At 33.9% G+C, this 49,123-nt stretch carries 39 protein-coding genes; 32 read left to right on the top strand and 7 right to left on the bottom strand.

Going from position 1 to position 49,123, the window contains the following annotated elements; all coding sequences use genetic code 11:
* The first annotated feature begins 187 nt into the window (after window positions 1-187).
* The 13 genes from HPY79_07210 to HPY79_07150 all read left to right on the top strand — a co-directional run bounded on the left by HPY79_07210 (window position 188) and on the right by HPY79_07150 (window position 20,289).
* Window positions 188-625, top strand: a complete 438-nt coding sequence (locus tag HPY79_07210) for a hypothetical protein (GenBank protein ID NSW45584.1) — start codon at window positions 188-190, stop codon at window positions 623-625.
* Window positions 618-6,155 (top strand): gliding motility-associated C-terminal domain-containing protein, encoded by a 5,538-nt coding sequence (locus HPY79_07205; GenBank protein NSW45583.1) that lies wholly within the window; start codon window positions 618-620, stop codon window positions 6,153-6,155. Before HPY79_07210 ends, HPY79_07205 begins: the two co-directional genes overlap by 8 nt.
* Window positions 6,156-6,261: 106 nt before the next feature.
* The gene (gene recG / locus HPY79_07200) at window positions 6,262-8,358 is read left to right on the top strand and encodes an ATP-dependent DNA helicase RecG (GenBank protein NSW45582.1); all 2,097 of its coding nucleotides are present in this window, start codon (window positions 6,262-6,264) and stop codon (window positions 8,356-8,358) included.
* A gap of 42 nt (window positions 8,359-8,400) precedes the next feature.
* Window positions 8,401-9,135 (top strand): gliding motility-associated ABC transporter permease subunit GldF, encoded by a 735-nt coding sequence (gene gldF, locus HPY79_07195; protein ID NSW45581.1) that lies wholly within the window; start codon window positions 8,401-8,403, stop codon window positions 9,133-9,135.
* Complete coding sequence (gldG, locus tag HPY79_07190) at window positions 9,126-10,886, top strand: gliding motility-associated ABC transporter substrate-binding protein GldG (GenBank protein NSW45580.1); 1,761 nt, start codon at window positions 9,126-9,128, stop codon at window positions 10,884-10,886. The genes gldF and gldG overlap by 10 nt, the downstream gene beginning before the upstream one ends.
* A gap of 51 nt (window positions 10,887-10,937) precedes the next feature.
* Complete coding sequence (locus HPY79_07185) at window positions 10,938-11,951, top strand: hypothetical protein (GenBank protein ID NSW45579.1); 1,014 nt, start codon at window positions 10,938-10,940, stop codon at window positions 11,949-11,951.
* A gap of 157 nt (window positions 11,952-12,108) precedes the next feature.
* On the top strand, window positions 12,109-14,412 hold the full coding sequence (locus HPY79_07180; protein NSW45578.1) for a UvrD-helicase domain-containing protein: 2,304 nt from the start codon (window positions 12,109-12,111) through the stop codon (window positions 14,410-14,412).
* A 1-nt stretch (window position 14,413) separates the two neighbouring features.
* Window positions 14,414-15,028, top strand: coding sequence for a DUF4290 domain-containing protein (locus HPY79_07175; GenBank protein NSW45577.1), 615 nt, complete (start codon window positions 14,414-14,416; stop codon window positions 15,026-15,028).
* Window positions 15,029-15,030: 2 nt separating this feature from the next.
* Window positions 15,031-16,338, top strand: coding sequence for a UDP-N-acetylglucosamine 1-carboxyvinyltransferase (gene murA / locus HPY79_07170; protein ID NSW45576.1), 1,308 nt, complete (start codon window positions 15,031-15,033; stop codon window positions 16,336-16,338).
* 1 nt (window position 16,339) lies between these two features.
* Window positions 16,340-16,906 carry a TlpA family protein disulfide reductase gene (locus HPY79_07165; protein NSW45575.1) on the top strand — a complete coding sequence of 189 codons (567 nt, stop codon included), beginning with the start codon at window positions 16,340-16,342 and terminating at the stop codon, window positions 16,904-16,906.
* Between the two features lie 3 nt (window positions 16,907-16,909).
* Window positions 16,910-17,347, top strand: a complete 438-nt coding sequence (locus HPY79_07160; protein NSW45574.1) for an NUDIX hydrolase — start codon at window positions 16,910-16,912, stop codon at window positions 17,345-17,347.
* Window positions 17,348-17,435: 88 nt separating this feature from the next.
* The gene (locus HPY79_07155) at window positions 17,436-18,635 is read left to right on the top strand and encodes a transglycosylase SLT domain-containing protein (protein NSW45573.1); all 1,200 of its coding nucleotides are present in this window, start codon (window positions 17,436-17,438) and stop codon (window positions 18,633-18,635) included.
* Between the two features lie 31 nt (window positions 18,636-18,666).
* Complete coding sequence (locus HPY79_07150; protein ID NSW45572.1) at window positions 18,667-20,289, top strand: transglutaminase domain-containing protein; 1,623 nt, start codon at window positions 18,667-18,669, stop codon at window positions 20,287-20,289.
* On the opposite strand, the gene HPY79_07145 is transcribed toward HPY79_07150, so the two are convergent.
* The 3 genes from HPY79_07145 to HPY79_07135 form a co-directional block, all read right to left on the bottom strand.
* Window positions 20,284-21,534 (bottom strand): anion transporter, encoded by a 1,251-nt coding sequence (locus HPY79_07145; GenBank protein ID NSW45571.1) that lies wholly within the window; start codon window positions 21,532-21,534, stop codon window positions 20,284-20,286. The genes HPY79_07150 and HPY79_07145 overlap by 6 nt on opposite strands.
* A gap of 3 nt (window positions 21,535-21,537) precedes the next feature.
* On the bottom strand, window positions 21,538-22,863 hold the full coding sequence (locus tag HPY79_07140; GenBank protein ID NSW45570.1) for a PhoH family protein: 1,326 nt from the start codon (window positions 22,861-22,863) through the stop codon (window positions 21,538-21,540).
* A gap of 155 nt (window positions 22,864-23,018) precedes the next feature.
* On the bottom strand, window positions 23,019-23,279 hold the full coding sequence (locus HPY79_07135) for a type B 50S ribosomal protein L31 (GenBank protein ID NSW45569.1): 261 nt from the start codon (window positions 23,277-23,279) through the stop codon (window positions 23,019-23,021).
* Between the two features lie 478 nt (window positions 23,280-23,757).
* Here HPY79_07135 and HPY79_07130 point away from each other — a divergent pair, with 478 nt between their 5' ends.
* Window positions 23,758-24,093, top strand: a complete 336-nt coding sequence (locus HPY79_07130; GenBank protein NSW45568.1) for a hypothetical protein — start codon at window positions 23,758-23,760, stop codon at window positions 24,091-24,093.
* 11 nt (window positions 24,094-24,104) lie between these two features.
* Window positions 24,105-24,488 carry a thioesterase family protein gene (locus HPY79_07125; protein NSW45567.1) on the top strand — a complete coding sequence of 128 codons (384 nt, stop codon included), beginning with the start codon at window positions 24,105-24,107 and terminating at the stop codon, window positions 24,486-24,488.
* Window positions 24,489-24,491: 3 nt separating this feature from the next.
* On the opposite strand, the gene mazG is transcribed toward HPY79_07125, so the two are convergent.
* The 3 genes from mazG to HPY79_07110 are packed head-to-tail and all read right to left on the bottom strand — an operon-like array spanning window position 24,492 to window position 26,333.
* The gene (gene mazG, locus HPY79_07120; protein ID NSW45566.1) at window positions 24,492-25,274 is read right to left on the bottom strand and encodes a nucleoside triphosphate pyrophosphohydrolase; all 783 of its coding nucleotides are present in this window, start codon (window positions 25,272-25,274) and stop codon (window positions 24,492-24,494) included.
* The gene (locus HPY79_07115) at window positions 25,264-25,572 is read right to left on the bottom strand and encodes an antibiotic biosynthesis monooxygenase (protein NSW45565.1); all 309 of its coding nucleotides are present in this window, start codon (window positions 25,570-25,572) and stop codon (window positions 25,264-25,266) included. The genes mazG and HPY79_07115 overlap by 11 nt, the downstream gene beginning before the upstream one ends.
* On the bottom strand, window positions 25,569-26,333 hold the full coding sequence (locus HPY79_07110; protein NSW45564.1) for an SAM-dependent chlorinase/fluorinase: 765 nt from the start codon (window positions 26,331-26,333) through the stop codon (window positions 25,569-25,571). Before HPY79_07110 ends, HPY79_07115 begins: the two co-directional genes overlap by 4 nt.
* A gap of 275 nt (window positions 26,334-26,608) precedes the next feature.
* Between HPY79_07110 and HPY79_07105 the strand changes: the two genes are divergently transcribed.
* The 3 genes from HPY79_07105 to HPY79_07095 are packed head-to-tail and all read left to right on the top strand — an operon-like array spanning window position 26,609 to window position 30,414.
* Window positions 26,609-27,550 (top strand): PhoH family protein, encoded by a 942-nt coding sequence (locus HPY79_07105; GenBank protein ID NSW45563.1) that lies wholly within the window; start codon window positions 26,609-26,611, stop codon window positions 27,548-27,550.
* Entirely contained in the window at window positions 27,551-28,504 is a 954-nt protein-coding gene (locus HPY79_07100; GenBank protein ID NSW45562.1) for a phosphoribosylaminoimidazolesuccinocarboxamide synthase, read from the top strand.
* 59 nt (window positions 28,505-28,563) lie between these two features.
* On the top strand, window positions 28,564-30,414 hold the full coding sequence (locus tag HPY79_07095) for a T9SS type A sorting domain-containing protein (GenBank protein ID NSW45561.1): 1,851 nt from the start codon (window positions 28,564-28,566) through the stop codon (window positions 30,412-30,414).
* A 74-nt stretch (window positions 30,415-30,488) separates the two neighbouring features.
* Here HPY79_07095 and HPY79_07090 read toward each other — a convergent pair whose 3' ends face one another.
* Window positions 30,489-31,349, bottom strand: a complete 861-nt coding sequence (locus HPY79_07090; protein NSW45560.1) for a sigma-70 family RNA polymerase sigma factor — start codon at window positions 31,347-31,349, stop codon at window positions 30,489-30,491.
* 644 nt (window positions 31,350-31,993) lie between these two features.
* Here HPY79_07090 and HPY79_07085 point away from each other — a divergent pair.
* From HPY79_07085 to HPY79_07020, 14 genes are all read left to right on the top strand, one after another.
* Window positions 31,994-33,310: a UDP-glucose/GDP-mannose dehydrogenase family protein gene (locus tag HPY79_07085; GenBank protein ID NSW45559.1), complete on the top strand. Its 1,317-nt coding sequence runs from the start codon at window positions 31,994-31,996 to the stop codon at window positions 33,308-33,310.
* Between the two features lies 1 nt (window position 33,311).
* Entirely contained in the window at window positions 33,312-34,259 is a 948-nt protein-coding gene (locus tag HPY79_07080) for an SDR family oxidoreductase (GenBank protein NSW45558.1), read from the top strand.
* Complete coding sequence (gene rfbA / locus HPY79_07075; GenBank protein NSW45557.1) at window positions 34,256-35,137, top strand: glucose-1-phosphate thymidylyltransferase RfbA; 882 nt, start codon at window positions 34,256-34,258, stop codon at window positions 35,135-35,137. Before HPY79_07080 ends, rfbA begins: the two co-directional genes overlap by 4 nt.
* Window positions 35,134-35,679 (top strand): dTDP-4-dehydrorhamnose 3,5-epimerase, encoded by a 546-nt coding sequence (rfbC, locus tag HPY79_07070; GenBank protein ID NSW45556.1) that lies wholly within the window; start codon window positions 35,134-35,136, stop codon window positions 35,677-35,679. Before rfbA ends, rfbC begins: the two co-directional genes overlap by 4 nt.
* Before the next feature lie 12 nt (window positions 35,680-35,691).
* Window positions 35,692-36,558 (top strand): dTDP-4-dehydrorhamnose reductase, encoded by an 867-nt coding sequence (rfbD, locus tag HPY79_07065; GenBank protein NSW45555.1) that lies wholly within the window; start codon window positions 35,692-35,694, stop codon window positions 36,556-36,558.
* A gap of 6 nt (window positions 36,559-36,564) precedes the next feature.
* Window positions 36,565-38,295: a phospho-sugar mutase gene (locus tag HPY79_07060; protein ID NSW45554.1), complete on the top strand. Its 1,731-nt coding sequence runs from the start codon at window positions 36,565-36,567 to the stop codon at window positions 38,293-38,295.
* Between the two features lie 93 nt (window positions 38,296-38,388).
* On the top strand, window positions 38,389-39,942 hold the full coding sequence (gene nadB, locus HPY79_07055) for an L-aspartate oxidase (GenBank protein ID NSW45553.1): 1,554 nt from the start codon (window positions 38,389-38,391) through the stop codon (window positions 39,940-39,942).
* 81 nt (window positions 39,943-40,023) lie between these two features.
* Window positions 40,024-42,147: a C10 family peptidase gene (locus tag HPY79_07050; protein ID NSW45552.1), complete on the top strand. Its 2,124-nt coding sequence runs from the start codon at window positions 40,024-40,026 to the stop codon at window positions 42,145-42,147.
* A gap of 51 nt (window positions 42,148-42,198) precedes the next feature.
* Window positions 42,199-44,277: a PKD domain-containing protein gene (locus HPY79_07045; GenBank protein NSW45551.1), complete on the top strand. Its 2,079-nt coding sequence runs from the start codon at window positions 42,199-42,201 to the stop codon at window positions 44,275-44,277.
* 12 nt (window positions 44,278-44,289) lie between these two features.
* The gene (locus HPY79_07040; GenBank protein NSW45550.1) at window positions 44,290-46,956 is read left to right on the top strand and encodes a hypothetical protein; all 2,667 of its coding nucleotides are present in this window, start codon (window positions 44,290-44,292) and stop codon (window positions 46,954-46,956) included.
* Window positions 46,956-47,339 (top strand): VanZ family protein, encoded by a 384-nt coding sequence (gene vanZ, locus HPY79_07035; GenBank protein NSW45549.1) that lies wholly within the window; start codon window positions 46,956-46,958, stop codon window positions 47,337-47,339. Before HPY79_07040 ends, vanZ begins: the two co-directional genes overlap by 1 nt.
* A 47-nt stretch (window positions 47,340-47,386) precedes the next feature.
* Window positions 47,387-48,364, top strand: coding sequence for a M23 family metallopeptidase (locus HPY79_07030; GenBank protein NSW45548.1), 978 nt, complete (start codon window positions 47,387-47,389; stop codon window positions 48,362-48,364).
* 2 nt (window positions 48,365-48,366) lie between these two features.
* Entirely contained in the window at window positions 48,367-48,747 is a 381-nt protein-coding gene (locus HPY79_07025) for a MerR family transcriptional regulator (GenBank protein ID NSW45547.1), read from the top strand.
* Window positions 48,737-49,078 carry a translation initiation factor gene (locus tag HPY79_07020; protein NSW45546.1) on the top strand — a complete coding sequence of 114 codons (342 nt, stop codon included), beginning with the start codon at window positions 48,737-48,739 and terminating at the stop codon, window positions 49,076-49,078. Before HPY79_07025 ends, HPY79_07020 begins: the two co-directional genes overlap by 11 nt.
* Window positions 49,079-49,123 lie beyond the last annotated feature (45 nt).

Below are 49,123 nucleotides of genomic sequence, written 5' to 3'. Positions count from 1 at the left end.
TTTGGCTTTAAAAAAGATGTTTTTTTGAATAAAATCGTCCTGCAATTTGAATCATTACCTTAAAAATTCAATTTTAGGCAAATATTTTTGATATATCAAAAAAATAATATAATTTTGCAAAGGTCTCACAAAATAATAGCTATCTTGGCAACCAATTCAGAAAATCAACGTCTAAAAATAAATTTTTATGAGAACCATTTTTGTTTTTGCATTTTTTGCCCTATTAGGTCAACAAGTGATGTTGAGCCAAAATAATCCTATAAAGATTATTAAAGAAGAACAAGGTATTCAGATATTCGCTCGCGAAATAGAATGTCATGACAATGCAAATGGCATTCATCAGCTATTTTATCAATTACAATTGGTCAATACTACTAACCTGCATGCAACTATAAGTTGGAATATAGATAATTGGCTCAACGGCGCATGTGTAACATGCGACAAACCCAAAACTTCCGAAAATACTTATACCATCGAATTAGCTCCTTCGGAAAGCATCGAAGGGAATTGCGATAAAACCTCTCCCAAAGGACTAATGGTATATATTAAACAATTGCAAAACAACCGAAGTTCAGTATTATCGAAATTTGAAATTGTGAATTTTAAAGTAGAATTCTATGAATAGATTTTTTCAGATAGTCATTTTATATACTTTGTTGTCATTTCAAGGTTTTTCGCAATGTTCTTTAACCATTGATACCGTATATTACAATGGCGATTTTTTATTAAACCCTGATACAATAAAAATTTGTCAAGGCGATCAGGTTAGTTTTGCCTATCCCGATGCCGGATGTCCTACGTATATGATGAACAACGATTTTAATAACGGAAACATAGGAACAGGTTGGTCATCGAATGCTTCACCTATGTTTAATAATCCTTGCGGACCAGGATCTGATGGAACTACATACCTATGGATAGGACCTGCAACAAGCTTTCCACGAAGGCTTACAACTGTTGGTTACAATGTAACAACACAATGTCAGATATGTTTTGATATGAAATACGCTTCTGAATCAAATTCATCACCCTGCGAAGGACCCGACGAATCAACTGAAGGGGTACATTTACAATATTCTACTGCAGGACCAAGCGGTCCATGGATCGATATAAATTATTGGGATCCTAATGGAGGATACGATCCGGTATTAACCACCTGGCAGCATTATTGCGAAAACGTGCCGGTAAATGGTACTGTTTGGTTTAGCTGGTATCAGGATGTAACATCAGGAAACAACTACGACCACTGGGGGCTCGATAATGTACAAATTTTCTGCCCTCCTCCCAGCCAAGTAATACAAGGTATTTACAATGGCAACGTTGTATCAAATAATACATATAGCACAACCATAACTGCTCAAACAAGCGGATATTTTGTTGCAACAGTTTCAGTTACCTCAGCTTCTGCATCAGATAGCGTATATGTTGCCGTATATCCACCTCCAACTATGTCTATTAGCGGATTAAACAATACTTATTGTGTAACCGATGCTCCTTCGACTTTAACAGGCAGCCCTACGCCTGGAGTATTTTCGGGTCCAGGAATATCGGGCAATGCATTTGACCCATCTATTGCAGGCGTGGGAACACATACCATTACTTACCACCATTACTATGTTACTACAAACTCGGCTACCGGAATGTTAACTTTCTTTTTCGACGACTTTTCTACCGATAAAGGATGGACAGGTTATGGAACTCAATGGACAAGGGGATCGGCAACAGGAAGTTCGGGTTGTAGCGGAAGTCAAGACCCATCACAAGACCATACAGCTACTTCCGATAATTACATTATCGGGAATTGGCTTGGTGGATGTTATCAAAACAGCTTAACTCAAACTTATTGGCTTACAAGCCCAACTATAAACTGCGCAAACTTAAATACCTGTAATATCGAATTTTATAGTCATAGCGGTGTTGAAAGTCCAACCTACGACCATATGTATATTGAAGCTTATAACGGCTCTGCATGGCAACAAATTTGGACTAATACTTCATCGCTTAACGAAACAGCTTGGACGTTAAGAACCTATTCGGTTCCACAGGCTACCAATAACTCCAATTTTAAGGTACGTTTTGGAATTGGAACTACCGATGGAAGTGTAACTTACAAAGGATGGAATATTGATGATTTTAAACTAAAATGCAATGGTACCATAACTATTACGGATACCTTATGCGATTTTGTAACAACTCAAGACGTTACAGTGGAACCACAGCCAACATCAACTTTTAATTATAACGATTCTATTTGCATCAACAGCACAACCACTATCCAGTATACAGGGTCAGCACCTGCAACTGCCACTTATACATGGGATTTTGGTGGTGGAACTGTTATTAGCGGAAGTGGACAAGGACCCTATGTGGTTCAATATACCAACGATGGAGCTTACACTATTTCGTTAACTGTTACGCAAAATGGATGTAGTTCTACTCAAACGCAGCACACTCTAACCGTTTTACCTTATGGGCATCCTTATTGTTGTATTATGCCAACAACAAATGCTGGTGCTGATGATAGTATCTGTGGTTTAAACTATAATCTTCAAGCTATTGCTTCACTTGGAGTTGGCACATGGACTCAAATAAGCGGACCTGGAGTATCTTCGTTTCAAAATAATCATTCTGCAAACACCTCGGTCACAGTAAGTCAGGCAGGAACTTATTCATACGATTGGCACGAAGTGAACGGAACAGGTTGCGAAGATAGAGATACGGTTGTAATTACATTTATACAACAGCCAACATCAACTTTTAATTATAACGATTCTATTTGCATCAACAGCACAACCACTATCCAGTATACAGGGTCAGCACCTGCAACTGCCACTTATACATGGGATTTTGGTGGTGGAACTGTTATTAGCGGAAGTGGACAAGGACCCTATGTGGTTCAATATACCAACGATGGAGCTTACACTATTTCGTTAACTGTTACGCAAAATGGATGTAGTTCTACTCAAACGCAGCACACTCTAACCGTTTTACCTTATGGGCATCCTTATTGTTGTATTATGCCAACAACAAATGCTGGTGCTGATGATAGTATCTGTGGTTTAAACTATAATCTTCAAGCTATTGCTTCACTTGGAGTTGGCACATGGACTCAAATAAGCGGACCTGGAGTATCTTCGTTTCAAAATAATCATTCTGCAAACACCTCGGTCACAGTAAGTCAGGCAGGAACTTATTCATACGATTGGCACGAAGTGAACGGAACAGGTTGCGAAGATAGAGATACGGTTGTAATTACATTTATACAACAGCCCGTAGCATCGTTTACCGCAACACCTATCGATTGTTACGGTCAAGCTTCAACTATTACTTTCACCGGTTCTGCCACAGGAACAGCAAACTATAACTGGAATTTTGGAACCGACGCTACCATTGTTTCGGGCTCGGGCTCAGGTCCTTATCAAGTTACCTGGACAACCCCAGGTAATATTAATATATCTCTTCAAATAGTAGATAACCATTGTCCCTCTAACACAGCAACCGTTACCATCAATCAACCTCCTGCCCTAAATGCTAATGTAAATGTGAGCCCTGTAACTTGTGCAAGTGATACAAATGGTACGGTTACAATCAATGTTACGGGTGGCACTCCTCAATATTCATATCAATGGTCGAATACAACAGGACCTCCATTCCCAGCCGGCACTTATTCTGTAACCATTACCGATGTCAACAACTGCTCTCTTACCTACCCTTTTACCGTTACCGAACCTAACCCCATTGTGGTAGTTCCTAATCAAACAAATTTAACCTGTTATCAAAATAATAGTGGTATGGCAACCGTTAGCGTAACAGGCGGAACCGGTAGCTATACATATAATTGGACAAACAATGTAAGTACTTCGGATACTGCCAATAATTTAGCAGCAGGAACTTATACTGTTAGCATTACAGATGGAAATGGTTGCTTAGTAACTCACGATTTTACATTAACAGAACCGTCGGCTGTAAATATTCAAACTATTGCTACTATTAACCCAACATGCTTCGGACAGTGTAATGGTAGTATTCAAGTAGCTGGTACAGGTGGCACCTCTACTTCGTACACTTATCAATGGTCTAACTTAGCTAGTACTCCAAGCATTAACTCTCTTTGTGCTGGCAACTACTATGTAACGGTAGCCGATGCCAACAACTGTACAGCCACTCAAAGTTTTATTTTAACAGAGACACCACAAGTTATAGCCAACATTTCATCTACTATTGATGTATTATGTCATGGACAATGCACCGGTTCTGCAACTGTTACAATAACTAATGGTGTAGCTCCTTATTCTTATTCATGGTCCAATAACACCAATAACCCCACCGCTACAAGCTTATGTGCAGGACAATATGATGTTACTGTCTTCGATGTAAATGGATGTACTGCCACTACTTCTGCTACCATAAATGAACCCACTGAATTAACTTCGCAGATAAATAATATTCAAGCTACACAATGCTATGGCGATTGCAATGGTTCAGCTACTGTAACCGCATCGGGAGGCACACCTCCATACGCATACAACTGGAGCAGTGGTACACCGGATTTGCCTACCAATAATTCTTTATGTGCAGGTACACATTTTGTAACCGTTACTGACGCCAATGGGTGTTCTTCTACAGCAACTGCCATGGTTCCAGAACCAAGCGAATTAGTCATCACCCAAATTGACAAAACCGATTTAACCTGTAATGGTTCAAATGACGGTACTATAACTATATATATTACTGGAGGTGTTGGAACTTGGTACTATAGTATTCCCAATATAACCGATACAATTTCACAATTCAATCATTTAGCTGCTGGTAATTATACGGTTACAGTTACCGACTCCCGTGGATGTAGTAAAACCGGATCGGTTATTATAAACGAACCAAGCCCATTGGTCGTAAGTGCTCAAAACCTATATAACATTTGTAATGGCGAATGGGCTTATTTAACTGCCAATGCCACAGGTGGTACTCCTAATTATACCTTCTATTGGAATGGCAACCCAGGGAATTCTTCTATAGGAATACAACCCACAACTAATACCACTTACACCGTTTCTGCCACTGATGCACATGGATGCACGAGCAATACCGTAAACATTAATATAACTGTTTCTTCACCACTGGTTGTAGATGTAACGGCCTCTCCAATGGCTGTTTGTCCGGGTCAAGAAGTACAACTTACCCCCAATATGTATGCTGGAGGTGGTCCACCCTATTTAATTACATTGCCAGACGGAACAGTAGTTACCCCACCCGTAAGCATTTATCCTCAAGAATCGGGCTATTACATGCTTTATGTAAAAGATGTTTGCGGTTCTGTTGCCCATGATTCTGTTTATATAACCGTACATCCTTTACCAGAAGTACAATTTAGCTCCGATATAGTAAGCGGTTGCGAACCACTAACCGTTACTTTTCATCCACAAGTAAGCTCACCCGGTCAAAACTATCAGTGGAACTTTGGAGATGGCAGTCAAAGTGAAATATCGTTTGACCAAAACCCTGTACATACTTTTAATAACGATGGTTTATATGATATTACTCTAACTATTACCAGTCCTCATGGATGTATAAACTCATACACATACCAAGACATGATTCGCGTATATCCAACTCCCGATGCTCGCTTTATTTTTTCACCACTCGTGCCCAGTATTGTTGACCCAGAAGTATTGTTTACAAATCTATCAGCCGATGCCGATATGTATATTTGGGCATTTGGCGATGGCGATTCATCCAATGCTCAAAATCCATATCACTGGTATCATCATATTGGCAATTATTTGGCAGAACTGATAGCTGTTACTAATTATGGTTGTAAAGACACAGCTCGAAGCTATGTACCTGTTCGTGATGAATACACATTCTACGCTCCTACCTATATTTCGCCTGATAATGACGATTTGAATGATATTTTTTATGTTGTTGGCAATGGCATTACATCCAAGAATTTTAAAATGTATATATATGATCGTTGGGGTGAAATTATTTACGAAACCGACAAATACGATCCTAACGATCCTCCTAAATATGGTTGGGACGGCAGAGCTAAAAACAACAAAGATGTACCCATTGGCACCTATACTTGGTTAGTTAAATACTATGACCCCAGCAATGTTGAACATATCAAATCGGGTGCAGTATCGGTAATTCGTTAAACTTACAATAATAAAAAAGAGGCTGACTTCAGATTAAGTCAGCCTCTTTTTTATTTTATATGCTTTCAGTATTGAGTAAAAAAATGTAAGTTTGCATACAAAAATAATGGCATCTATCAACGATAATATTCAATTTGTTACTGGAGTTGGACCTAAACGTGCCGAACTCTTTGCTAAGTATTTGAATATTTTTACTATTGAAGACATGCTTTATTTTTTTCCTTATAAGTATATCGATAGAAGCAAATTTTATAGTATTAGTGAATTAAACGAAGAACTTCCTTATGTACAGCTCAAAGGGAAAATAATCGACTATAAAATAGTGGGTGATGGTAAAGCTCAACGATTGGTTGGCATTTTTGCCGACCATACCGGAACCATCGAGCTTATTTGGTTTAATTCATTTCAATGGATTCAAAAATCAGTACCTTTAAATACCAATATCGTTATCTTAGGAAAGCCAACATTATTTAATCGCTCCATTAATATTACTCACCCCGATATTGAACTATGGATAAATTATGAACAAAACATAAATAAAGGGTTACAACCTTATTATTCTATTCCTGAAAAACTCAAGAAACATCAAATAAACTCAAAAAACATATTAAAAATTCAACAAAGCATAATTAAACAATATTATTCACTCATTCAAGATCCTCTTCCTATTGAAATAATAAATAAAAATAACTTACTCCCTTTACAAGAAGCATTACAACAGATTCATTTTCCAAGTAATTACGAAACGTTAAAAAAGGCTCAATATCGACTCAAATACGAAGAGTTATTTTACATTCAGCTCAATATTTTAAGTTTAAAAAAATATCGTTTAAACAACATCAACGGCTTTATATTTTCAAAAGAAAAAGATTACTACACGAAAATATTATATCATCAATTGCCCTTTAAGCTTACCCAAGCTCAAATTAAAGTACTAAGCGACATACGCAAAGATGTAACTTCAGGGAAGCAAATGAACCGACTCATACAGGGAGATGTTGGAAGCGGCAAAACGGTTGTAGCTCTTTTGGCAATGTTGATGGCAATCGATAATGGTTATCAGGCATGTTTAATGGCTCCTACTGAGATTTTAGCTCAGCAACATTTTGCTACTCTTAATGAACTATGTAAAAACTTACCTATTCGGATTGAACTATTAACAGGTTCATCAAAAACCTCAGAACGTAAAACTATACATAGCGGTCTTTTAAAGGGTGAGGTACACATTATTTTAGGTACTCACGCTTTAATTGAAAATACTGTACAATTTAAAAATTTAGGTCTTGTAATAATTGACGAACAACATCGCTTTGGTGTTGCTCAAAGAGCAAAATTATGGCAAAAAAACACCAATGAACCCCATGTTTTAGTAATGACGGCAACTCCTATACCTCGAACATTAGCAATGACCGTATATGGAGACTTAGATGTTTCTATTATAGACGAGCTTCCTCCAGGTAGAAAACCTATTAAAACAGTCCATTTAACCGACAGTAAACGACTAACACTATTTAAATTTTTAAAAGAACAAATAGCACTTGGAAGACAAATATATGTAGTTTTTCCTCTCATTAAAGAGTCAGAAACCTTTGATTATAAAGATCTCGAAGATGGATACGAGAGTTACTCGCGTGAATTTCCACCTCCCCAATACTTTATTGCTGTTGTTCACGGTCAGATGAAACCTCAAGATAAAGAACTCTCGATGAAATATTTTGTAGAAGGTAAAGCACAAATAATGATTGCGACAACTGTAATTGAGGTAGGCGTAAATGTTCCCAATGCCTCTGTAATGGTAATCGAAAGCGCTGAACGATTTGGACTTTCGCAATTGCATCAATTACGCGGACGAGTTGGACGTGGCAACGAACAATCGTATTGCATACTTATGACTAAACAAGAGCTTAGCAAAGAAGCACGCCAACGTATAGCCATTATGGTAGAATCGAATGATGGTTTTTATATAGCCGAAAAAGATTTAGAACTTCGAGGACCTGGCGATATCGAAGGAACTCAACAAAGCGGTATGCCCTTTGAATTAAAAATTGCCTCGCTTACATTCGATGAACCCATAATGAATCTCGCACGCTCCGATGCCCAACATGTTTTAAACAATAACAACTTTTTATCTGAATTCCCCATGCTAGCTAATAAGTTAAAAAAATTAAAGAATGAAAAAATTGACTGGAGTAAAATTAGTTAGGACCATAAAAACATTTAATTTTGCACTTTAAAATTTCAATACATGCGAGCACTCTTAATTAAAGAATTATCAAGCTTTTTTGCTTCAATAACCGGGTATCTGGTAATCATTATTTTTCTTATCATTATTGGCTTATTTACATGGGTATTCCCCGGACAATTTAATCTACTCGAAATAGGTTATGCCAATATCGACAGTTTATTCATTTTATCGCCATGGATTTTTTTATTTTTAGTCCCTGCGGTTACTATGCGATTGTTTAGTGAAGAAAAAAAAACAGGAACACTCGAAATGCTTTATGCTAAACCAATTTCAGATTTAACTATTGTTTTGGCTAAGTTTACAACGGGTTTATTATTAGTATTATTAGCACTCATTCCTACAATCGTATATTATATTACCATATATAATTACGGTAATCCTATTGGTAATTTAGACTCAGGTGCCATTTTAGGTTCATACATTGGCTTATTTTTTTTAGCAGCCATATATGTTTCCATTGGTTTATTTGCATCTTCACTAACCGAAAATCAAATTATAGCATTTTTATTAGGAGCTGTTATTTGCTTTATATTCTTTTTTAGTTTCGATGCAATCGGTTCATTACCCATATTTAAAAACTTTGCTAGTATTATATATAACCTAGGAATTAGTGAACATTATAAATCAATTAGTCGCGGCGTTATTGATACACGCGATATTATTTATTTTTTAAGCATTATTAGCATTTTTATATTATTAACAAAAACTAAACTTACTAGCAGAAAATGGAAATAAATAAAAACCAACGTAAGTCATTTAAAAGACAAGTATATAAAGAGTTAATAATAGTATTCATAACCATTATTTTACTAAATTATATTGCATCATTTTTTTTTACCCGCATCGATTTAACAGCCGAAAAACGTTACACCCTAACTAATACCACCAAAAAAATTTTAACCAATTTAAATGATATTGTTTATGTGAAAGTATATCTCGATGGCGATTTACCTTATGGTTTCAAACGATTAAGCAACAGCATAAAAGAAATGCTCGACGATTTTCGATCGTATGCTGGCGACAATGTACAATATGAATTCATTAATCCTGCCGAAACTGGCGATAAAAAAACACAAAAAGAACTATACAAACAATTGTATCAAAAAGGCTTAACCCCTACAAATGTTCAAGAAAAAGACGATGAAGGTAAAATTACGGAAAAAATTATTTTTCCAGGAGCCCTTATAAGCTATGCTGGTCATGAAATAGCCGTTGACTTTTTACATAACAGCTTAAATTTATCGCCCGAAGAAAACTTAAATGCCTCTATCGAAGATGTTGAATTTACACTTATAAATGCGATTCGAAAATTAAAAAACGATTTTGGTCAACGCATTGCCTTTATTGAGGGACATGGCGAAAGCGATGCTGAAGAAGTAGCCGATTTTACCAACGCATTATCAGAATATTTTCAAGTAGAGCGTGTACGTCTCGATAGTCAAATATATAGTTTAACCAGCCGGACACTCGATAGCAATAACAAAGTAAGTGTATTTAACAAATACGATCTGGCTATTATTGCTAATCCCGATTCTATGTTTAGCGAATTCGATAAGTACATAATCGACCAATTTATTATGTACGGTGGTAAAGTCATTTGGTTAATTGATGCTGTGGATGCAAATATGGATAGCCTTGCCTATTCAAGTACCGTAATGGCAACTATAAAAAATCTAAATATTAGCGATCAGCTTTTTAAATATGGTGCCCGTGTCAATCCCAATCTTGTACAAGATGTGCAATGTGCAATTATCCCTGTAAACACTGCTATTGCCGGTACACAACCACAATTTACCCCATCACCTTGGGTTTATTTTCCACTTTTATTGCCCAATACCAAACATCCTATTGGCAAAAATGTTAACCTGGTTAAAGGACAATTTGTATCTAGTGTCGATCCTGTTGGCGACGATTCTACCATTATTAAAACTGTATTACTAACAACTTCGCAAAGTTCTAGGGCACTTAATGCACCTATACAAATTAACCTAGGTATTATTAAGAAAAAAATCAATCCCGACTTTTTTACTAAATCGTATATTCCTACGGCATTGTTGTTAGAAGGTCGCTTTAAAAGCATCTACTTAAATCGTTTAGCTCCAGAAATGTACGAACACAAAGAAATAGCATTTAAAGAACAAAGTGTATATACCCAATTAGCTGTAATTGGCGATGGAGATATTATTCGAAACCATATACGCCGACTCGGTATGAAAACTGAAATACTGCCGTTAGGTTTTGACCGTTACACAGGCGAAACTTTTGGGAATAAAGAATTTTTAATGAACTTAATTAGTTATATGCTCGATAATAAAAACTTTACCGAATTACATTCAAAAATTGTACAATTACGCCTACTCGACCGACAAGCCATTGAAGAAAATAAAACCCTTATTCAGCTTATAAATATAATTTTACCCATACTCATTATACTTGCATTTGGACTTTCGCTAACATGGTATAGAAAACATAAATTTTCAAAATAAAATATGAATTAGCCATAAAAAAATAAGAACCTTAAATAAAAATAACTACAAATGAAAAAGAAAAATACGATTCTTTATTTAATCTTTGTTATAGTATTAACGCTAGCTATAATTGTATTTATAAATAATAATAAAAGTACATTAAAAAAAGAACTACGAGATTTCGCCTACGAAGATACAGCTTCAGTTAATAAAATATTTTTAGCCGATAAAAATAACCATGCCGTATTACTTGAGCGTATTAACGCACATACATGGAGAGTAAACAACAAATTTAACGCCCGTGCCGACGCTATCAAAAATTTGCTCGATGCCATTGCTTCTGTACAAGTAAAATCGCCGGTTCCTAAATCAGCTTTCGAAACAGCTACCAAACATTTAGCCACCCGTAGCATAAAAGTTGAAATCTATGCTAACAATAAAAAAGTAAAAACCTATTATGTAGGTCCGGCAACACCCGATAACCTTGGCACCTATATGATACTCGAAAATTCTTCGGTACCATTCATTACACACAAACCCGGTTTTAATGGTTATCTTACAGTACGATATTTTGTAGATGAACAAGAATGGCGCGATGTAAGCCTTTTTTCTATTCCTATAAATTCATTCTACTCATTGCAAGTTCGTTATCCCGAACATCCACTTTCGTCTTATACCATTATTCGTAAATCGGCTCGCGATTATCAATTACTAAACTATCAAAATACCAATATGCCTATATTCGATACATTGCTTGCTAAAGAAACAGTATTAGGTATTCTAAAAGCCAAAGTAGATATATGGACCTACGATATGCCCCAAAGCCGTATCGACTCTCTAAACAAAGCGACTGCGTTGGCCCACATTAAAATTAAAACTATAAAAGGAGAAACATATAGCCTCGATTTGCATCGTATGCCCAACATAAAAAAATATATCGATAATTCGGGCAATGTGATGCCCTACGACCCCGATATTATGTACGGCATCTATAATGGTAATACACCCGCACTCTGCCAATATTTTACATTCGACCCCATTTTATTATCAATAAACGATTTTACAAGCCAGACTAAAAAATAATCTTACGATAAATAAAATATAAATAGAAGCTAAATCTATTTAAAAAAATCTTTATATATTAAAAAATTTTACCATAAAGTTTTCAATAAAAAGTTGTTCATAACTTAATTAGGTAAATAAGGTTACGACTATTATTTTTGTAGTTCATTTTAAAGGTATGAAGAAAAATTATGATATTTTACAAGCTTTAAATCAAAGCCAAAAAGAAGCTGTTGTTAACTATCAAGGACCAACACTCATCATAGCAGGTGCAGGCTCTGGCAAAACCCGAGTACTCACCCATCGCATTGCTTATATGCTCCAACAAGGCATTCACCCTGCACGCATAATGGCACTAACCTTTACCAACAAAGCTGCCGACGAAATGAAAGAACGCATTGCTCACATGGTTTCGTACAAACAAGCACGTCAACTATGGATGGGTACTTTTCACAGCGTTTTTCGAAAAATGCTAAAAGACGAAGCCGAAAAACTTAACTATACATCCAACTTTACTATTTACGATAGCGACGACAGTAAAAACCTTATTAAACATATAATCAAAGACTTAAATCTCGATAGCGAAAAATACAAAGTAAACGATGTTCATGCACGGATTAGTAAAGCCAAAAACAATCTGATTACCTACCAATCGTATAAAAACAAAAAAGAACTACTCGAAGCCGATAGCCATCGAAAAATGGATATGCTTTGGAAAATTTACGAAAACTATCAAATAAGACTCAAAAACTCAAACGCTATGGATTTCGACGATTTGCTGCTCAACACCAATATTTTGTTTCGCGATTTTCCTGACTCTTTAACCAAATACCAAAACCTTTTCGATTATATTTTAGTTGACGAATACCAAGATACTAATTTTGCTCAATATCTTATTATTAAAAAATTATCTGCACAACACAAAAACCTCTGCGTAGTAGGCGACGATTCACAAAGTATCTATTCGTTTAGAGGTGCACGCATCGAAAATATTCTTAATTTTAAAAACGATTACCCCAATTTTAAACTATACAAACTTGAACAAAACTATCGCTCTACTCAAAATATTGTAAATGCGGCAAATAGCTTAATAGAACACAACAAAGAACGTATCCCCAAAGTAATTTATAGCGAAAATCCAGAAGGCGAAAAAGTAGAACTTCTAAAAGCACTGACAGAAACCGAAGAAGCGTACATTGTTGCTAAAATTACCGAACAATTACATCAAAACAAAAAAATTCCATACAACGAAATAGCAGTATTGTACCGCATGAATTCTCAATCGCGTGTATTAGAAGATTCATTCAGACGACAAAATATCCCCTATCGCATCTATGGTAGTGTATCGTTTTATCAACGCAAAGAAATAAAAGACATCATTGCCTATATTCGATTAGCTATAAACCACAACGACGACGAAGCATTACTTCGTATTATAAATGTTCCTGCCCGTGGTATAGGTCCCACCACCTTAGAAAAAATACAATCAATTGCCAACGAACAGCAAACATGCATATGGAATATAATTAGCAACCATGCTATAATATACCATAATTTAAAAACTAATATCATCCATAAAATTATACTTTTTACCAATTTAATAAATGAACTCTCAGAAAATATAAAATCATTAAATGCATTTGATTTTATTGAACTACTCATAAATAAAAGCGGAATAGTAGATGAGCTTACCAAAGAAAACACCCAAGACGCTCTAAATCGCAAAGAAAATATTCAGGAACTAGTAAATAGCATCAAAGATTTTCAAGATAATATAGAAGAAATCACCCAAACAACTCCCAATATCATAGATTTTTTAGAACACGTTAGCCTTTTAAGCAGTGTTGACGAACAAAACGAAAAAAATAAAGAACAAGACAAAGTTACATTAATGACAGCTCACGCTTCAAAGGGACTCGAATATCAGGTAGTTTTCATAGTTGGAGCTGAGAAAAATATTTTTCCATTACAATTTCACAAAGACTCTGAACTTAATTTAGAAGAAGAACGGCGTTTGTTTTATGTTGCCCTCACCCGTGCAAAAACCAAAGCCTTTATCTCATTTGCCGAACAACGAAACATATGGGGCAAACCTCAAGCTTCGAGTCCCTCACCATTTATTAGCGAAATAAACCCTACCTACCTTAAAATACCATTCCATTTCAACATAGACAACTATGCTTTTAATAATGAACGAAATTTTATCAGTCAACAAAATATAAAATCAACTATACAAATACCCATATATGAAAAAAAGTTAGTATCTTTGAACGACATTCAAAATAAAAACCATTCCACATCGTCATCGCCTGTAAATATGCATAATCTTACCGAAGGAATGCTCGTTATGCACGAACGATTTGGAAAAGGCAAAATTTTAAAAATTGAAGGAAACGACATAAACGCTAAGGCTCTTGTTGATTTTGAAATAAATGGACAAAAACAATTACTGTTAAAATACGCCAAATTAACAATTCTATAAAATGATAGACAAAAATTTGTATTACAACACATTAAGAGAACCCCTCCGTTTACCCGAATACGGAAGGCATGTACAAGAAATGGTAAACTACGTAAAAACCATACCCAATAAAGAAGAACGAAACCGTTTAGCTGCTGTTATTATTCAAATAATGGCCAACTTCACTCCTTATGTTAAAGATACCCCCGAACACAAAGCTAAACTATGGAATCAACTAGCACAAATATCCAATTACGAGCTAGATATTGATTACCCTGTCCCCATATATAAAACCGAAGATTTTAAACTCAAACGTAAAAAAATACCTTATCCTACAAAAAATACACAACTAAAACACTATGGCAATATATCAGAACTTTTGGTACAAAAATTGTCATCACTTCCCGACACACCCGAAAAACAACAAATGTTAATTGATTTGGCCAACCATATGAAAAAACAATACTTACTCTATAATAAAGAAGCCGTAAGTGACGAACAAATATTATCCGATATTCGCCTTATGTCTAAAAACAATGAAATGCAACTACCCGAAGTAAAACTCAACGAAACACGCGACATTTTATACAAAAACAAAAAAAACAACAACATCAAAAAAAACAATAAACGCAAATAATAATGAGTTCATTTGTTGTTGAAGGTGGTAAACCACTATACGGAGAAATAAGCGTGCAAGGAGCTAAAAACGAAGCCTTACAAGTTATATGCGCCACATTACTTACAAAAGAAGAAGTTATTATTAATAATATTCCCGAAATACTCGATGTTTTAAAATTAAACGAACTTCTACAAACTTTAGGTGTTGAAATAAAAAAAATTGACACAGGCAAATATTCGTATAAAGCAGAAAACATAAACATAAACCAAATTTATTCGGACGATTTTTATCAAAAAGCAGCCAAACTACGAGGCTCTATTATGGTAGTCGGTCCTTTACTAGCTCGCTTTGGGACAGCCATAATACCCAAACCTGGCGGCGATAAAATAGGACGCCGCCACCTCGATACCCATTTTTTTGGTTTTGAAAAATTAGGAGCAAAATCAAAATTCAATCACGACCGAAGCTTATTCTCTGTAAAAGCATCGAAACTCAAAGGTCAATACATGCTCCTCGACGAAGCCTCTGTTACCGGAACTGCCAACATAATTATGGCATCCGTTTTAGCAGAAGGTACTACTACCATTTTCAATGCAGCTTGCGAACCCTACGTCCAACAACTGTGCCGAATGCTAAACAAAATGGGAGCTAAGATAAATGGAGTTGGCTCCAACTTGCTCACCATCGAAGGAGTTACATCGCTCAAAGGCACACAACATACCATACTACCCGATATGATAGAAGTAGGTAGTTTTATAGGCTTAGCTGCTCTAACACAAAGCGATATCACTATTAAAAATGTTGGTTTCGAACACCTTGGTATCATTCCACAATCGTTCAAAAAATTAGGCATCCCTGTCGAACGCTCTGGTATAGACGATATTCATATTCCCCCACTCAAACATTACGAAATTGAAACCTACCTCGATGGTTCCATTCTTACTATAGCCGACGCTATATGGCCTGGCTTAAGTCCCGACTTATTGAGCATTTTTTTAGTAGTTGCCATTCAAGCCAAAGGAAGCGTTCTAATACATCAAAAAATGTTCGAAAGTCGCCTCTTCTTCGTTGATCGTTTAATAGAAATGGGAGCTCAAATTATTCTTTGCGACCCTCACCGAGCTATTGTTATAGGTCATAACCGCCGTGTTCCACTTCATGCCATCGAAATGAGCTCGCCCGATATTCGTGCCGGTGTTGCCCTCCTCATCGCTGCCCTTTCGGCAAATGGAACAAGTAAAATTCATAATATCGAGCAAATAGACAGAGGTTATCTAGAAATTGATAAAAGATTAAATAACTTAGGAGCAAATATAAAACGTTTATAATATGATTAAAATTTCATACCTTTTATTAGCAGCTATTATTAGCATTAGCTTTATGGTACCTCATCAATTATCAGTACCAAAAAAATATGAATCGCTTCAATCAAATAAAGACAAAATTACGGTAGGTACAGAAATTGGGAATAAGGCTCCCGAATTAAAATTAAAAAATCCCGATGGTAAAGAAATAGCTCTAAGTTCCCTAAAAGGGAAAATGGTACTCATAGATTTTTGGGCATCGTGGTGCGGTCCATGCCGACGCGAAAACCCAAATGTAGTAGCCGCATACAAAAAATACAAAGATAAAAAATTTAAAAACGGCAAAGGCTTTACCGTTTATAGCGTTTCGCTCGACAAAAGCGCCGAAAGTTGGAAAAGAGCTATTCAACAAGATAGCCTTATATGGGAAAATCATGTTAGCGATCTCATGTACTGGAATAGCGAAGCCGCCCGCTTATACGGAGTGATGGGCATACCTACCAACTGGCTCATCGATGGAAACGGTATAATAGTGGCCAAAAATTTAAGAGGCTCAACTCTAGAACAAGAACTCGAAAAACAGCTTAAATAACTTATGCCTTATTGCTACGAATATCCCCGCCCAGCAGTAGCCACCGATATTGTTTTAATAGCCCACCAAAAATTAGAGACCAACGTTTTACTTATTAAACGTAAAAATAATCCTTACAAAGGCATGTGGGCATTCCCAGGTGGTTTTATGGACATGAACGAATTTTTAATCGATACCGCCCGTAGAGAATTATACGAAGAAACCGGAATAAAAATAAACGAACTCATTTTTTTTGGTATATACGACGATCCCAACCGCGACCCACGAGGAAGAACAATAGGCATTGTATATTATGCATTATTAAACAAAACCATCCCCACTCAATCGGGCGACGATGCCTTACAAGCTCAATGGTTTTCTATTGATAACTTACCACCTTTAGCTTTCGACCACCCAAAAATATGGCAAGATATTCAACACAAAATATTAACACATATTTGATAATCAACATTTTATATTGTTAATTAAATTATTTTCATCTACTTATTTTGTTTTTAAAAAGCCCTTACTTTTAATCAAATATCTTGCTATGCAAAAAGTATTTATTCTTGTTTTAATTATATTACAATCGGTTAACCTATTGATAGCTCAACCTAACAATAAAATTGATTTTTTGACCGAAATACCGGCTTCGCCTTTTACCTCCGAAAATTATACCGATAAAAATATCACAAAGATGCCCGTTTTAGACGATTTAACCATAGAAATGCGTTTAAGCGAACTCAACTTTCAAACTCCCATTAGTCTCGATTTTAACGATCATGTAAAAAAATATATTCATTATCTTTTAACTCAACGCAAAGATGTTATAAATCGTTCATTATCTTATGCTGGATATTATTTTCCCATTTTCGAAACATACCTCGACAAATACCATTTACCAATGGAATTAAAATATTTATCGGTAGTTGAATCGGGCTTAAACCCTTTTGCTCGAAGTAAATCAGGAGCGGTTGGTTTATGGCAATTTTTACTTCCTACAGCACAATTACTAAACCTAAAAATAAATTCTTTTATTGACGAACGTCAAGACCCTATTAAATCGACCGAAGCAGCATGTAGCTATTTAGAATACCTTTACAATATGTTTAACGACTGGCAATTAGCCATAGCCGCCTACAATGGTGGTCCTAGCGTCGTAAAAAATGCAATGATTCGCAGTGGTAAAAACACATTTTGGGAAATAAGACCTTATTTGTCGCAAGAAACACAAAATTACGTACCTGCATTTATTGCAATGGTCTATTTAATGAATTACGCTAAAGAATATCAATTGCAACCAAGCGAAAATATGGTATATTACCATCAAATTGATACGGTATTAGTAAACAAGCCTATATACTTCCAAAAACTATCGCAAATACTCAATATTAACATCGAAACCATACGCTTTTTAAATCCTGTTTATAAACAAGACTATATTCCTAAAATGCCCACAAATGTTCCTTTAGTTTTACCTAGTGATAAAATATCAGCTTTTATCGAACATAAAAATGAAATTTACAACAATGATTTTCCAGACCCCAATCAACTAAACTCTAATAATACGAAAAAAGCTATTTCTTATACAGTAAAAAAAGGCGATTATCTTACTAAATTAGCTATTGACTTCAGATGCTCGCCCGAAGATATTAAAAAATGGAATAACTTAAAATCAAACGATTTAACAACAGGAAGTAGTTTAACTATATGGACACCTACAACTAATAATAGTATCATTATTGAATAATATCTTATATATTTTAATACCCTTTTAAACTATGAAAACACATTATATCCCACTTAATAAATACGATACTGTTATTGAACATTTTGATGGCAGCATTAGCATTCCACCTCACGAAAAAAAAAGATACTTATTTATTGCACAACATTTCAATGATATATATTTTTTAAATAATATCGATGGCTGTTTATATACCTATTCTTTAGAATACGAAAATTTAACTCAAATCAATACTCATAATACCGATATTTGGAAAAATAAAATTGGAATCACATTTTATCAAGATTTTATACTAACCTTCGATGCCAAAACTCTAAATATACTATGGTTTGAAAAAAATACATTAAGGCTTATCCATCAAACAAAGCTTAATATTAACATCAATCATTTGTTTGTCGAAAACGATCATTTATGGGTAACAGAACGCGAATCGGCAAAAATTATACAATATCAAATTGAACAAACTACATTAACCTTACTAAATTCTTTTAATTACAAGGGCATTGGAAATACATCATTATATATAATAAACGACGAACTTTATATTACCGACTCCGAAGAAAATACAATAAGATGTTATTACTTTGACGGTAGTTTAAAATTCGAAGCCATCACCCCCTTTATCGACCCCATTGGTCAAATCTATAAAAATCAACAACATTTTATCCTTTATGGAGGTTTAGTTAACGAAGTTGGCTACGATAATCGTTGTTGGCAAGAACAAAAACCCTTTTTACATGCTATTAAAATACAAACAACCCCACATGAGAACTATAATATAGTTAGCACTAATGCTTTTGAAATAGATTTTATATACGAAGAAAACTTTTTTGAAAATGAATTACAGCATTATTCACTACCAATGACCATACAACTGGCAATCCCTCCTGATACCCTACACCAAAAAGTCCTAAAAATTGTTCATTTAGGACTCCCTTTCGAAATTATTGAAATAAACCAAAAAAAATATGCCCAATACACCATCCATCATCCATTTGTAAAGTCTATTGGTTTCAGAGCTACACTTCAACTTACAAGCATAAAAATAAATCCCAAAAACAATAATATTAGTTTAGATACTACAAACCAATTAACCCCCGAAGAAGAAAATGAATTAGACCTTAACAACCCATATTTTAATCAATTCATTATTCATGATGAGCTTGATAACATAGAAAAAGCCAAAAAACTCAGAAATATATTATACTCTAAATTAGAATATAAAAAAAATATTGATGCACGCAATTTTGAAGAAGTTTTAAAAGACGGCTATGGTACTTGCGGCGATTACACAGCACTTATGCTCATTTTTTACACACTCAATCACATAGCTTGCCAATCGGTAGGTGGCTATAAAGTTCCACGATTTTACAATGCTACTAACAGTATAATGAGTATTTACTATAATCATGCATGGATCGAAGTTTTTGATAACAAAAATGCAGTAAGTTTACCAATAGAATCTAGTTCCGATAACAAAGAATATCAACATCGCTTTTGCGAAGGTCAGTTTTTAGGTATTGATTGGACACATATTAAATTATATAACGGCAAAGCCTTCCCTCATTTACTTAATATACCAAGTCATCCAAACATTCATCCTTTCGATTTACTTAAAAAAGCTTCTGTTTTCGCAATAATAAAAAAAGAATTATAGCCAACCTACCCATATTTCAAAATATAATACAATCATGGACCAAATTAAAGTTATTAAAGTAAGCGGTAATGCTGGCTTCAAAAATTCCCAGAATTTTATACGAATACCGTATTTTCGTGCCGATTCAATGACAATAAGATTTGCTATTGCTCCAATAATTGTTGCATTACCCGCCAATGTTGATGCCGATGCCAAAGCCAACCACAACACATCGGTACTGGCAATTTTTAAAAAGGGTAACATCAAAATAGTAAAAGGCACATTGCTTACTATTTGCGAACCAATCAAGCTCATAACATGTATCGACCATACACCATTAAACGAATTTTGAACCTGAGCATATTGTACAAAATAATCTAACAAGCCCACTTTTTCAACTCCTTTCACTACCACAAACAAAGAAGCAAAAAACAAAATCAATACCCAATCGACCTTATCAATAATACGACGAGGTTTAATATGACCAAAAATCATTACAATAGACGCACCTGCCAATGCGATCATCGATATAGACAAATGCAACAATTTACCTAAAAAGAAAGCAACAATAACACCTAAAAAAATAGGAACAGATATTCGCAAAGAATCAAATCGATAATTTAAATTTTCGTCAGGAGGGTGAATCAATTTTAGGGTCAAAAATTCCGATCGGTAATACCATCGAATAAAAACAATAACCATTAACATACCGATAAACGAAATAGGCAACAAATAAAGCATAAAAGTACCATACGATAAATTGCTATTTAAGCCAATAAGCATATTTTGTGGATTACCGGTTATAGTCATTGCAGACCCAATATTCGACGACATTATTTCAGCAATTAAATATGGTATAGGGTTAAGATTCGAGGCTCTGCAAATAAAAATCAAAATAGGCGTAAACATAAGTACTACAGCATCGTTTACCAAAAAGGCAGAAGCAATACCCGTAATAAAAACGACATAAGTTAATAATCGTCGTTGATTTTTTGCTAGTACAATCGATTTTTCGGTAAGATAATTGAATAAGCCATCGGCTTGTAACGATGCAATAATAATCATCATTCCTAAAAGCAACGAGAGCGTGTTGAAATCGATAGCATAAATAGCCTCTTCAAAAGTCATAACCCCAAATAACATCATAGCCACAGCTCCAAAAAAAGCTGCCGACGGTCGATCGATATTAAGCCAAGGCAAGCGGGTAAAAATAATACCCGTGTAGGTAATTACAAATATTAATAAGGCAACAATTTGAATATTCATAGATTATAAAATAGAACTTGCCAATTCTGCTAAATAACTACGTTCGCCTTTAATTAAATTTACATGTGCAAATAAATCTTGTCCTTTCATTCGATCGGTTAAGTATGTTAAACCATTCGATTTGCTATCCAAATAGGGCGAATCTATTTGCTCAATATCGCCGGTAAAAATAATTTTACTACCCTCACCGGCACGTGTAATAATGGTTTTTACTTCGTGAGGTGTTAAATTTTGTGCTTCGTCAACAATAAAAAAAACATTCGATAAGCTTCGTCCCCTTATATATGCCAAAGGTTCAATAACAAGGGTTTCGTTTTTCAACATTTCGTCGATAGTTTTAATTTCAGCTGAGTCGGCTTTAAATTTGTATTTTATTACGTTCAAATTATCAAAAAGGGGCTGCATATAAGGTCCAATTTTTTCTTTAACATCCCCTGGCAAAAAGCCTAAATCTCTGTTCGACAAAGGCACTATTGGACGCGCTACTAATATTTGATTATACTTTTTGCGTTGATGTAAACCTGCAGCTAAGGCTAATAATGTTTTTCCAGTTCCTGCTCTACCAGTAATTGCCATCAATTGTACCGTTTCGCGGAACAAACCATCCATGGCAAAAGTTTGTTCGGCATTGCGTGGTTCTATACCAAAAGCTTTACGTTTTTCTACTCGCTGAAACATTTTAGTGTAAGGATCGAAATGTACTAAAACACTTAACTTGGTATTTTTTAAAATAAAATATTGATGTGCCACTGGTGGTTGAGGTAATTTAATCTCTTCTAACGGAATACCCATTGAATCATCATATAAGCGTTGAATAATTCCACTTGAAAATCCTTCAATAGTTGGTATTACATCGTTTACCTGATCGAGGTTTTGTACTTTATCCGATTCGTAATCTTCGGCATCTAACCCCAACGATTTGGCTTTCATTCGCAAATTGATGTCCTTACTAACTAGAATAACCGGAATTTTCGGATTATTGGCTGCAATATAATCGGCAATCGCTAATATACGATGATCGGGAGTTTTTTCGGGAAAAGATTCGGCTAATTTCTTAGAATATTCTTTGCCTGTTTCAACAAATAATTTTCCAAGACCTTTTCCAAGCGGAATTCCATCTTTAAATTGCCGTTTCCCAGCTAAATGATCGAGTTCGCGTGTAAACTCACGTGCATTATAACTTATAAGATCCGCTCCTTTTTTCATTTTATCCAACTCTTCTAAAACTACTATGGGGATAACCAAATCGTTTTCTTGAAACTTATATATACAACGAAAATCGTGTAATATAACATTCGTATCCAAAATAAAAATCTTTTTCTTTGCCATATTCTTTTGTTTAAAATTATCAACTTTTACGAATATAAAGCTTTTTTGTTGTTGAATTAAGCTTTTTTTAATAGAAGATTTACACCATCTAATGTTAATAAAAAAACGGGATCAAAAATGACCCCGTTTTTTATAATAAGGTTATCTAAAGATATTTATTTTTTACTTTCGTAATGTTTTTGATAACGATTGCGGAAGCGATCTACACGACCAGCTGTATCAACCAACTTAACCTTACCGGTGTAAAATGGATGAGAAGTATTAGAAATTTCAACTTTAATGAGTGGATAAGTTACACCATCTATTTCAATGGTTTCTTTACTTGCTGCTGTAGATTTGGTAATAAAAATATGTTCGTTCGACATATCCTTGAATACTACCAGTCTGTAATTTTTGGGGTGAATATCCTTTTTCATACAATCTTTAATATTATTTTTGAACCGCAAAGATAGTTTTATTTTTTGACTTATCAAAACATTTTTTGCATATTTTTAACCACATTATGTTGAAAACGATTTAATAAAAAAATTTCTTATTAAAAGCCTTTTTTTAATGAAAATAATAAAATTAGCCTGTTAAAAATATTTGAAAAGGGTATTATGATATTTCAAAATTGTAGCGTATTTTTGAGAGATGAAAACTCCGATTACAGAAAACACCAGCGAAGGTAATTATTTTTTTAAAAAAGAGATCGTTTTTACGACACTCAAAGGCAATATTGTGTGTATAATTCTTTTTATATTCTGGTTTTTATGTAACTCTTTTCTATTATATTTCAATTTTCACTCATTTTCTTTTATTTTTGAAGGTTTTAAAACTGTCTTTTTTGAGGTAAAATATAGTCTTCCTATTTTTTTATTGGGTATTTTTTTTCAAGAATTGATAAAAAGCATCATGCTTAAACTTATTGCTAAAGTTAATTTTTCGCAACAGTTAAAAGGTTTTTCGTTTTCATCGCTAATGCCCTATGTTCATAGCAAATATCCTATAAATATTCATCATTACCGTTTAATATTATTAACCTCTTCACTCATTTTATTGCCCACTATTTTTCTTAGTTATTTTTTTCAGATGTACTCATTTTTATATTTTTCGTCATTTTGGCTGTTATTTTCGGGATATGATTTATACAGCGTTTATTTAATAAGAAACTATGAACGTTCGTATTTAGCAGCCGACCACCCAACTTTACCGGGTGTAGTAGTTTATCCAAATCCGTTTATTGATTAAAAATTCAAAATATGAAAGACACATTAAAACTTGGTTTAAGTTTCGAAACAACCTTAAAATCCGAGCCAAAGCATTCTGCTATGACATATGGTTCTGGCCTTGTTGATGTTTTTAGCACTCCTGCAATGGTTGCCTTTATGGAACAAACTAGCAACGAACTCCTTAACGAGCATATCGATTCTTCAGAGACATCGGTAGGTATTGAAATTTGTGTTAAACATTTAAAAGCAACCCCTATCGGTGATATCATTACATGTAAAGCTCAAATTATTGAGATATATAAAAATAAAATCACCTTTAGCGTAGAAGCATACGATTCAAGAGGAAAAATCGGTGAAGGGACACACAAACGAGCAGTTGTTAATAAAGAACAATTTTTAAAGAGTATAATTTAAAAACTATTCATCAAACTTTTTAGCTTCTTCCCATATCTCGTTCATTTCGTCTAATGACATATCGTGCAACGAACGACCTTTTAACAAAGTTTTATCTTCTAAATAATTGAAGCGTTTCATAAATTTTCGATTGGTATGCTCTAAGGCTTTTTCGGGGTCAATATCGTACAAGCGAGCTGCATTAATGATAGAGAATAGTAAATCGCCCAATTCGGATTCTATTTTTTCTTTATTATTCATAGCTAACGCTTCGGCTTTTAATTCATTCATTTCTTCTGTAACTTTATCCCATACCTGCTCACGTTGGTCCCAATCAAACCCCACTCCCCTAACCTTTTCCTGAATACGATATGCCTTAACAATAGCCGGTAAGCCCTTTGGGACACCTTCTAACACTCGCTTACGACCATTTTTAAGCTTAATATCTTCCCAGTTTCGTTTTACGTCTTCGTCATTATTCACCTTTACATCACCATATATATGCGGATGACGCTGTATCAGTTTATTATTGATGGTATCAAGTACACTTGCCATATCAAATGCTGCTAGTTCTTCGCCAATTTTAGCATAAAAAACAATGTGAAGCATTAAATCGCCTAATTCATTTTTTAATTCATCGAGATTTTTTTCGTCTATGGCTTGTGCTAACTCATAAACTTCTTCGATAGTAAGTTTTCTTAAACTTTCGAGCGTTTGTTTTTTATCCCACGGACATTTTTCTCTCAATTCGTCCATTATTTCGAGCAAACGAATAAAATTTTCAACAGCTTTTTCTTTATTCTTCATGGCTAACCTGATTAAACACATTTTCTATCGTCCAAGCCTGAGGCTCTTCTAAGCATAAACTTTTTAATGTAGAAACAACTTCTTTAAATAAATCGCTCTTTTTATATTGTTTTAAATATTTCTCGTTTTCCCAGATAGTATATGTATAATAAACATTCTTGTTTTGCCGTTCATGAAAAAAATCAAAATGCAAACATCCGGGTAATTTTAGTTTCTCGTCGTGCAAATTATTCATAAACAATTCGAAGGCTTCTAACTTATTGTTTTCTACCTTCATTTTAACTACTCTTAATATCATAAAAACTCAATGGTTATATGGGTTCTTGGTAATAAATTATATAATTTACTTATATTATCGTTAAATATACCTAATTCGAGTAAATCTACCGAATTAAATATAGCAAATAATTCATCGTTCGTATGTTCGTAATACGAGGTTGAAATTTTTTTAATACATTCGTGTTTTGTGCCTGGATATATAATAAAATTTCGGTCAGCCTTACACTGTTCAAACTTAGATCTACTTATATTTGTAATTGCATTACCGTAAGAATCAACAAAAATAACCATTCCCGTAAGAATGTTATTGGAAAAATCGGGATAAAATTTTTTAACTTTTTGATAATCATGGCATTCTTCGCCTAATGGAATATTTTTATCATCTATTAATTTACCTATACTAGGAATAAACACATCTTTTTCAGCAAAAGTAGTTTCATCAAATGGTAACTTATATACTTTTTTTTTATGAATGTCGTCAATAAAGGCTATAATACCATTGTTTGCACAAAATAAATGTCGCTCATTAACATTAACATACAAGTAACCTTTATCTTCGTCAGCTATAGAATTAATGCCAACAATAAATATTGTATCTTCGGGATAAGAAAATAATGCTATACGTAAGATAAAGCCTGCTTGCATTAAATCGTGCAACTCTATGTAATGATTAGGGTAAAATATTTTAATGTCAGGATGTAATTTAAGTAGCATTCCTTCTGTCATGACACGATAGTAATCGTCTTTATTCCAATCACTTATTATTACTACATTCGGCATTGTTAATATTTTTTTACTCTCGTTTACTCCTACTAAAAAAGTAACTAATCCGTGTGCAAGTTAACAATAATTTTTAAAGAATGGTGAACATTCTGTTAAGAAGATTTTACGGATACTCATCAGAACGTGATTACTTTTGCTACAAAAATTGCCTATCCCACGTAATTGACAATGACTACGATAAAGAAAAATAAAAACATCATATTATTTTTGCATGCTGAATGCATACCTAAAAAAAAATCATTTTCTTTGTCTCAAAATTAAAGAAAAAATTCATGATAGAAAAACTTATTGTTCTTGAAACCGAAAAACCCATTCTCTTTTTTGGTGCAAGACATAAAAACCTGCATTTAATTCAAAAACACTTACCCCAAGTTAAAATAATAGCACGAGGAAATGAAATTAAAATAATAGGAGAAGAACTCGAAGTAGAATATGCATTTAAAAAAATAAATGAATTGATTAGCTTCTTCAACAAATTTAAAGAATTATCAGAGCAGAAAATTTTATATTTTTTCAACGATCAATCATCATACTCTAATATGGAAGAAATTACCATTATTCATAACAACGAAGGTAAACCTATAAAAGCTTACACTCCCAATCAAAAAAAATTAATTGAAATTTCTACTCAAAACGATTTAGTTATAGTAACAGGACCAGCCGGAAGCGGAAAAACATACACCGCCATCGCATTAGCCGTTAAAGCACTTAAAAATAGAGAAATAAAGCGTATTATACTCAGTCGTCCGGCAGTAGAAGCCGGCGAGAACTTAGGTTATTTGCCCGGAAATTTAAAAGACAAACTCGACCCCTATCTACAGCCCTTGTACGATGCACTACTCGATATGATTCCACGAAAAAAACTTGAAGAATACATCGAAGATGGAATTATTGAAATTGCACCTTTAGCCTATATGCGTGGAAGAACTTTAGATTATGCTTTTGTTATTCTCGACGAAGCACAAAATGCTACTACCCTTCAATTAAAAATGTTTCTAACACGTATGGGCAAAAATGCCAAATTTATAATTACCGGAGATATAACACAAATCGATCTTAATCATAAACAACAATCAGGATTATATATTGCTACACAAATTCTAAAAGATATAGAAGGTATTGGGATAATTGAATTTAATGAATTAGACATTGTTCGGCATAAATTAGTTAAAGATATTGTAAAAGCATATGATAAATTTCAAAACAATAAATAAATTATGAATTCAGTAGTATCAACCAATTTCAAATTGAAAGGTCAAACTAATTTCTATAAAGGAAAGGTTCGCGATGTATATACTATCAACGACGAATTATTGGTGATGGTAGTTAGCGATCGTATATCTGCATTTGATGTAGTTTTACCCAAAGGCATTCCTTACAAAGGGCAAGTGCTCAACCAAATAGCATCCATGTTTTTAGATGCTACCAAAGACATTGTACCTAATTGGAAAATAGACTCGCCCGACCCAAATGTAACTATCGGCTACAAATGCGAACCATATCCAGTCGAAATAATTGTTAGAGGTTATTTAACCGGTTCAAGCTGGCGTGATTATAAAAAGGGGCAACGTTCAATCTGTGGAATACCCTTACCCGATGGCATGAAAGAACATCAAAAATTCGAACACCCTATTTTAACACCTACTACCAAAGCCCATATTGGACACGATGAAAACATTTCACGCGAAGAAATCATTAAACAACAACTTATTCCTGAAAATGAATATTTAGAAATCGAAAAAATTGCCTTAGCTTTGTTTGAACGTGGAAGCCAAATAGCAAAACAGCAAGGTCTTATATTAGTAGATACAAAATATGAATTCGGAAAAAAAGATGGAAAAATATATTTAATTGACGAAATTCACACACCCGACTCTTCGCGATATTTTTATGCCGATGGCTACGAAGAACGTTTTGCTAAAAATGAACCCCAACGCCAGCTCTCCAAAGAATTTGTCCGCGAATGGCTCATGCAAAAAGGATTTAAGGGAGAAGCCGGACAAAAAGTTCCCGAAATGAGCGATGAATTTGTAAATCAAGTATCGGAACGCTACATCGAACTCTACGAAAAAATTACCGGGAAAAAATTCATAAAAGCAAATATTGAAAACATTGAAGAAAGAATTTACAATAACATCCAGTTTTTCCTCCAAAAAATATCTATCTAATTTTTTCTAAATCGATTTATTTATATATTTGTACCAAGTTTAACCATTAATTTTTAACTATGAAAAAACTTTATTTGTTTTTATTAACCTTTACACTAGGTTTTGTTAGTTTGAATGCACAAGTGTTGTATTCAGACAATTTCGATTCGTATGCCAATAATGCCAAAGTAGCTCAAACCATAGGTTCAACATGGTGGACTACATGGTCGAATGCTCCTGGCGGCGCCGAAGATGGCATTATTTCGAATGCTCAATCGGTTAGCCCTTCTAATTCTATTTACATTGCTGGTTCTAACGACCAAATTTTTAAATGTGGCGGAAAAACGACCGGACGCTATGAATTAAGTTGGCAAATGTTGGTTCCCGCTAGTCATATCGGATATTTTAACCTGCTTCATAGTTTTGCAGGTGCAAATAGCGAATGGGCTTTTCAAGCATATATTTATAACGACTCGATCTATGTCGATGCAGGTGCAGCTACTGCTGCCGGCACAAGCTTTACACGTGGCACATGGCATAGTGTTAAAATGATTGTCGATGTGGACGACGACTATGCAACCTGCTTTATAGATGGCAACGAATTGATTAGCTATCAATGGAGCAAAGGATCATTCGGCACTGGCACACTTCATAAATTAGACGCCATTAATTTCTATGCATGGGATGGTACAGGCTCACCTACTCCTAATACAGGAGGTTCTACCAAAGGTTACTATGTTGATGATTTACTTTATGAACAAGTTAATGCTCCAACAGCACCAACAAATTTAACAGCAACCATCAATGGTGCTGATATTGATGTAACATGGACAGCCCCCAATCCAGCCCCAAATAATTATAAATTAATGAGAAATGGTATTGTTATCTTAAATACTACCAATAACTCTTATACCGATTTAGGACCATGGCCTAATACCTATAATTATATAGTAAGAGCTGGATATGGTACGAGCGGATATTCGCAAGCTTCAAATACTGCATCGGTAACAATTGCTGGTGGTGTTACACGTAACAAAGTATTATTCGAAGGCGGAACAGGTACATGGTGCCAATATTGTCCTGGAGCTGCAATGGGCTTACGCGATCTAATTGAAGTTAACCATAAAGAAGCTGTTGCTATCGAATATCATAGCGGCGATGCATACGAAAACGTAGATGCTCAACAACGTCTCGGATACTATGCTATTGAAGCATTTCCTACTATGGTTGTTGACGGCAAATTAAGAGTAGAAGGTGGCAATGCTACACAAAGTTTATATACTGCTTATTTACCATTATATAACGAACGTTACCCAATTCCAGCCTTACAAAATTTAAATATTAATATCGTAAATACCGGAGTAGATACCTACCAAGCAACAATAACTGTAGAAGAAACCTATCCTTTCCTTACCAATGGGTTAAAACTGCATACTGCATTAACAGAATCTAACATCGCCGTTACATGGTATAATCAAACAGAAGTTGATTTTGTTCTTCGTAAAATGTTTCCCGATGCTGCCGGTACCGATTTAGATTTTTCACAAAATACAACCCAAACATTTACATTTAATTTTTCAACTACCGGTTTTGTAAAAGATAATTGTGAATTTGTAGCTTTTGTTCAACACGATGCAACACAAGAAGTTACTCAAGTTGCTAAAGTGGATATGTCAACCATTTCGGGTATAGAAGAATTAAGCGGCAATAAAATCAGCTTATTCCCTAATCCAACCTCCGATTATGTAATTCTTAACTCTAATGGCAATGGTTATTTAACTATTACTGACATTACTGGAAAAACTGTTTATAGTGCTTTTGTAAATCAAACTTCACAATTTTTCAATATCTCAAGTCTTAGCAAAGGTATTTACATGGTACAATATACATCCAATCAAAAAACATTTACTCAAAAACTTATTATTCAATAAGAAAAAGCTTATCAATAAAAAAGAGGCTGACTTAAATTTAAATCAGCCTCTTTTTTTTTACTATAAAAACTCGTTTAACCTAAATATTGTTTTAATAATTTACTTCTACTTGTATGACGTAAACGACGAATAGCTTTTTCTTTTATTTGACGAACTCGTTCACGAGTCAAACCAAGTTCCTCGCCAATTTCTTCAAGAGTTTTTTCGGGGCATCCAAGACCAAAAAAGTAACGAACTATATCGCGTTCTCGTTCTGTTAATGTTGCTAACGAACGTTCAATTTCTTTTTTAAGTGATTCGTTAATCAATTTACCATCAGCTACAGGCGAGTCAGGATTTTCAATAACATCTACTAAACTATTATCTTCTCCTTCAACAAAAGGTGCATCCATAGATACATGACGTCCAGAAACACGCAAGGTATCCATTACCTTTTCTTTGGGTAAATCTAATAACTCTGCTAATTCTTCAGGTGTAGGTGTTCTTTCGTACTCTTGTTCAAATTTTGACAACGCCTTATTAATTTTATTTAAAGCACCTACTTGATTCAAAGGCAAACGTACAATACGCGATTGCTCTGCTAATGCTTGCAATATAGACTGACGAATCCACCAAACTGCATAAGAAATAAATTTAAAACCTCTGGTTTCATCAAATTTTTCTGCCGCTCTAATTAAACCTAAATTACCTTCATTGATTAAGTCAGGTAAACTCAAGCCCTGATTTTGATATTGTTTTGCAACCGATACTACAAATCGCAAATTTGCACGTGTAAGTTTTTCAAGAGCTTCTCTATCTCCCTTTCTTATCCGTTGAGCAAGTTCAACTTCTTCTTCAACCGTTATTAATTCTTCTTTACCAATCTCTTGTAAGTACTTATCAAGCGAAGCACTTTCGCGGTTAGTAATTGATTTTGTGATTTTTAGTTGCCTCATATATTTATTTTTTTTTCGTTACAAAATTACAATGCTTTTTAACCAATGTCAATACTAAAATTATTAATTAAAGTTTTAAAACTAATGTTTATTATAGAAGCGATTTTCGTAAGACATTCATTTTTAATTATTTGCAAAAACAAATGATGCATAATTTCAAACTGCGAATATAGTACAAAAAACGTTATTTGCCAAATAATATTTTAGACTAATCAACTAATTAACTTTTTTTATCAAAATTTTTTAGCGAATATTTTGAGACCTTTTTAACCAAAGTAGGATGAATAAAAAAATACAATCAGGCTAATAATAATAGTAATATTTTTAGAAGAATAAACCCTACACCCACCGTCATACCGAGCCTGTCGAGGTATAACCATTCACAAACCTAAATAAACATTGGGGTCATTCTTCGACAAGCTCAGAATGACGAGCAATTCGACAAGCTCAAAATGACGACAAATGGGTTGGCCTCGACCAAAAAAAGAAGTGTTGCAAAGGTCTTATTTTTTGTATCATTTAAAATGTTAAAACTTTGTTGCTAAACCATGTTAATTTCTTTTTTTTCTCAAACTGATAGCTTTCTTTGGTTAATAAAATAAAGGTTTATATTTTTGTAGATTAAAAATAATAATCATTTATTTATGAAAATTTCAATGATTGGAACCGGATATGTAGGTCTTGTATCTGGTACTTGTTTTGCAGAAACAGGTGTTACGGTTACTTGTGTCGATATCGACGAAAATAAAATTAATAAACTTAACCAAGGAATTATCCCAATATATGAACCTGGTTTAGAATCGATGGTTAAAAAAAACAAAGAAAGAGGTTTACTTTTCTTTACTACGAGTATAGCTGAAAGTATCAAAGACGCCGAGGTTGTATTTATTGCAGTAGGAACTCCACCCGACGAAGATGGGTCAGCCGATTTGCAATATGTACTGGGAGTTGCCAAAGAAATTGGTCAACATATGAATCACTATATGGTGATTGTTAACAAAAGCACAGTTCCTGTTGGTACAGCTCAAAAAGTTAAAAACACCATACAACAAGAACTCCAAAAACGAAATCTATCAATTCCCTTTGATGTAGTTTCTAATCCAGAATTTTTAAAAGAAGGAAACGCTATCGAAGATTTTCTTCGTCCCGATAGAATTGTCGTTGGGATTGAATCTGAGCAAGCCGAGAAAGTTATGCGTAAGTTATACAAACCTTTTATTTTAAACAATCACCCTATAATATTTATGGACGTTGCTTCGGCCGAACTTACCAAATATGCTGCCAATGCCATGTTAGCAACTCGCATAAGTTTTATGAATGAGATTGCTCGTGTTTGCGAATTAGTAGGTGCCGATGTAAATATGGTTCGCAAAGGAATTGGAAGCGACCCTCGCATTGGCAATAAATTTTTATATGCAGGTGTTGGATATGGTGGTTCTTGTTTCCCAAAAGATGTTAAAGCACTTATTAATACTTCTAAAGAATTTCATTATAATTTTGAAATATTACAATCAGTCGATAAAGTTAACGAAGACCAAAAAATATTATTAGCTAAAAAAGTACTAGCACATTACCAAGGAGATATCAAAGGAAAGAAATTTGCTATTTGGGGTTTATCATTTAAACCCAATACCGATGATATGCGTGAAGCCCCATCTTTAGCCATCATTAAAACATTAAAAGAACACGGTGCAAATATAATCGCTTACGACCCTGTCGCAATGAACGAATGTAAGCGTAGAATCGGGAATACTATTGAATATGCCAACTCACCCTACGAAGCTCTACAAAACGTTAACGCAGTATTGCTTGTTACAGAATGGAATGAATTTAGAATTCCCGACCTTGATAAAATGAAACAACTTATGAAAGAATTGATTATTTTCGATGGTCGTAATATATACGAGCCTTCGGAAATCAGAGAAGCGGGCTTTATATATTATGGATTAGGTAGAAAATAAAATGATACGAAAACGAATCTTAGTTACAGGCGGAGCTGGGTTTATTGGTTCACATTTATGCGAACGCTTGTTAAATGAAAACAACGAAGTTATTTGCTTAGATAATTTTTTTACTGGCTCTAAACAAAATATAAGTCATTTAATAGAAAACCCATATTTCGAAATTATTCGCCACGACGTTACTAATCCTATCTTTTTAGAAGTAGATGAGATATACAATCTGGCTTGTCCCGCATCACCTATTCATTATCAATACAACGCCATAAAAACCATAAAAACAAGCGTAATGGGGGCTATTAATATGCTTGGTATGGCTAAACGAATTCGAGCTAAAATTTTACAGGCCTCTACAAGCGAAGTTTATGGCGACCCCGAAATCCACCCTCAAACAGAAAATTATTGGGGACATGTTAACCCCATTGGCGTTCGTTCGTGTTACGATGAAGGAAAACGATGTGCCGAATCGCTCTTTATGAATTATCATAAACAAAATAACGTGCGTATTAAAATCATTCGAATTTTTAATACCTATGGACCACGAATGCACCCCAACGACGGAAGAGTAGTATCAAATTTTATTGTACAAGCTTTAAAAAACGAAGATATTACTGTATATGGCGATGGAAGTCAAACACGAAGCTTTCAATATGTTTCAGACCTTATCGAAGGCATGATGCGAATGATGGCAACGCCCGATTCAATTACAGGACCTGTTAATATTGGAAATCCAGGCGAATTTACCATACTCGAATTAGCCGAAAAAGTAATTCAGCTTACACATTCAAAATCAAAAATCGTTTTTAAACCTCTCCCAGAAGACGACCCTACTCAACGACAACCCAGTATTTCATTAGCCAAACAACTACTAAATAATTGGGAACCTATAGTTCCACTCGAAGAAGGATTAAAACTAACTATAAACTATTTTAAAAAAGAACTTAATTTATGAAAGGAATAATACTCGCAGGTGGTTCGGGAACAAGACTTTATCCTATTACCATCAGTATTTCAAAACAAATAGTGCCTATTTATGACAAACCTATGATTTATTATCCCTTGTCAGTACTCATGATGGCAGGCATAAAAGAAATTCTTATTATTTCTACTCCTAAAGATATTTCGTTATATGAAAACCTATTTCACGACGGTTCGCACTTGGGATTAAAAATTAGTTATGCAATTCAACCCTCACCCGACGGCTTAGCACAAGCTTTTATTATTGGCGAAGAATTTATTGGCAATAGCGAAGTTTGTATGATTTTAGGCGATAATATTTTTTACGGATATGGACTAAGAAAAATGTTAAAAGAAGCTGCTTCGCTAAAACAAGGAGCTACCGTTTTTGGTTATTATGTTAAAGACCCCGAACGATATGGAGTTGCAGAATTTGATAAAGAAGGTAAAGTCATTAGTATCGAAGAAAAACCCAAAAATCCTAAATCGAACTTTGCTATTACAGGGCTATATTTTTACGATAATACGGTTGTTGAAAAAGCAAAAACATTAAAACCTTCAGCACGTGGCGAACTTGAAATTACCGATCTTAATCGATTATATTTAAACGAAAATAAATTAAACGTAAAACTATTAAGTAGAGGTATGGCTTGGCTCGATACAGGCACGCATGAGTCGCTCCTATTAGCATCCAATTTTATTGCTACTATTGAACAACGACAAGGACTTAAAGTTGCCTGTATCGAAGAAATTGCATACAGAGAAGGGTTTATTGATAAGCAACAACTTATTAGTTTAGCATCAATGTTTCGAAACAACCCTTATGGAGAATATTTGTTAGATATTGCTAATGACAAATATATTTTGCAATGAAAATCATTGAAACACCAATAAAAGATTTGTTAATAATTGAACCCGATATTTTCAACGATCATCGTGGCTATTTTATTGAATCATATAACGAAAAACGATTTCATTCACTTGGAATCACAAATCATTTTGTACAAGATAACGAATCACAATCGGTATTTGGGGTTATAAGAGGACTCCACTATCAAATAGAACCATATGCTCAAGCAAAATTGGTAAGGGTTATCAAAGGTAAAGTATTGGATATAGCCGTAGATTTAAGAAAAAATAGCCCAACTTTTGGAAAATGGTACGGCATAGAACTCGACGAAGAAACTAAAAAAATGTTTTACATTCCCAGAGGTTTTGCTCACGGATTTAGTGTACTGTCTGATATAGCTATCTTTTCATACAAATGCGATAATTTTTATAATAAAGAAGCCGAACGAGGGATTATTTTCTCAGACCCACAACTTAACATTGATTGGAAAATTGAAACCCCAAAAGTTATTGTCTCTGAAAAAGATAAATTACTTCCATTATTTTCAAATGCTCATTATTTTTAAAAAATAAACAATATGAACAATATCTTGGTAACTGGTTCGAATGGTCAACTTGGTAGTGAAATAAAAAAATTAGCAACCGATTATCCAAAACTAAAATTTACTTTTACCGATATTGACGAACTCGATATTACAAACATATCAAAATTAAAACTTTTTTTCAACAACAATAAAGTCAGTTATATTATCAATACTGCAGCATACACCGCAGTAGATAAAGCTGAAAACGACGAAAAAATAGCCCGACTTATTAATGTAGAAGGCGTTGCAAACTTATCATTTTTAGCATCAAGCTATAAATGTCATCTTATACATATATCTACCGATTATGTTTTTGATGGCAAAACTAATAAACCCTATACAGAAGATAACCCAACTAATCCTATTGGAGTTTATGGAAAAACTAAACTTTTAGGCGAAACAGAAGCGTTGCGACATCCCGAAACAATGATTATACGTACTTCGTGGCTTTATTCTACATTTGGAAATAACTTTGTAAAAAATATTTTAAAATATGCTAAAGAACGTAATGAGTTAAATGTTGTTTACGATCAAATAGGATGTCCTACCTATGCAGAAGACCTTGCTCGTGCTATTTTAAATATTATTGAGCAACACTTTAACAATCACCACACCTTTAAAAGAGGTATTTATCATTTTGCAAATAAAGGCATTTGTTCATGGTACGATTTAGCATACAACATAGTAAGCTATTTCAACCTACCCTGTAAAGTAAATCCTATTTTAACCGAAGCATATCCAACTCCAGCCCAACGCCCTGCATACAGTGTATTAAATACAGAAAAATTTAGAACTACCTTTAACCAAGATATACCATATTGGCGCGATAGCTTAAATAAATGTTTAACGTTTTTAAAATAAATAACCATGAATACCGAAAGATACCAAATTGCATTATCTAAAGCCGAAAAATGGCTTCAAAGTAATTTAATGGATGCCGAATCAAAAGAAGCCATTAAACAAATGCTCAATAATCCAGACGAACTCATTGAAGCGTTTTACGAAAATCTTGAATTTGGAACAGGTGGTCTTAGAGGTATTATGGGCATTGGTACAAACCGCATGAATATATACATTGTTCAAATGGCTACACAAGGGTTGTGTAACTACCTTTTAAAAGCCTTTCCTAACGAACCTAAAAAAATTGCCATTTCTTACGATAGCCGAAACAACAGCAAGTTATTTGCACACACTACTGCCAATGTATGTGCATCGAATGGTTTTGAAGTTTTTATTTTCGATGATATCCGTCCAACACCAGAATTATCGTATGCAGTTCGAAAATTGAATTGCGTTTCAGGTATCATGATTACAGCTTCGCACAACCCCAAAGAATATAACGGATACAAAGCATACGGAAATGATGGAGGACAATTTATTGCCCCCCACGACAAAAATATAATCAACGAAGTTAAAGCTATTCAATCATTTGAAGAAGTTAAAATAAATCTACATCAAGATAATATTCATATTTTAAATTCATCGTTCGATGAACTTTATTTTAATGAAGTTACGCAATTATGCTTACAACCAGAAATCATCAAAAAACACAATAATTTGTCTTTTGTATATACCCCCTTGCATGGTACCGGAATCAAACTTGTTCCTGAAGCATTAAAAAGAATGGGCTTTACCAATATTCAAATTGTAAAAGAGCAAGCAATCATAGATGGTAACTTTCCAACCGTAAAAAGTCCTAACCCCGAAGAAAAATCAGCACTTGAAATGGCAATATCAAAAGCACAAAAGATAAATGCCGATCTTGTTTTTGCTACCGACCCAGACGCCGATAGAGTAGGCATAGCGGTTAAAAATTCGAAAAACGAATTTATCTTACTAAACGGAAATCAAACAGCTTCTTTACTTACTTATTATATTTTAGAGCAGTGGGAAAAATTAGGGAAATTAAAAGGTAATGAATACATTGTAAAAACCATTGTTACAACTGAATTGCTGGTTAAAATCGCTCAAAAATATCAGGTCGAAGTATTCGACGTTTTAACTGGTTTTAAATACATTGCAGAAATTATTCGCTTAAACGAGGGTAAAAAAACATACATCTGTGGAGGCGAAGAAAGTTATGGTTTTTTAATTGGCGACTACGTTCGCGATAAAGATGCAGTTTCGGCATGCATGCTTATTGCAGAAGTCGCAGCATGGGCAAAAGAACAAAATAAAACCTTATGGGATATCCTCATGGATATTTATAAAGAATTTGGCTTATACAAAGAAGCATTGATTTCTATAACAAAAAAAGGATTAAACGGACAAGAAGAAATAAAAAACATGATGAATAACTTTCGCAATCACCCCCCAAAAAAATTAGCCAATTCCAACATTATTAAAATAAAAGATTATTTAGAACAAAAAGAAATAGAAGTTTTTACAAATAAAGTAACCCCTATTTCATTACCTAAATCAGACGTTTTACAATTTATTACAGAAGACGAAACAATAATCTCCATTCGTCCCAGTGGCACAGAACCTAAAATTAAATTTTATATTGGTACTAAAGCTACCATAAATACTAACTACGAAATTGCCAACCAATTACTCGACCAAAAAATTGCTCTAATAAAACAAGATTTAAACCTATAAAATGAAACGAACATCATTAAATATTAAACATACAATTTAATGATTATTATGTGAGTTCCATCTAACCTTAGCTCAAAAAATAAAAATAAACACATGAAATTCGACTATTTAGTTTTAGGCTCAGGAATAGCAGGATTAGCTTTTGCACTAAAAGCAGCTCAAAAAGGAAGTGTTTGCATTGTTACAAAAAAAACACTCGAAGATACCAATACCCGTTACGCTCAGGGTGGTATAGCAGCAGTTACCTATAATCCCGATAACTTTGAAAAACACGTAAAAGACACCCTTGTTGCAGGCGCCGGTTTATGCAACGAAACTGTTGTAAGAATGGTTGTTAGCGAAGCACCCAAACGAATAGAGGACCTTATTCAATGGGGCATACAATTCGATAAAGATACCCAAGGGCGTTTTCATCTTGTTCGCGAAGGAGGACATAGTGAATACAGAATACTACATTACAAAGATAAAACCGGCGACGAAATTCAACGTGTATTGTCAGCAAGAGTTCGCGAAAACAAAAATATTACTGTACTCGAAAATCATTTTGCCATCGATTTAATAACACAACATCATTTAGGAATAGAAGTTAAACGTGGTATGCCCAATATTGAATGTTATGGCGTTTACGTTCACGATTTAAAACAAAACAAAATTTTTACCATTCTATCCAAAATAACACTCATAGCAACAGGTGGAATTGGCAATATTTATTCAACAACTACAAACCCAAGCATTGCTACTGGCGATGGCATTGCCATGCTTTATAGAGCCAAAGGCTATTGCGAAAATATGGAATTTATACAATTTCACCCTACCGCTTTTTATTTACCATCCGAACGACCAGCATTTCTAATAACTGAAGCATTAAGAGGATTTGGAGCTAAACTCAAAACCATCGATGGGTATTATTTTATGAAAGATTTCGATAGTCGCGAAGAACTTGCTCCCCGCGATATTGTGGCAAGAGCCATCGATTATATTTTAAAAAAAACCGGCGATGAATACGTTTTTTTAGATGCCTCACATTTAAATAAAAACGAACTTATTGAACATTTTCCAACAATTTACGCAAAATGTTTAAAACGCAATATCGACATAACACGCGAACCCATACCTGTAACACCTGCTGCACACTATTTATGCGGAGGAATAAAAGTTAATATGAATGCACAAACGAGCATACAACATCTTTATGCTGCCGGCGAATGCGCTTCTACCGGACTTCATGGTGCCAACAGGCTCGCTTCTAACTCACTCATTGAAGCTATTGTATTTGCTCACAAAGCTTACGAAGATTCATTAAACCATATCGATTATATTAACTATCAAACAAATGTACCCCAATGGAACGATAAAGGCACCACCCACCCAAAAGAAATGATATTAATAACACATACACTAAAAGAATTGCAACAATTAATGACTAATTATGTCGGAATTGTTCGCTCTAATGAACGACTAAAACGCGCTTTCGAAAGATTAAAAATGCTACATAACGAAACAGAAATACTCTATAAAACTACAAAAATTTCACCTCAGTTATGCGAATTACGTAATTCTATTAATGTTGCTTATCTTATTATAAGAGCCGCCATGGATAGAAAAGAAAGCATTGGCCTACATTACAATATTGATTTCCCATCATAGCATGCAACTTTTATCAACTTTTTTTTGTCATATAAAAAACATATATTTGTATCGAACGAATAACCTTAAACTTTATAATTTATGAAACATTTTTTATTATCGTTGGTTTTAATTATAGTATTTTTTGGTGTTTTTGCCAAAAAAGTTGATGTTGAAACTGCCCAAAAAGTTGCCAAAAATGTATATTACATTAAAGCAAACAACCTTTTTAATAAATCTTTTGATGATATCCAATTATCGTGGGTATATACTGAATATTTCAATAATGAACCTGTATATTATGTTTTTAATGTAAACCAAAACGAAGGTTTTGTAATTATTTCAGCCGATGATATTGCTAAACCTATTATTGGATATAGCTTCGAAGGTCCTTATCCATTATTTAACCAACCTCCCCAATTTTCAGAATGGATGAATGGTTATAAAGAACAAATCGTATATGCTAAAAGTAATAATATTAAAGCCAATTCCGAAATTCAAAACGAATGGAATAATTTATTAGTAGAAAAACCATTATTAACCAAAGAAAAAGCAATACAGCCTTTATTACTGCACACATGGAATCAAGATTGGCCATGGAATGCTTATTGCCCTGTCGATGCCAATGGTCCTGGAGGACATGTTTATGCTGGATGTGTTGCTGTTTCTATGGCTCAACTCATGAAATATTACAATTATCCCAACCAAGGAACTGGTTCGCATACCAATTATTCTATTTGGAATGGTGGATATGGTAATCTTACCATAAACTATGGCACTCAAACTTATAATTGGTATAGCATGCCTAATATTGTGAATACCACAAATTACAATGAAGTAGCAAAACTATTATATCATTGTAGTGTTGCTGTTGATATGAATTATGGTCCTGATGGTTCCGGAAGTCAAACATCTAAAATTGCTACTGCATTAAAAACGTATTACTTTTATTCTACCAATATCCAATATGTTCAAAAAAGTAGCTACTCAGATGCCAATTGGAAAAATTTATTAAAACAACAGATCGACAACAAATGGCCTATGGCTTACCAAGGCTCAGATGGTACTTCAGGACATGCATGGAATTGCGACGGCTATAATGGCGACCAATTTCATATGAATTGGGGATGGAGTGGAAGCGCTAACGGATATTACGACTTATCTAGCTTAGTTGCTGGAGGCTATGATTTAACTCAAAATCAAGGTGCTGTTATAAATGTTTATCCAGCCAATAACTATCCCGAATTTTGTAGTGGAACTAAAAATATTATTGGAAGAGCCGGTGCATTCAATGATGGCAGTGGTAACCAAAACTATTTAAACAACCAAGATTGCAAATATTTAATACAACCCGAATGTGCTAATTCTGTTAGCCTATCCTTCGACCGTTTTGAACTTGGCAATGGCGATCATGTTTATGTATATGACGGTACTTCTACTGCCGACTCTTTATTAGCCGATTATACAAATTCTAACTTACCAGGTACAACTATTTTAAACAGCTCTGGAAGTGCTATGCTTATTCGCTTTGTCACTGATGGTTCAGATAATAATTTAGGATGGTATGCTAGCTATACTACAACCACCTGTCAAGGAACAAAATATTTAACAGATGTTACAGGTACAGTTGAGGATGGAAGTAAAACCTGCGATTACGATAATTCTAAAATTTGTACTTGGTATTTACAACCTGCCAATGCAACTGCTTTTACGCTTAACTTCCAAGAATTTGACTTCCCTTCAACTGACCAAACCGATAACCTTAAAATATACAAAAATTCTACCGTTACATCTAATTTAATTGGAACCTATACGTCAGCCAATGTACCTCCTTCTACACTCGATATTCAGGGAGCTAGCAAGGTTATTGTTAAATTTACCTCCAATTCTACCACTACTGCTGGTGGTTTTAAATTAACCTATAATACAACACTCACCGGAATTGAAAATAATTTAATCGAAAATAAAGTTGAAATATTCCCCAATCCTTTCATAAACGATGCTACCATTAAATTCTCTTTAAACGAACAAAATAATAATGTTAAAATTAGCCTTGAAAATATTATTGGTAAAACCATAGGAAATTATGAAACCACAATGAATCAAGGCGATAAAGAAATTTCACTCAGCACAATTATTCAATCCCAAACATTAACCGAAGGCTTATATTTTGTAAGAATAAATATAAACAACAAAGAATCTGTTTATAAATTAATACATCAATAATTTATGGGCTGGCATTTGCCAGCCTTTTTTTGTTAACTTAATATAATTCAAATGAAACATTTAATTTTATCTATAGTATTTTTATTTACCATTCATGCATATGCACAACATTTACCTTGTAAAACCCCAGAAATAAATAAATGGGCAGAAGAAAATAATCCACTTGCCTTACAATCAAAAAAAGAGCTTGAACAATTTACTCAAAAGTACATTTCTAAAAGCACAAAAGAAGATACTATTATCATAATTCCTGTTGTTTTTCATATCGTACACAATTATGGAGCCGAAAATATTTCAAAAGAACAAGTTTTAGACGCAATTCGAGTAATAAATGAAGATTTTAGAAAATTAAATGCCGACACCAGCGATATTATACCTGAATTTAAAGCAATAGCAGCAGATTGTAAAATTGAATTTCGGTTAGCAAAAATAGATCCCAACGGAAATTGTACAGATGGAATCGATCGAGTTGTTTCTACACTTACTTATAATGCTGACGAAAACACTAAAATGATTGCTCCATCATGGGATAGAACAAAATATTTAAATATTTGGACCGTAGCTTCTATTGCTAACGGAGCTGCAGGTTATTCTTACTATCCATCAAGCGTCAATGGTTCTTGGGGAGTACCTTTAGATGGAGTTTTAATTTTAGCAAATTATGTTGGTAGTATTGGTACAGGCCAATATTCAAGAGCAAGAGCGCTTACACACGAAATTGGACATTATTTAAATTTAATGCATCCTTGGGGAAACTCTAACACACCAGGTTTAGCTGAAAATTGCAACGACGACGATGAAGTAACCGATACACCAAATACCATTGGGCATACTTCGTGTGACCTATATGCAGTAACCTGTGGATCACTCGACAATGTCCAAAATTATATGGAATACGCTTATTGCGATAGAATGTTCACAGAAGGACAAAAGCTACGTATGAGAGCCGCACTTCATAGCTCTATAAGCGGAAGAAATAATCTATGGACACAGCAAAATTTAATAGCTACGGGGGTTGCTAATAATACTTCTCCAGCTATTTGTGAACCGATTGCCGATTTTACTTACAATAAAAAATTTGGATGTGTGAATAACACAATCCAATATACAAATTTAACATGGCACACCGATTCTATTTCTTCTATTGAATGGACATTTCAGGGTGGAACTCCTGCTACATCTAACGAACAAAATCCCATTGTATCTTACCCCAATGCAGGTATTTTCTCCGCTTCATTAACGGTTTCAAATCCTGCTGGCAATAGTACCATTACAAAAAATAATATCATTCAAATTCAAGATCCTAATTATTTATTATCGCCACCATGGACAGAAAGTTTTGAAGATAATAATTTCCCCTATTTTAATGATTTAAATTATTCATGGTTTATCAGTGGTAATGCGACAAACCACTGGAATAGAACTACGAATGCAAGCTATACAGGAACTGCCTGTTTGGTTGCACCCAACAATCTTAATCAAGATAATGAAATAACAGAAATTGCTACATCCAATATAGCTATTGCGGGACAAAATACATCTAATATCATTAAATTTAAGGTAGCTTATGCACAAATAGACGAAAATTCTACCGATCGTTTAGATGTTTACGCTTCGTTCAATTGTGGTCAAACATGGTATCCACGATTAAGTAAAAGCGGCTCTTTGTTACAATCTACCAATGGAGTTTTTATCAATAATTTTGTACCACAACCCGAACAATGGAAAGAAGAATTTATAAGCATTGGTACATTTTTAAATAAACCATATATCCGATTAAAATTTGTAGCTACCAGCCATAATGGTAACCCCATTTACATCGACGATATTCAATTAGACCAAGCAAGCGATATTAATTTTAATAGTTTTGATGCAGAATACCTGCCAACAATTTTTCCTAACCCCATTAACGAAAACTCAAAACTGTGGCTTAAAACTAATAAAGAAGAAAATTTAAATCTGAAAGTTAACAACATTGTTGGTCAATGTATCATTAACAAAAACATTGTGTTAAATAACGGCGAAAATACATTAACAATTCACGAACTCAATAATCTACCATCAGGAATCTATTTTATTTCACTTACCATTAATGAAAAATCAAGCAATTTGAAAATAATAATTCCTTAAAATCAAATAGCTATGAAAACTATTGGATTTTTAATTTTATTTATGTCAACTGTGTTAATGTATGCACAAGTTGGTAAAGATTGTAATAACCCATATATTATTGATGCCCTACCTTTTAATTTATCAGGCCAAACTACACAAGGTTTTGGCAATGACTATAACGATACTATGGCTTGCAATAGCTTGTATATGAGCGGAAACGACTTTGTATTTGCCTATACCCCAAGCTCCAACATAAATGTAACAATAAAGCTCACCAATACCAATGTTTTAGTAGGATTATTTATTTTAGACGGCTGCCCCGATCAATCTACTACGAATTGTGTAGCCAAAAATGAAGCATCAAATGGAAATCCTCAGCTTTCAAACATAGCCTTAACAGCAAATCATACCTATTATATTATTATAGACACTTATAATGCTGCTAATTTATTCCCTTCTACAGGATTTTCTATTAACATGGACGAAAGTCATACCAACGACGTGGGCGCTATTTGGATGTTTAAACCCCGTTCTGGATGTCACTTAAATGCTCAAACACCCATGCTCCTAGTTTACAAAAACTATGGAACACAAGCCATCGACACAGTTATATGCGGCTATCAAATTGATAATAATGCTCCTGTGATTGAAACAAGTGTGCATCATTTAAGCCCTAACCAGGAATTGTATTATTCATTTTATACACCTGCTGATTTATCTAACGTAAATCATGCTTATAAAATTAAAATGTTTGTGCATCTGAACAATGACGAAAATTCCATTAACGACACCATTACCAAGTGGATTTTTCATAGCGATGCTATTTCGTCATTTCCGTTCTTTACTGATTTTGAAAATGATAATGGAGGATTTCATACCCAATGGATTTCTGACCTTCAACCAACAACTTCTTGGGAATGGGGTCAACCCAATGCTCCAATTATCAATCATGCCTCGAGCGGCTCAAAATGCTGGGCAACCAATCTAAGTGGTGATTATCTTTCGCCCGAAGATTCATACATTTTATCCCCCTGTTTTGACTTTTCGTCTGTAACATTGCCCATCGTCGAATTCGATTTATGGTATGAAACAGAAGTTGCCGATATTGCACAACTCGAATATAGCATTGATTCGGCTTATTCTTGGCACAGAGTTGGCAATACAGGCGAAGGCTTTAACTGGTATAACACACCAACGGGATATTCAGATATGGGATGGAACGGAAGTACCGGCGGTTGGGTACATGCTCAACACACCCTCGATGGATTAGGAGGAAAATCGAATGTTCTTTTACGTATATCATTCAGAGGTGGCGTTAATGGCACAAATGAAGGCATCGCTATTGACAACTTCAAAATTAGCGAATCTCCACAAAATGATGTTTCTATTAATATGGTTACATACCCATACGATTCGTGTGGCTTGTCCGGCAATGAAAAAATAACAGTAAAAATTACCAATAACGGACTCAATGATGTACACCATTTCCCTGTATATTTTTCAATTGATAATGGCAATCATTATGTTCAAGAAGAAATTATCGATACATTATCGTTTAATGAAAGTATTTTCTATACAACCCATACAACTTTTAATTTTGCTAATGCCGGGTTATATCAATTAAAAATATACTGCAATCTTACCAACGATCAAAATCGATTAAATGATACTATTTTACACAACATCATGAACTTTCCAAGTATTACGCTTTATCCATACATCGAAGACTTCGAAAACAATAATGGTTTTTGGTATGCCACTGGCATGAACAACTCATGGCAATGGGGACAACCCAACGACACCGCATTATCTCAGGCATTTTCAGGCACTAACGTATGGGCTACCAACCTTTCGGGCTATCATAATCTTGCAGAAGAAAGTTATGTTTACAGTCCATGTTTTGATCTTTCGACACTTAACAATCCCGTTTTTAAAAGCGCCATTTGGTATCAAGAAACTTATCCCACATATTGCCAGGTTCAAGTAAAAAATGGCACTTCCATTATTTGGAATACTTTAGGTTCAGCCTCTGATCCTAATTGGTACAATTCCGGTTATTCGTGGACCGAAAACTCAAACGGATGGAAACAAGTTAAACATTCGTTAAAAGATTATGTTTCTAGCAATATCAAGTTAAGATTTTATTTCAAAGGAACTGTTCAAAACACCGGATTTGCATTCGATAAAATTGAAATATGCGATGCCCCTAAAGCTGATTTTATTGAAATTGCACCAACTAAAGCGGGTTATTTTGTTTACTTCCAAAACCAAAGTCAACGGATGGACTCTTGCTTATGGAACTTTGGCGATGGTAGCTTTTCAAAAGAAATATCCCCTATTCATCAATATAATAGCTCAGATAGCGTTTTAACAACGCTCACTGTTTGGAATAATTGCGATACCGATAGTATTTCAAAATATGTTCATCCTCTTTACATAAATATTCCAGAAAATGCATTAAATACTAATTTATCGGCCTATTATCATAAACAAAATTTATACATTAAAAACGATGGCAGTTCCGATCTTGCCAATATTACCATTTACAATGTATTAGGAATCAAATTAGTTGATTTTAACATTGTATTAAATGAAGGCAACAATGTTATACCAATCCAACATAAGTTAGACAACAATTTGTACATCATTAAAATTAAAACCTCAAAATCAATTCTAAGCATAAAAGTTAACAATTGATGAAATTAGGATTAGCAATTGTTTGGACATTATTTATCTTAATAGGTTCAGCTATTTCAGGAAATTCAATAAATCAGTTTCAATTTTTACACATTCCATATATAGACAAAGTTGTACATTTTATATGGTACTTTGTATTGTATGTTTTATGGTATTCATATATGCTAAATCGAAAATATATTTATGTAAAACTAAAATTTCGTTTTTTACTCTTTTTTACAATAATTTTATTTGGTTTTGTCCTTGAAGTCTTTCAAAAATATTTTTTCATTAAACGTTCAGCAGAAATGGCTGATTTTTATGCTGATAGTTTAGGTACATGTTGGGCTCTATTCTTATTCTTTAAGCTTTACCAATCTAAATATTTAGGAAAATATTTGTAATTATTTATTATCTTTGCAAAGCTTAGTGAATAAACATCTTTTTAAATATGTCAAAAATCAAATATAAATTCAATCCCGAAACACTAACCTATCACTTAGTTGAGCGTAGCCTTAAAAGCAAAATTTTAAGAGTTATATATTCCATTACTTCATTTTTATTTTTTGCAATAGTTGGAGCATTTTTATACAGTATATTTTTCGATTCTCCAAAAGAAAAAATTTTAAAACGTGAAAACAAGATGTTGGTTTTTCAATACCAAGAACTTGAAAAGAAATTAAAAGATATTGAAAAAATATTAGCCGAATTGCAATATCGTGATGACAATATTTACCGAAGCCTTTTTGAAGTAGAACCCATACCAGAAAGTGTTCGTAAAGGAGGCATAGGTGGAGCTAAAAAATACGAAGAACTCGAAAATTTAGAACATTCCGATTTAATTATCCACACCTCAAAACATATTGATCAAATAATGAAACAAATATATATTCAATCAAAATCTTTTGATGAAATAGTCTATCTTGCCAAAAACAAAGAAAAGTGGTTAAAATCGATGCCAGCAATTTTACCAATTCTAATAAGAGACAAATTTAAAATCACTTCTCATTTTGGAATTCGATACGATCCTGTTTACCGCAACATAAAAAAAATGCACGAAGGTATAGACTTCAATTGTGCAACAGGTACAAATGTTAGAGCCACCGGTGATGGCACTGTGATTGAAGCCAATTATTCAAAGGGCGGTTATGGAAACGAAGTAATTATTGATCACGGATTTGGATATAAAACCCGATATGCTCATTTAAGCAAAATACTTGTTAAAAAAGGACAAAAGGTATCTAGAGGCGAAATAATTGGAAAAGTAGGAAGTACAGGTAAATCAGTAGGACCTCATCTTCATTATGAAGTTAGAAAAAATAATAAACCCATTAACCCAATAAATTTCTTTTATCTCGACCTTTCACCAGAAGAATACGATAAAATGATAGAAATGTCTGCACAAGAAGGTGGAATTGCATTAGATTAATTATGCCATATAAAAAACCAAATATCGAAAAAATACACTACTCCATTGGAGAAGTTGCAAATATGTTTGGTATAGCTGCATCCGTACTTCGATACTGGGAGAAAGAATTTAAAATTATTAAACCCTTTAAAAACGCAAAAGGAAATCGATACTACACACCTAAAGATATTGATAACATAAAACTCATCTATCATTTACTTAAAGAAAAAGGACTTACCATCGATGGTGCTAAACTTTATATTAATAGTAAAAGTGATACAGAAATTGATAAAACAACTCATATCTTATCTAAACTCATACAAATAAAAGACGAATTGCTTACTATAAAAGAAAACTTAAAAGAAATATCAACACATTTCAAAAGCATAAATAATGAACAATAAAAAAAATAGAATTAATATTGTTTTTTCTACAAATCCTGAATTTAAATATCAATTTGAAAATGAAAACACCGAACCCGATACACTCCCACCAGAAAAGCAAAAATTATATTTAAGTCTTGATAAAAAAAATAGAAATGGAAAAATTGTTACTATTATTTCCAATTTTATCGGTAAACAAGACGATTTAATCAATCTTGAAAAATTACTTAAAACAAAATGCGGAACCGGTGGTTCTTCTAAAGATGGTGAAATTATTATTCAAGGCGATTTTAGAGATAAAATAGAACATATTCTCAATCAATTAGGATACAAAACCATTCGTAAAGGTTAAAAGTAAAAACCTTTAATTTTTTTAAACGTAAAAAAGGTTAAAAAT

Source organism: Bacteroidales bacterium, assembly GCA_013314715.1.
Classification (GTDB): domain Bacteria; phylum Bacteroidota; class Bacteroidia; order Bacteroidales; family GWA2-32-17; genus Ch61.
The sequence above is the reverse complement of the archived record's forward strand: the minus strand, read 5'-3'. Positions and strand labels throughout refer to the sequence as shown.

Bases quoted from the DNA above. Each gene is read 5' to 3' on its own strand.
- HPY79_07210 (NSW45584.1), top strand. From the start codon at position 188: ATGAGAACCATTTTTGTTTTTGCATTTTTTGCCCTATTAGGTCAACAA.
- HPY79_07205 (NSW45583.1), top strand. From the start codon at position 618: ATGAATAGATTTTTTCAGATAGTCATTTTATATACTTTGTTGTCATTT.
- recG (NSW45582.1), top strand. From the start codon at position 6,262: ATGGCATCTATCAACGATAATATTCAATTTGTTACTGGAGTTGGACCT.
- gldF (NSW45581.1), top strand. From the start codon at position 8,401: ATGCGAGCACTCTTAATTAAAGAATTATCAAGCTTTTTTGCTTCAATA.
- gldG (NSW45580.1), top strand. From the start codon at position 9,126: ATGGAAATAAATAAAAACCAACGTAAGTCATTTAAAAGACAAGTATAT.
- HPY79_07185 (NSW45579.1), top strand. From the start codon at position 10,938: ATGAAAAAGAAAAATACGATTCTTTATTTAATCTTTGTTATAGTATTA.
- HPY79_07180 (NSW45578.1), top strand. From the start codon at position 12,109: ATGAAGAAAAATTATGATATTTTACAAGCTTTAAATCAAAGCCAAAAA.
- HPY79_07175 (NSW45577.1), top strand. From the start codon at position 14,414: ATGATAGACAAAAATTTGTATTACAACACATTAAGAGAACCCCTCCGT.
- murA (NSW45576.1), top strand. From the start codon at position 15,031: ATGAGTTCATTTGTTGTTGAAGGTGGTAAACCACTATACGGAGAAATA.
- HPY79_07165 (NSW45575.1), top strand. From the start codon at position 16,340: ATGATTAAAATTTCATACCTTTTATTAGCAGCTATTATTAGCATTAGC.
- HPY79_07160 (NSW45574.1), top strand. From the start codon at position 16,910: ATGCCTTATTGCTACGAATATCCCCGCCCAGCAGTAGCCACCGATATT.
- HPY79_07155 (NSW45573.1), top strand. From the start codon at position 17,436: ATGCAAAAAGTATTTATTCTTGTTTTAATTATATTACAATCGGTTAAC.
- HPY79_07150 (NSW45572.1), top strand. From the start codon at position 18,667: ATGAAAACACATTATATCCCACTTAATAAATACGATACTGTTATTGAA.
- HPY79_07145 (NSW45571.1), bottom strand. From the start codon at position 21,534: ATGAATATTCAAATTGTTGCCTTATTAATATTTGTAATTACCTACACG.
- HPY79_07140 (NSW45570.1), bottom strand. From the start codon at position 22,863: ATGGCAAAGAAAAAGATTTTTATTTTGGATACGAATGTTATATTACAC.
- HPY79_07135 (NSW45569.1), bottom strand. From the start codon at position 23,279: ATGAAAAAGGATATTCACCCCAAAAATTACAGACTGGTAGTATTCAAG.
- HPY79_07130 (NSW45568.1), top strand. From the start codon at position 23,758: ATGCTTAAACTTATTGCTAAAGTTAATTTTTCGCAACAGTTAAAAGGT.
- HPY79_07125 (NSW45567.1), top strand. From the start codon at position 24,105: ATGAAAGACACATTAAAACTTGGTTTAAGTTTCGAAACAACCTTAAAA.
- mazG (NSW45566.1), bottom strand. From the start codon at position 25,274: ATGAAGAATAAAGAAAAAGCTGTTGAAAATTTTATTCGTTTGCTCGAA.
- HPY79_07115 (NSW45565.1), bottom strand. From the start codon at position 25,572: ATGATATTAAGAGTAGTTAAAATGAAGGTAGAAAACAATAAGTTAGAA.
- HPY79_07110 (NSW45564.1), bottom strand. From the start codon at position 26,333: ATGCCGAATGTAGTAATAATAAGTGATTGGAATAAAGACGATTACTAT.
- HPY79_07105 (NSW45563.1), top strand. From the start codon at position 26,609: ATGATAGAAAAACTTATTGTTCTTGAAACCGAAAAACCCATTCTCTTT.
- HPY79_07095 (NSW45561.1), top strand. From the start codon at position 28,564: ATGAAAAAACTTTATTTGTTTTTATTAACCTTTACACTAGGTTTTGTT.
- HPY79_07090 (NSW45560.1), bottom strand. From the start codon at position 31,349: ATGAGGCAACTAAAAATCACAAAATCAATTACTAACCGCGAAAGTGCT.
- HPY79_07085 (NSW45559.1), top strand. From the start codon at position 31,994: ATGAAAATTTCAATGATTGGAACCGGATATGTAGGTCTTGTATCTGGT.
- HPY79_07080 (NSW45558.1), top strand. From the start codon at position 33,312: ATGATACGAAAACGAATCTTAGTTACAGGCGGAGCTGGGTTTATTGGT.
- rfbA (NSW45557.1), top strand. From the start codon at position 34,256: ATGAAAGGAATAATACTCGCAGGTGGTTCGGGAACAAGACTTTATCCT.
- rfbC (NSW45556.1), top strand. From the start codon at position 35,134: ATGAAAATCATTGAAACACCAATAAAAGATTTGTTAATAATTGAACCC.
- rfbD (NSW45555.1), top strand. From the start codon at position 35,692: ATGAACAATATCTTGGTAACTGGTTCGAATGGTCAACTTGGTAGTGAA.
- HPY79_07060 (NSW45554.1), top strand. From the start codon at position 36,565: ATGAATACCGAAAGATACCAAATTGCATTATCTAAAGCCGAAAAATGG.
- nadB (NSW45553.1), top strand. From the start codon at position 38,389: ATGAAATTCGACTATTTAGTTTTAGGCTCAGGAATAGCAGGATTAGCT.
- HPY79_07050 (NSW45552.1), top strand. From the start codon at position 40,024: ATGAAACATTTTTTATTATCGTTGGTTTTAATTATAGTATTTTTTGGT.
- HPY79_07045 (NSW45551.1), top strand. From the start codon at position 42,199: ATGAAACATTTAATTTTATCTATAGTATTTTTATTTACCATTCATGCA.
- HPY79_07040 (NSW45550.1), top strand. From the start codon at position 44,290: ATGAAAACTATTGGATTTTTAATTTTATTTATGTCAACTGTGTTAATG.
- vanZ (NSW45549.1), top strand. From the start codon at position 46,956: ATGAAATTAGGATTAGCAATTGTTTGGACATTATTTATCTTAATAGGT.
- HPY79_07030 (NSW45548.1), top strand. From the start codon at position 47,387: ATGTCAAAAATCAAATATAAATTCAATCCCGAAACACTAACCTATCAC.
- HPY79_07025 (NSW45547.1), top strand. From the start codon at position 48,367: ATGCCATATAAAAAACCAAATATCGAAAAAATACACTACTCCATTGGA.
- HPY79_07020 (NSW45546.1), top strand. From the start codon at position 48,737: ATGAACAATAAAAAAAATAGAATTAATATTGTTTTTTCTACAAATCCT.